The organism is Sphingomonas quercus (assembly GCF_018863195.1).
Classification (GTDB): domain Bacteria; phylum Pseudomonadota; class Alphaproteobacteria; order Sphingomonadales; family Sphingomonadaceae; genus Solisphingomonas; species Solisphingomonas quercus.
The window spans coordinates 1-57,671 of sequence record NZ_JAHKRT010000004.1; the positions used below are offsets into that span (position 1 = coordinate 1).

45 protein-coding genes (1 of these 45 running past the window's edge) are annotated in these 57,671 nt (G+C 66.4%); 26 read left to right on the top strand and 19 right to left on the bottom strand.

The features are described from left to right. Nucleotides 1–142 precede the first annotated feature (142 nt). From KOF26_RS08425 to KOF26_RS08450, 6 genes are all read left to right on the top strand, one after another. Nucleotides 143–400 carry a hypothetical protein gene (locus KOF26_RS08425; RefSeq protein WP_216323186.1) on the top strand — a complete coding sequence of 86 codons (258 nt, stop codon included), beginning with the start codon at nt 143–145 and terminating at the stop codon, nt 398–400. A gap of 15 nt (nt 401–415) precedes the next feature. Next, a complete protein-coding gene (locus KOF26_RS08430; protein WP_216323189.1) occupies nt 416–1,501 on the top strand; it encodes a tartrate dehydrogenase in 1,086 nt (361 codons plus the stop codon). A 217-nt stretch (nt 1,502–1,718) separates the two neighbouring features. After that, nucleotides 1,719–2,720, top strand: coding sequence for a helix-turn-helix domain-containing protein (locus KOF26_RS08435; protein ID WP_216323192.1), 1,002 nt, complete (start codon nt 1,719–1,721; stop codon nt 2,718–2,720). 77 nt (nt 2,721–2,797) lie between these two features. Then, on the top strand, nt 2,798–3,475 hold the full coding sequence (locus KOF26_RS08440; protein ID WP_216323195.1) for a hypothetical protein: 678 nt from the start codon (nt 2,798–2,800) through the stop codon (nt 3,473–3,475). 396 nt (nt 3,476–3,871) lie between these two features. Further along, complete coding sequence (locus KOF26_RS08445) at nt 3,872–5,173, top strand: OmpP1/FadL family transporter (protein WP_216323198.1); 1,302 nt, start codon at nt 3,872–3,874, stop codon at nt 5,171–5,173. A gap of 180 nt (nt 5,174–5,353) precedes the next feature. After that, nucleotides 5,354–7,201 (top strand): ATP-binding protein, encoded by a 1,848-nt coding sequence (locus tag KOF26_RS08450; RefSeq protein WP_216323201.1) that lies wholly within the window; start codon nt 5,354–5,356, stop codon nt 7,199–7,201. Nucleotides 7,202–7,933: 732 nt separating this feature from the next. Here the strand turns inward: KOF26_RS08450 and KOF26_RS08455 are convergent. The 8 genes from KOF26_RS08455 to KOF26_RS08490 form a co-directional block, all read right to left on the bottom strand. Then, entirely contained in the window at nt 7,934–8,503 is a 570-nt protein-coding gene (locus KOF26_RS08455) for a methyl-accepting chemotaxis protein (RefSeq protein ID WP_216323204.1), read from the bottom strand. Continuing rightward, the gene (locus KOF26_RS08460; protein ID WP_216323207.1) at nt 8,496–9,293 is read right to left on the bottom strand and encodes a hypothetical protein; all 798 of its coding nucleotides are present in this window, start codon (nt 9,291–9,293) and stop codon (nt 8,496–8,498) included. The genes KOF26_RS08455 and KOF26_RS08460 overlap by 8 nt, the downstream gene beginning before the upstream one ends. Before the next feature lie 687 nt (nt 9,294–9,980). Next, a complete protein-coding gene (locus tag KOF26_RS08465; protein WP_216323210.1) occupies nt 9,981–10,736 on the bottom strand; it encodes a GntR family transcriptional regulator in 756 nt (251 codons plus the stop codon). A 169-nt stretch (nt 10,737–10,905) separates the two neighbouring features. After that, nucleotides 10,906–11,865 carry an AraC family transcriptional regulator gene (locus tag KOF26_RS17410; RefSeq protein ID WP_216323213.1) on the bottom strand — a complete coding sequence of 320 codons (960 nt, stop codon included), beginning with the start codon at nt 11,863–11,865 and terminating at the stop codon, nt 10,906–10,908. Beyond that, the gene (locus tag KOF26_RS17415; RefSeq protein WP_216323216.1) at nt 11,862–12,548 is read right to left on the bottom strand and encodes a helix-turn-helix transcriptional regulator; all 687 of its coding nucleotides are present in this window, start codon (nt 12,546–12,548) and stop codon (nt 11,862–11,864) included. Before KOF26_RS17415 ends, KOF26_RS17410 begins: the two co-directional genes overlap by 4 nt. Nucleotides 12,549–12,740: 192 nt before the next feature. After that, the gene (locus KOF26_RS08480; protein ID WP_216323219.1) at nt 12,741–14,195 is read right to left on the bottom strand and encodes a tannase/feruloyl esterase family alpha/beta hydrolase; all 1,455 of its coding nucleotides are present in this window, start codon (nt 14,193–14,195) and stop codon (nt 12,741–12,743) included. Between the two features lie 62 nt (nt 14,196–14,257). Beyond that, complete coding sequence (locus tag KOF26_RS08485; protein WP_216323223.1) at nt 14,258–14,962, bottom strand: DUF899 family protein; 705 nt, start codon at nt 14,960–14,962, stop codon at nt 14,258–14,260. Between the two features lie 14 nt (nt 14,963–14,976). Continuing rightward, a complete protein-coding gene (locus KOF26_RS08490) occupies nt 14,977–15,336 on the bottom strand; it encodes a DUF1428 domain-containing protein (RefSeq protein ID WP_435876844.1) in 360 nt (119 codons plus the stop codon). Nucleotides 15,337–15,448: 112 nt separating this feature from the next. On the opposite strand from KOF26_RS08490, the gene KOF26_RS08495 reads away from it, so the two are divergent. Next, nucleotides 15,449–17,089 carry an NAD(P)/FAD-dependent oxidoreductase gene (locus KOF26_RS08495; RefSeq protein WP_216323226.1) on the top strand — a complete coding sequence of 547 codons (1,641 nt, stop codon included), beginning with the start codon at nt 15,449–15,451 and terminating at the stop codon, nt 17,087–17,089. Between the two features lie 55 nt (nt 17,090–17,144). Here KOF26_RS08495 and KOF26_RS08500 read toward each other — a convergent pair whose 3' ends face one another. The 5 genes from KOF26_RS08500 to KOF26_RS08520 form a co-directional block, all read right to left on the bottom strand. Further along, nucleotides 17,145–18,152 (bottom strand): cupin domain-containing protein, encoded by a 1,008-nt coding sequence (locus KOF26_RS08500; RefSeq protein ID WP_216323229.1) that lies wholly within the window; start codon nt 18,150–18,152, stop codon nt 17,145–17,147. Nucleotides 18,153–18,163: 11 nt separating this feature from the next. Then, on the bottom strand, nt 18,164–19,225 hold the full coding sequence (locus KOF26_RS08505; protein WP_216323231.1) for an SMP-30/gluconolactonase/LRE family protein: 1,062 nt from the start codon (nt 19,223–19,225) through the stop codon (nt 18,164–18,166). Nucleotides 19,226–19,284: 59 nt separating this feature from the next. Beyond that, on the bottom strand, nt 19,285–20,265 hold the full coding sequence (locus KOF26_RS08510) for a LacI family DNA-binding transcriptional regulator (protein WP_216323233.1): 981 nt from the start codon (nt 20,263–20,265) through the stop codon (nt 19,285–19,287). Nucleotides 20,266–20,433: 168 nt separating this feature from the next. Beyond that, on the bottom strand, nt 20,434–21,453 hold the full coding sequence (locus KOF26_RS08515) for a LacI family DNA-binding transcriptional regulator (protein ID WP_216323235.1): 1,020 nt from the start codon (nt 21,451–21,453) through the stop codon (nt 20,434–20,436). A gap of 19 nt (nt 21,454–21,472) precedes the next feature. Continuing rightward, nucleotides 21,473–21,889, bottom strand: a complete 417-nt coding sequence (locus KOF26_RS08520; protein ID WP_216323237.1) for a CHRD domain-containing protein — start codon at nt 21,887–21,889, stop codon at nt 21,473–21,475. A gap of 123 nt (nt 21,890–22,012) precedes the next feature. Here KOF26_RS08520 and KOF26_RS08525 point away from each other — a divergent pair, with 123 nt between their 5' ends. The 3 genes from KOF26_RS08525 to phnX are packed head-to-tail and all read left to right on the top strand — an operon-like array spanning nt 22,013 to nt 25,180. After that, a complete protein-coding gene (locus tag KOF26_RS08525) occupies nt 22,013–23,299 on the top strand; it encodes a DUF5690 family protein (RefSeq protein ID WP_216323239.1) in 1,287 nt (428 codons plus the stop codon). Beyond that, nucleotides 23,277–24,392 carry a TIGR03364 family FAD-dependent oxidoreductase gene (locus KOF26_RS08530; RefSeq protein WP_216323241.1) on the top strand — a complete coding sequence of 372 codons (1,116 nt, stop codon included), beginning with the start codon at nt 23,277–23,279 and terminating at the stop codon, nt 24,390–24,392. The genes KOF26_RS08525 and KOF26_RS08530 overlap by 23 nt, the downstream gene beginning before the upstream one ends. A 2-nt stretch (nt 24,393–24,394) precedes the next feature. Then, nucleotides 24,395–25,180 carry a phosphonoacetaldehyde hydrolase gene (phnX, locus tag KOF26_RS08535; protein WP_216323242.1) on the top strand — a complete coding sequence of 262 codons (786 nt, stop codon included), beginning with the start codon at nt 24,395–24,397 and terminating at the stop codon, nt 25,178–25,180. 82 nt (nt 25,181–25,262) lie between these two features. On the opposite strand, the gene KOF26_RS08540 is transcribed toward phnX, so the two are convergent. The 3 genes from KOF26_RS08540 to KOF26_RS08550 all read right to left on the bottom strand — a co-directional run bounded on the left by KOF26_RS08540 (nt 25,263) and on the right by KOF26_RS08550 (nt 29,813). Then, nucleotides 25,263–26,006 carry a UTRA domain-containing protein gene (locus tag KOF26_RS08540; RefSeq protein WP_216323244.1) on the bottom strand — a complete coding sequence of 248 codons (744 nt, stop codon included), beginning with the start codon at nt 26,004–26,006 and terminating at the stop codon, nt 25,263–25,265. A gap of 95 nt (nt 26,007–26,101) precedes the next feature. Further along, on the bottom strand, nt 26,102–28,927 hold the full coding sequence (locus tag KOF26_RS08545; RefSeq protein WP_216323247.1) for a TonB-dependent receptor: 2,826 nt from the start codon (nt 28,925–28,927) through the stop codon (nt 26,102–26,104). Nucleotides 28,928–29,162: 235 nt separating this feature from the next. Beyond that, on the bottom strand, nt 29,163–29,813 hold the full coding sequence (locus KOF26_RS08550; protein WP_253201280.1) for an HD domain-containing protein: 651 nt from the start codon (nt 29,811–29,813) through the stop codon (nt 29,163–29,165). Nucleotides 29,814–29,842: 29 nt separating this feature from the next. Between KOF26_RS08550 and KOF26_RS08555 the strand changes: the two genes are divergently transcribed. Then, complete coding sequence (locus tag KOF26_RS08555) at nt 29,843–31,978, top strand: phosphocholine-specific phospholipase C (protein ID WP_216323250.1); 2,136 nt, start codon at nt 29,843–29,845, stop codon at nt 31,976–31,978. 8 nt (nt 31,979–31,986) lie between these two features. Here the strand turns inward: KOF26_RS08555 and KOF26_RS08560 are convergent, their stop codons facing one another. Beyond that, a complete protein-coding gene (locus KOF26_RS08560; RefSeq protein ID WP_216323253.1) occupies nt 31,987–32,721 on the bottom strand; it encodes a GntR family transcriptional regulator in 735 nt (244 codons plus the stop codon). 171 nt (nt 32,722–32,892) lie between these two features. Next, the gene (locus KOF26_RS08565) at nt 32,893–34,794 is read right to left on the bottom strand and encodes an NAD(P)/FAD-dependent oxidoreductase (RefSeq protein ID WP_216323256.1); all 1,902 of its coding nucleotides are present in this window, start codon (nt 34,792–34,794) and stop codon (nt 32,893–32,895) included. A 125-nt stretch (nt 34,795–34,919) separates the two neighbouring features. Between KOF26_RS08565 and KOF26_RS08570 the strand changes: the two genes are divergently transcribed. From KOF26_RS08570 to KOF26_RS08605, 8 genes are read left to right on the top strand one after another with little or no spacing between them, the layout of a single operon-like run. After that, nucleotides 34,920–36,410, top strand: a complete 1,491-nt coding sequence (locus KOF26_RS08570) for an aldehyde dehydrogenase (protein WP_216323259.1) — start codon at nt 34,920–34,922, stop codon at nt 36,408–36,410. A 6-nt stretch (nt 36,411–36,416) separates the two neighbouring features. Continuing rightward, a complete protein-coding gene (locus tag KOF26_RS08575) occupies nt 36,417–37,823 on the top strand; it encodes a glutamine synthetase family protein (protein ID WP_216323262.1) in 1,407 nt (468 codons plus the stop codon). A gap of 14 nt (nt 37,824–37,837) precedes the next feature. Then, nucleotides 37,838–38,734: an ABC transporter permease gene (locus KOF26_RS08580; RefSeq protein WP_435876845.1), complete on the top strand. Its 897-nt coding sequence runs from the start codon at nt 37,838–37,840 to the stop codon at nt 38,732–38,734. Beyond that, nucleotides 38,731–39,576, top strand: a complete 846-nt coding sequence (locus KOF26_RS08585; protein ID WP_216323266.1) for an ABC transporter permease — start codon at nt 38,731–38,733, stop codon at nt 39,574–39,576. Before KOF26_RS08580 ends, KOF26_RS08585 begins: the two co-directional genes overlap by 4 nt. 4 nt (nt 39,577–39,580) lie before the next feature. Further along, nucleotides 39,581–40,702: an ABC transporter ATP-binding protein gene (locus tag KOF26_RS08590; RefSeq protein WP_216323268.1), complete on the top strand. Its 1,122-nt coding sequence runs from the start codon at nt 39,581–39,583 to the stop codon at nt 40,700–40,702. Beyond that, nucleotides 40,699–41,475 carry a gamma-glutamyl-gamma-aminobutyrate hydrolase family protein gene (locus KOF26_RS08595; RefSeq protein WP_216323269.1) on the top strand — a complete coding sequence of 259 codons (777 nt, stop codon included), beginning with the start codon at nt 40,699–40,701 and terminating at the stop codon, nt 41,473–41,475. The genes KOF26_RS08590 and KOF26_RS08595 overlap by 4 nt, the downstream gene beginning before the upstream one ends. After that, the gene (locus KOF26_RS08600) at nt 41,472–42,896 is read left to right on the top strand and encodes an aspartate aminotransferase family protein (RefSeq protein WP_216323271.1); all 1,425 of its coding nucleotides are present in this window, start codon (nt 41,472–41,474) and stop codon (nt 42,894–42,896) included. Before KOF26_RS08595 ends, KOF26_RS08600 begins: the two co-directional genes overlap by 4 nt. 53 nt (nt 42,897–42,949) lie before the next feature. Beyond that, nucleotides 42,950–44,299 carry a glutamine synthetase family protein gene (locus KOF26_RS08605; RefSeq protein ID WP_216323273.1) on the top strand — a complete coding sequence of 450 codons (1,350 nt, stop codon included), beginning with the start codon at nt 42,950–42,952 and terminating at the stop codon, nt 44,297–44,299. On the opposite strand, the gene KOF26_RS08610 is transcribed toward KOF26_RS08605, so the two are convergent. Next, nucleotides 44,300–46,711, bottom strand: a complete 2,412-nt coding sequence (locus KOF26_RS08610; RefSeq protein ID WP_216323275.1) for a TonB-dependent receptor — start codon at nt 46,709–46,711, stop codon at nt 44,300–44,302. It abuts the gene before it with no gap. A 175-nt stretch (nt 46,712–46,886) separates the two neighbouring features. On the opposite strand from KOF26_RS08610, the gene KOF26_RS08615 reads away from it, so the two are divergent. From KOF26_RS08615 to KOF26_RS08645, 7 genes are all read left to right on the top strand, one after another. Continuing rightward, complete coding sequence (locus KOF26_RS08615; protein ID WP_216323277.1) at nt 46,887–47,324, top strand: cupin domain-containing protein; 438 nt, start codon at nt 46,887–46,889, stop codon at nt 47,322–47,324. Nucleotides 47,325–47,395: 71 nt separating this feature from the next. Continuing rightward, nucleotides 47,396–47,995 (top strand): helix-turn-helix domain-containing protein, encoded by a 600-nt coding sequence (locus KOF26_RS08620; RefSeq protein ID WP_216323278.1) that lies wholly within the window; start codon nt 47,396–47,398, stop codon nt 47,993–47,995. 740 nt (nt 47,996–48,735) lie between these two features. Then, a complete protein-coding gene (locus KOF26_RS08625; RefSeq protein ID WP_216323280.1) occupies nt 48,736–51,738 on the top strand; it encodes a TonB-dependent receptor domain-containing protein in 3,003 nt (1,000 codons plus the stop codon). A gap of 108 nt (nt 51,739–51,846) precedes the next feature. Further along, on the top strand, nt 51,847–54,516 hold the full coding sequence (locus KOF26_RS08630; RefSeq protein WP_253201282.1) for a M14 family zinc carboxypeptidase: 2,670 nt from the start codon (nt 51,847–51,849) through the stop codon (nt 54,514–54,516). 130 nt (nt 54,517–54,646) lie between these two features. Further along, on the top strand, nt 54,647–56,248 hold the full coding sequence (locus KOF26_RS08635) for a peptidase dimerization domain-containing protein (RefSeq protein ID WP_216323284.1): 1,602 nt from the start codon (nt 54,647–54,649) through the stop codon (nt 56,246–56,248). Further along, on the top strand, nt 56,245–57,486 hold the full coding sequence (locus KOF26_RS08640) for a threonine ammonia-lyase (protein ID WP_216323286.1): 1,242 nt from the start codon (nt 56,245–56,247) through the stop codon (nt 57,484–57,486). The genes KOF26_RS08635 and KOF26_RS08640 overlap by 4 nt, the downstream gene beginning before the upstream one ends. After that, nucleotides 57,486–57,671, top strand: partial view of a thiamine pyrophosphate-binding protein gene (locus KOF26_RS08645; RefSeq protein ID WP_216323287.1) — the beginning only. Its footprint extends 2,160 nt past the window's final position; only the first 186 of its 2,346 coding nucleotides appear in the window; its start codon is at nt 57,486–57,488; its stop codon lies beyond the right edge, outside the window. Before KOF26_RS08640 ends, KOF26_RS08645 begins: the two co-directional genes overlap by 1 nt.

Consider the following 57,671-nt stretch of genomic DNA (forward strand, 5'->3'; position numbering starts at 1 on the left):
AGGGCACGCTGCTGCCCGATCACAACCCACGCCATCCCGACGACCCCAAGAAGCTCCAGGCCTTCGCCTTCTCCTATGGCTATATCGAAGGCCTCCTCCGCGCCGCCCGCGACGAAGCACGACGCGCACTGAGGACCGCAGCATGACGAAGGCGTTGTTCCCGATCCTTGCCGGCCTGCTGATCGCGACCGACGCCTTCGCACAGCCCGATCAGCCGCCGCCGCCCCCGCCGCCGGCAAGCCGGGCGCCCCGGCCTGTCGCCCCCGCCTGCGCTGCGGACCTCGCCCGTCTCTGTGCGGGCAAGTCGCTGCAGCAGGAATGCCTGGTGCAGCACTGGACCAAAATCTCTAGTGATTGTCAGGAAGCCCTCGCCAGGCCGATGCACGGCGGGGGCGACTGACAGGGAGAATCATTGATGGCTGTCAACGCCTACCGCATCGCCGTCATCCCCGGTGACGGCATCGGCAGGGAAGTCATTCCGGAGGGCGTCCGCGCCCTCGAGGCGGCGGCGGCGAGGTTCGATTTCTCGCTCCAGTTCGAATGGCATGAATTCGCCAGCTGCGACTATTATCTTCGCCACGGCAAGATGATGCCGGACGACTGGAAGGTGCGGATCGGCGATGCCGACGCGATCTTCTTCGGCGCGGTCGGCTGGCCGGAGGCGGTCCCGGATCATGTCTCGCTGTGGGGCTCGCTGATCCAGTTCCGCCGCGCCTATGATCAATATGTGAACCTCCGGCCCGTCCGGCTGATGCCCGGCGTCCCCTGCCCCCTCGCCGGCCGCCAGCCCGGCGACATCGACATGATGATCGTCCGCGAGAATACCGAGGGCGAATATTCGGCGATCGGGGGCATCGCCTTTCCCGACACGGATCGCGAGGTGGTCATCCAGGAGACAGTGATGACCCGCACCGGCACGGATCGCATCCTGCGCTATGCCTTCGATCTGGCCCGTACCCGGCCCGCGAGGCACCTGACTTCCGCCACCAAATCCAACGGCATCGCAATCACCATGCCGTGGTGGGACGGCCGCGTCGAGGCGATGGCGCGCAATTATCCGGACGTCCGCACCGACAAATATCATATCGACATCCTCGCCGCCCAGTTCGTCATGAATCCGCAGCGGTTCGACGTCGTCGTCGCTTCGAACCTGTTCGGCGACATCCTTTCCGATCTCGGGCCCGCCTGCACCGGCACGATCGGCATCGCGCCGTGCGGCAACATCAATCCCGACCGTTCCGTGCCTTCGCTGTTCGAGCCGGTCCATGGCTCGGCGCCGGATATCGCCGGCCGGGGCATCGCCAACCCGGTCGGGCAAATCTGGTGCGGGGCGATGATGCTCGATCACCTCGGCGAGCCCGAGGCCGCCGCGGCGATCATCGCCGCCATCGAGACGGTGCTCGGACGCGAGGAGGTTCGCACCCGTGATCTCGGCGGGCGCGGCACTACCGAGGAATGCGGCAAGGCGATTGCCGCCGCGATCGGGCGCGTCCCGGGCTGACGATCGCCGCGCAGCTCCGGCGGCTCGACCCGCCTGCTTCACCAACGACCCATCGATCTGACCTTGTCGAACGGGAAAATGCCTCCATTATCGGTACAAAATCGCGAGTTATGTCGCGACGGTAGAGCGTTCCTGCTATGATGCAGCAAGGCACGCAGCATTTTGCAGATAGGCCGGCAAAGCGCGCAGCATTTCAGGGGAGGTGCAGCGACTCCAGATGTCCGATCACGAGAAGGACCCCTCGTTCCTACGTCCCGGCACCGCCGAGGCTTTCCTCGCTGGCACCGCGGGCGTCGGGCGCCCCCCGGCGCGACAGGCGGCCAACGACGATGCCGTCGGCGACGTGGCAAGCCGCATCCTGTTCGTCTCCGAGGCGATCGCGCCCGTCGTCGACAGCCGCGGGCTGGGCTGGTCCGACGTGTTCGCGACGCGCGTCCAGGAAGCGCCGCACAACACAATCTACGGCGTGACCTCGGTCTATTGGGTGACGATGCCGCTGACCCCGTCGATCGTCTCGCGGCGACTGAACGGCGAGGATCAGGAAGGCGCGCAAAACGCTTTCGCGATCAATATCGCCGCACCGAACAGCCGGAAGGTCGTCGAGCTCGGCGCCGAGACGGAGCTGCTGCATTTCTTCCTCAACCCCGGTCTGGTCGACGAGATCGCCTCGGAGCTGGCCGACCGGACGCTGCGCGACGTGCCGTTGCGCCCCGTCTTCAACGCGGCGGATACGGAGCTCAGTGAACTGCTCGGCTCGATCAAGCGGACGCTGGCCGCCGGCCACGGCGGTTCGCGGCTGAAGATGGATTATCTGTCGCGCGCGCTGTGCGTCGATCTTCTCACCCGCTATGCGATGGAGCCGATACCCACCAGCGGCTTCCGGCCGATGCTGGAGGGGCTCAGCGCCCGCCAGATCGCGCTGGTCCAGGATTATCTCCATTGCCATCTCGCCACCGACATCCGCATCGACGATCTGGCGTCGCTGTGTGGGGTCAGCCGCACCGCATTCTCGAATCGCTTCCGGGTTTCGAAAGGCGTCTCTCCCTATCAATATGTGATGGAGCTGCGGCTGGAGAAGGCCAAGCGGCTGCTGGGCGAGGGCCGGATGTCGATCGCTGAAATCGCCTTCGCCTGCGGCTTTTCGGACCAAGCCCATTTCACCACCGTGTTCGGGCGGCGCACCGGCTATCGGCCGCTGGAATATCGTAACCGCCGCTGAGGCCCCCCTGTTGCAAATCCCCTGTCCGATCACGGCGGATCGTCCTATTGCTGCCGAAAAATCTGGGGGAGGATCTCATGCGTCGGCCATTGATAGCCCTTGCCGCCCTTGCCATTGTGGCGAGCGCGGCGGCCTTCGGGAGCAATATCGCGATCGAGCAAGTCTGGGACGGGCGGCTGAAGGACCATCAGGCTCAGTTCGCGGAGCTGGACAGGGCGGCGCAGGGCGCCACCAGCGCCTTCATGGCCGCCCATGATGGCGGGGCGACGATCGGCGATGCCGAAACCGGCGGCGTGTACAACGCGACGCAGGTAGCCGCCGGCCTCGACGGGCGGCGCCAGATGCTGGCGGCGTGGGTCGGACATATGAAGGGCCGGCCGTCGGCCAAGGCGTCACTCGCCTGGCTCGCCGATCATGCCGCATCGCTCGACAGCGGCATGAAGAGCCTCGCCCTTTCCGAAACGAACCTCAAGGCGACGATCGCCTCCGACCCGGCGCTGCTGCCGTTCAATGTCGTGATCGGCCTGAACCGGCTGTTCGAGATGGAGGCCTTCAACGAGGGCGCCGCCGTCGAGCTCCACCTGATCGCCCACGAGGCCGCTTCCTATTATGGGCCTGCCGCGGCTGCCGCCGCCACACGCTGGGAAACCGCGTTCGGCAGCATCGCCGAGACGCTGCAGCGCCAGCAGAGCGCGCTGCACAGCTGGGGCCGGACCTGCCGGCAGACCGCCCAATCGACGCGGTGCGACGGCTGATCGACAAATGGGCGGCCGCGCCGGCTGGCGCGACCGCCCAGGTCGATCAGTGAGTCATGGCAAGACCACGCGCCGTTGATAGCGCCAGCGCCCGGCTCCCTCCATCGCCGACAGGTCCGCATCGGTTCTATCAGCGATATTTTTCCACCTCGCATCTCGTACGATACGTCCAGTTCACGATTCGCATCGACTTGACTGTCCCTGCGCGGGATATGATATCCATAATGTGATGCATGCTTGCCTGGTGCTGTTGTCGCGATGTGACGGTCGCTCCGAAAAGCCCCGGCCGAGGGAACAGGGGCCGGCAGACAGGCGATATCATGTTCATGACCGGCGGCGTGCAGCCATCGCAGGGTTGGCGCGCCGCGAACGACGATGATCATGAGGAGAGGGGAAATGTCCTTGTTCCTGCGCAATGCAGCGCTGATCCCGCCGCTGGCCCTGCTCGCCGCGACGCCGGCGCTGGCCGGCGGCTTCTACCTCCAGGAGCAGTCGCCCAAGGAGACGGGGCGCGCGATGTCCGGCGGCGCGGCCGCTGCCGACGACCCATCCGTGCTGTTCTACAATCCGGCGGGGATGACGGCGCTGCCCGGCGTGCAATTGTCGGCCGGCATCAACGCGCTGATGGCGCGGGCGCGGCAGGACAATCGCGGTTCGGTGCGCAGCGTCCCCGGCGTGGCGACCGCGGTGCCGGTGACGGGCGGCGACGGCGGGCAGGCGTTCGAGAGCGTCATTCCCATTCCCAGCGCCTATGTGACCGCACAGCTCAGCGATCGGCTGTGGGCGGGGATCGGCGTCAATGCGCCGTTCGGGCTGAAGCTCAAATATGATGATGATTTCATCGGCCGCTACGACTCACTCTATACCGACCTCAAGACCTATAATATCCAGCCGTCTCTGGCTTATAAGCTCAACGACAATCTCGCTATCGGCGGCGGCATCGACGTGCAGTACGTCAAGGTCACGCTGACCAATGCGTTGCCGAACCTTTCGCCCCTCCAGCCGGACGGCGCCGCGCGGGTGCGCGGCAAGGACTGGACGATCGGCTGGAACGCCGGCATTTTCTACACCAGCGGGGCCACCCATTTCGGGCTGCATTATCGCTCGGCGATCAAGCACCATCTCTCGGGCCGCTATCAGGTGTCGGGGCTGCTCGGCCCGATCGCGGCCGGCAATGCCGATCTTCCGGCCACCGCCCCCCTCGACCTGCCCGATATCGTCACCGGCAGCATCGCGCACAGCTTCACGCCGACGACCCGGGCGATGGTCACCGCGCGCTGGTATAACTGGTCGCGCTTCCAGCGGATCGCGATCACGCCGCAGGGCGCCGCGCCTTCCGTCAAGGAACTGGGCTACCGCGACAGCTTCAGCGTCGCGCTCGGCGCCGAACATGACCTGAGCGAGCAGCTGACGCTTCGTGCCGGCACGATGTACGACAAGACGCCGACCAATTCCGACCTGCTCACCACGCGCGTGCCGGACGGTAACCGTCTCTGGCTGACGACGGGGGCGAGCTGGTCCTTTTCACCGGCGCTGACGCTCAACCTCTCCTATGCCCATACTTTCGTGAAGAAGGCGGACATCGTGCGGCCCGACGTTTATTACGGCGGCACTGCGGCGGCCGTCACCACGACGACGCTGGCCCGTACCAGCGGCCGGGCGAATCAGGTGGCCGCGTCGATCACCGCCCGCTTCTGAGACGACGCTCCTGCCCTCGGCCGGGCGGCGATCACGCCGCCCGTGCCCGCCCGGTCTCGATCTGAGACAGGTCACGCCGTATTTCCCTAAACTGGTATATTATTTCGCATTCATATTTATGCGATACTGCATCGGAAGCGGCGCCGAGTTTGGGGGCGACGCAGGCCGAGGAGGGCCGGCTTGGAAACGCATGCGGCGATCGCTCCCTCCGATCTGGCCCTGATCGAGTCCGCGCGGATCGCGTCCGGCTTCACCCGGCTGAAGGGCATGGCGCTCGCCCATCTCTTTTCGGCCGGGCTGATCAGCTATGTGGTGGCCGGCCACGGGTCGCCGAACGGCATCCTCGTGTGGCTCGTCTGCCTGGTGGTGCTGATGGCGGTGCGGATCGCCTTTCTCCAATGGTATCGCCGCGACCCCGCCAAGCTCGAGCATAATCGCCTGTGGGCCGGCGTTTCGGTTGCCGGCGCGGCGATGGCCGGGATTGTCTGGGGGCTGGGCCCGATCCTGCTCATTTCCAGCCACCCGGCCGATCAATGGCTGTGGAGCCTCGTCATCGGCGGCGCCTGCGCGGGGGCGGCATCGCTCCATGCGGCCTATCTGAAGACAGCGCTCGCCTTCATCTACCCAAGCTCGGTGCTGCTCATCCTCAGCGTCTTCGTGAGCGGGGCGGAGCATGCTGTGGCCATCGGCGCGCTGATCCTGTCGTTCGTCGCCGTAACCAGCAGCGGCGCCCGCCAGTTCAGCCGGCAGTTCGGCACGACGCTGGCGATGCAGCTCACGCTGGAGCGCCAGAGCGAGGAGCTCAATCGTTCCAACCGCCAGCTCTCCGAGGAAATCGAGCAGCATCGCAAGACTGCCGCCGACCTTTATCAATCCCAGAAGATGGACGCGCTCGGCAAGGTGACCAGCGGGATCGCGCATGATTTCAATAATCTGCTGACGGTGGTGCTGATCAATCTTGAGAGGATCCGCAAATCCTGCCCGAATTCGCCGATCGGCGCATCCGCCAGCCTGGCGCTGGAGGCGGCCAATGGCGGCTCGCGGCTGATCGCCGACCTGCTCTCCTTCTCGCGTCGCGAGCCGTTGCAGCCGGTCGTCGCCGACCTCAACAGCCTGATCCGCCAGGCCCAGCCGCTGCTCGCCCAGACCATCGAGCGGCGCGCGACGCTCGAGGTGGAGCTGGCCGATCGGGCATGGGCCGTGGTCGACGTGGCGCAATTCCAGTCGGCGCTGATCAACCTCGTCGTCAACGCCCGCGACGCGATGAGGAAGCCGGGTCTGATCAGGATCCGCACCGCCCTCGTCCTGCTTGACGAACAGGACGCGGCCGAGACCGGCCATGGGCCCGGCCGCTTCATCCGCGTCGAAGTCGCGGACACCGGCCAGGGCATGGCGCCGGAGATCGCCGACAGGGCGTTCGAGCCGTTCTTCACCACCAAGGGGACGGGTGAGGGCACCGGGCTCGGCCTCTCGCAAGTCTACAACTTCGCGCGACAGGCCGGGGGCATGGCGCGCCTCGCCAGCATTCCGGGCCAGGGCACCTGCGTCACACTGCTTATCCCGGCCGCCGAAGCGGAGCTGCCCGCCCCGGAGGCCCCCGCCGAGACCGGCGAGGCACTCGGGCCGGGCAGGCGCCTGTTGCTTGTCGACGACAACAAGGCGGTCCTGACCGTGCTTGGCAACGCACTCGCCGACGAAGGCTGGGATGTCCGCTGCGCCGAGGATGCGCTGAGCGCGCTCCACATCCTCGAGCAGGAGGAGAGCATCGATCTGCTCATCAGCGACGTCAATCTGCCCAAAGGCCCCAGCGGGCTCGAACTTGCGCAGATGGTGACGGCGCGCTGGCCGTATCTTGCCGTGCTGCTCATGTCCGGTGGCCGCCCCGAGGCGGATGAACTGCCCGCCGGCACCCACTTTCTCGCCAAGCCCTTCCGGCCGCACCAGCTGATGACCGCGATCGGCCTCACGCTCGCCGGCCCACGCCATGGCGAGATGCACGCCAGCGAGCATGAGGACAAAAGGGGCTGAGCCTCCCTTTGACGCCGCTCAACGGACGTCCGGCCAACCGACCGTCATCGCCACGAGGAGCCCTGCTCCTGACGGAGCGCGTTACGGCCAGGCCCCGGTGCGGATGTCCCGGCGGCGGCCGCCCCCGCCGATCGCCGGCGTTGGCGGTCGGGTGGATGCCGAATCAAGTCGAGCGTGACCGGAGGCCGAGCGGCCGCACATTATCGATCGTCAGCGCACGAGCGCTTTTCAAGCCGGGGGACGAGCTAGCCGTCTGCCATCAAACCCGATTCAGTCGGGCGCGCGCATATTGGCCACCGGCACGCCGAACCGCGCAGGCGACCAATCGAATCGAACCGAACCGAACCGGGCGGGCGGGCGGGCGGGCGAATGCCGTTGGCCATTCTAGCAGGGATGACTGGAATGTACGCGCGAGCGCGGTCAGCGCAGGCTGGGCTGAGCCAGGCAGGAGGTACAAGTGACCGAAGCCACACCGGTTGCGACATTTAGTCGGGGCCAGGGTCGACTAAAATACCGATGCCACTCCGGTCACTTGATGATGCCGGTTTTGCAAGCCGGGATTAACCGGCACGCTCATCGACTTCATAAGCAATGTTATGATCGATTCTCGCCGTCTCGCGTCCTGTCTTGTTAGACACTTTATTTCGCGCTCGGCTTCACTCATGCTTGGGCGCCAATCTGTCGGTAACGACTTTTTGCCAGCATTGACGATCTGCTGCGCGTCCGCGTTCGTCAGCTCATGTCGCGAAGGACAGTGGCGTGGCGGCCGGCGGACTGAGCCGTGACTTCGAGTTGGCTGATCAGCGCCTGAAATTGCTCGGTTACACCCTGCAAAGCCTCGTTGGCGGCGGTGATCAGCGCCGTGCCGAGCGCGATATCCTGCGACACCGCCTCGACCAGTTCGGGAACGGCCTGGCCCGCCCGCGCCGCCTGCCGCGCCAGCGCGCGCATCTCTTCGCCCAGCGCGGCAAGCACCGGGGCGCCCTCGCCGGCGCGATCGGCCTGCAATTCGGTATTGAGGGCGAGCAGATGCGCGGTGGCCGCAACATTTTCGAGCATCTGCTTCATCGGATCGGCCTGGAGCAATGACCGCTCTGCCATCTCCATCGCCGGCATGATCTTGCGCATCACCGCGATCAGGAACCGCACCTCGTCGCCGGTGGCCGTCGCCATGCGTTGCGCCTTGCTGGCCCGCTCGGCCACCACCGTGGCGTCAGTCGCATTCCGCCTGAGAGCGAAGTCGATCGCCCCGGGTGCCGCCGCCCTGTCAGTGTCGAAAGGCGTCTCGGCGCCATTAATCATCGAGGCGCCGTCCGTCGACGGCGACGAGGCGCAGCGCCGCCCGATCCGGTGCGCGCTCGGCGCGCTGCGATCGGGCGAGCAGCGTGCGCAGATCCGCCTCCGCGGTGCCGTCCAGCCAGAGACGCTGGACAATGCCGTCATAGAGAGCATCGGTCACGCGCACCGCCTCGTCCGTGCGGCGCTCGACGATCAGGTTGAGCAACAGGCTCTGCGTCGAGGCCGACGGCGCCGGCTCGCCATAACGATCATAGCTGGCGCGCAGCAGCATCAGCCGCATCGCCTGCCGGTCGAAGCCCGGAAATCCGTCATGGCGCAGGTCGACGCGGGCGAGCAGGGCGAGGAACTGAACGGAAAGGACATTGGTGCGCGGCCAGTCGCCGCTCGCCTCGGCCATCCTCTGTTGCCCGATGTGCCGCGCCAGCGTCTCGCGGCCGACGTGATCGAGGCCCGCCGTCGCCAGCCGCTCGACGATATAGCGTGTGACGGTGCGCGCCCGCTCGATGATGCCGGGCGCATCCTCAGGCGCGATCGTCTCGACCTGGGCGCCCGTGGTCGGCGAGCAGGACAGCAGGCCCACCCGCTGCATCGCCTGGAAGACATGGCCAACGCGATCCGGCGTGATGCCGTAGATGTCGGCGACGTCATGCTCGCACAGGCCGGCGCCGGGCCGAAGCTCGCCCGCGGCGAGCACGATCAGGAACTCCCGGAAAATCCTCGCTTCAAGCCCGACAAGGGGCGGTTCCGTATCGGAGGGCGCCCACAGCGCCGTCGAAAGGGAGTGGAAAGTCACCTTCTTATGCCCCCGGCTCAGGATCGATAGCCCAGCGTAACGCGGGCCGATGCCTGGGGGATTGCAGAATCGGCCGGCCGATTTTGAATTCGATCACTTATTTACGCTGCTGATCATCGTCGCGGCAGTATCGCCGTCATCGCGTGAAGGTGCGGCCTGACCTGGAGCCGGCAAACGCGCCGGAGATACAGTGACGCCCCAGCTTAATAGACCCCAATCCGGTTTAAAAGTGTCTAACAGGTCAGGCGAAGGCCGCGTCCGACCACGCCTATAAGCAAATCACGGAGTTGGTAACGGGCTTCCGAAGCCAGCTCCTCAAGTGATCGGGCTTGTTGCTGGTTCATAGTTGACCTCACCCCGGCTGACCGCACACCAGCGCAGGCTCGATCACTTGTTCGCATACTCGATGCGCTCGGTCCCCAGCTCAGTGCATCTGAGCGCCCTTGCGAGGCGTGCCCCTTCACGGAGTCCGTGAAGGCCCTTTTTCTGTCCTCGGCGGCTCGAAATAGGGTCAAGACATTTCGCGGCGCCTGCACATCAAGCCGCAGCCGGCAAACCTGAATCGCCCGAACGGGGCATTCCCCGCGGAGCCTGCGTGCCGAAGCGTGGAAATGGAGCCGAGGGAGCGCTCGCTCCCCCGGCCCGCGGCTGTTCGCCTCCCCGGGGCGTGCCCGGGGAGGAAATGGATCAGGCCGCGACCCGGCGCTTGCCGAGTATCGAGCGCAGGTCCGGGGTCGCCGACTCGTTGGGCGCGCGCAGCGAACGGCGGATCGACTGGAGATGATCGAACACCACCCGCGCCGCCTCGTCGCTGTCGCCCGAATAGATGGCGTCGACCACCTTCTGGAAATGCGCAGGCCCGTTCTCGCCGACATAGCCTTCCTGATAGGACGAGATGGCAATGGCGAGGCGGATCGACTGGCGCTCCAGCGTGCCGGCCATCACGCGATTTCCGTAGACGAGCATCAGCAGCAGCAGGAACTCGATATAATAGCGCCGCTCATTGTGCAGATCGCCTTCGTCGGCGGCCTTGCGCGCGGCGTCGATATGCGCCTTCAGCTTGGCCTTCTGCTCCTTGGTGATACGGTCCTTCTGCGCGGCGAGGCTCGCCGCCACCTCGCTGACCACGATCGACACCGCCTCGATCAGCTCATGCGCATCGCGGAAGCTCGGCGAGGCAACGAAGGCGCCGCGATTGAGCGGCAGGGCGACGATCCCCTCCTGCTCCATGATCACCAGCACCTTGCGAATGACGGTGCGGCTGACCTTGTAGATCTCGCAGAGCGAGGCTTCCTCAAGCTTCGTGCCGGGGCGCAGCTCGCGATCGAGCACCGCGTTCCACAGGTCGTTGTAAATGCTCGCCTCGACGCCGACCAGCGGGGCGATCTGAAGGGACACGCCATCCAGATCGCGCATCGCGGGCGAGATATAACGTTCCGGCATTGATGTTCTCCCGGCCAAAGGATGCATGTCCGACGTGGTGTCAGCCATGTATGAGATCGATGTGAATACAGGGTCGCCGCCCTAATCGCATGCGCCGTCCTGCGGCGTCAACGCCGAAGTCCCGGCGATACGATGCATGCCGGATCTCGCGCGGCGCGCGAGATCCGGCTCAGCGCATGCGGTAATCCAGCGGGCGCCGGCCGGTCCGACGCTTGAAGGCGGTCGCGAAATGAGCCTGATCGGCGAAACCGCACAGGATCGCGATATCGGCAAGCGGCATGCGCGCGGTGGTCAGCAGCAGTTTCGCCCGCTCGACGCGCGCCGCCATGACATATTGATAGGGTGTCACCCCCGTCGAGGCGCGGAAGCGTGTCGTGAACGCGGTTCGCCCCGCACCGGCGATGGCGGCAAGATCGTTGACATGGATGTCCTCGGCCAGATGCGCCTCGACATAGTCGCGCACGCGGCTGAGCTGGCGCAGGCTGAGGCCGCCCCGCGCGAGGTGATCCGAGCGCAGCGTGATCGACCCGTCCGCGTATTTTGCGAGCAGATCGGCGCTGAGCGCGCGCGCCAGATAATCAATCTTCAGCCGGGAGGGCTCGGCCGGCTCCGCCATGGTCCGCTCGATCGTCCGTAACAGCGCGCTGAGGCCGGCGTCGCTCTCTCCGAACACGGGGCGCAGCGCCATGCCCGCCGAATCCTTGCCGCTCAGCTCGCTGCCGACCTCGGTCAGCAGAGATGGGCGCAGGAACAGGTGGAAGGCCTCGTGCGGCACGCCGATCTCGGCCTGGAAGCGGGTCTCGACCGGGGCGATATTGATCGCAAACGCATCCTGGTCGGCGATCTCCAGCCGGGCGCCGATGCGCCGGGTGAGATGCGCAGGCGCCAACGGCATGCTGATCCAGATGAGCGGCCCGGTGGCGTGTTCCGAGGCGTGCGGCCGTTCCTGAGTGCGGGCTGCGAACATCTCGCTCCAGCCCTGGAAGTCGCGGCTGGACAACCGGTCGATGGCACCGGAGACGAACAGCGTCGATTCGGCGTCCTCATGCAGGGCGCGGCGGGTGACGGCGGCGGGCGCCTCCGCGTCCGCCTCCCCGTGCCAGTCGACGGCGCGGGGATTGGCGCTCACGCCGCCTTCGCGAGCATGGCCACCGCCTGGGTGCGTGTGCGCACCTGCAGCTTTCGCAGGATCTCGTCGAAATGATATTTCACGGTGCGTTCCTTGACGCCCATGATGCCGGCGATGTCGCTGGTCGACTTGCCCTCCGCCGCCCACAGCAGAATCTCGCGCTGCTTGTCGGTGAGGCGGAGGAGCGGACTGTCCGGCGCCGGGCCTGCGGCGCACAAGCCGAGCGCCTCGGCCTTGAGCTGGGCGGCATTGCCGATGATGGCGAGCGCGCCGATCACCTCGCGCGGGGGATTCGCGTCGGACGCGGGCTCGACGGTCAGCGCGCTCACCGTTCCCGGCCGGTTGCGCAGGACGATGGTGACGGCGGATTTGCCGCCGGGCGGGCACAGCATCTGCAGCCAGGCGGCGCGCCCGTCCGGACCGGGCCAGGAGATGTCGGTGGTCTCGCCGAGATCGGGCTCGGCGCCGTGCCACGGCCGGGCCTCCGGCGCGTCGCCGCCGGAGGAGAGGGTCGGGTGCTGCACCCAGTCGCGCCAGTCCTTCTTGTGGCAGCCGAGCCGGAACGCATCGAAACCCAGCGCCCGGAAGCCATTGGCCAGCACGCCGGCCAGCGTCGCTTCGTCCACCGCCTGGTTGACGGCGATGACCGTTCCCGTGACCTGCTCAAGCCCGCTCCAGAACACCCCGCCAGCTCCTCCTAGCCCTTGAGCTCATGCGTCTCGGAGGATCACTTAATGCATATCTACGAATATCTCAATAATATCCGGCGCGAATATGCATCGATAAAGGCGCAAAGGCGCCGGGACCTCGATAAGGGCATCCGGAAAAGCGCGTCGGCGGGGCGCAGGGCAGCCGGATCGGCGGCCCTGAAGGGCTCAGCGATAGGGCTCGACGGTTCGGGTGGCGAGCAGGCTGCCGTCGGCGCCGCGCCTGCTGGCGGTGATCGACCGGGGCGGCTGTCCATCCTCCCGCCATGCGATGATCGCCGACATCAGGTCGGTGCGGTCCGGTCCGTCGCCGCCGCCGCAATGGGCGACGCCGGGCAGCATGTAGAGCCGGACGAAGCCATCGGCACCGGCACCGGAGCGGGCGCGGATCGCTTTCCACAAGGTCACCCCGCTCATCGAGGCGACGTTGAAATCCGCCCAGCCTTGCCAGAGGATGAGCTTGCCGCCGCGCCGTTGGAAGGCGGCGAGGTCCGGATCGGTGATGTTGAAGCTGTCGGCATGGGCATAAAGCTTGCGCACGGCAGCCGCCGTGAAGCGGAGGGTGGCAAGTTCGGCGTTCGGATCGGGGGGATCGCTGGCCAGATAGCCGGCCGAGCTGCCCGCGCCCCAGCGCGCCACGCTCGCCGCCTGCCGGTTCCAGCCGAGTTCCGTGCCGACCGGATAGCCGAAGTAGAGCGGCCGGCCGCGCTCGTCACGGGCGCCCCCATAAATGGCGCGGGCGACCGCGACCTGTTCGGCGGAGAGGCACGGGGCCGCACCGCACGCCAGCCGGCCAGGATCGAAGGCGCAGCGCGACGGATCGGGAATCACCCCGTCACGCGGATCGCCGCCGTCGGTATCGCAGGCGTCGAGCGCGGCCTGATGCAGCTGGCCGAGGGCGGCATCGTTGAACACGAAGCTGCCATCCGGGCGGCGCAGATGCTGTAGCGCCCAGGCGTGAAAGAGGGTGTGATTGGCGATCAGGTTGACCACCGGCGCACCGGCGATCACCGCGTCGAAATCGGCCGGATAGCGGGCGGCGGCCATCACCCCTTCCCGGCCGCCATCGCTGCAACCGTTGAAATAGGCGTAGGCCGGCGGCTCGCCGTAGAAGCGGCGGACGATCTCCTTGGCGGCGAGGGTGACGACATGGACGCCGCGATGCCCGAAATCCTCCCGCGCTTGGCGGTCCGCGGCCCACACCGCGTCCATGATGCCGCCGGCGACATGGCCGAGATCGCTGGTGACCAGCGCGAACTCGCCGGCATCGAGCGGCCGGCATCCTTCGGCGGCACGCGGCGGCCCGAGCCGCACCACCCCACAGAAGCCGCCGCAGCCAAGAAACATCAGCCGCTGCGTCCAGCTCCGCATCGGCAGATGCAGCTCGAAGCGCACCTGCGGCGCGACATAACCCTTCACCTCACAATAGGGCGCAGCGCCCTTGTCGCCAACGACGGTGGCGGTCTCGACCCGTCCCGGCGCGGCCGGGTCGGCGAGGACCATGCGGGCGAGGTCCGCACATGCCATGCGCGGCGCGACCACCGGCAGGGATCGCGCCTCAGCCGGGGCCAGCCCGAGCAGCGCGGCAACGAGCGCGAGTGCAAGACAGAGATTTCTCAGCACGCCCCGCTCCCCTCCGGCGCCTCGGTGACGGGAACCCTAGGGTCGGGGCGGATGGTGTCAATTCAGTAGCTGAGCTTCGGATACCAATCCCTTCCGCGCCCGGCCGGGGTGAGATCGAGCATCGTCCACAACAGCATCGGATCGGGCGCCCCGCGCGGATCCTGGCCGGGGTCCATCGTCTCGCCGTTCATTTCGCCGCCCCAGAAATGATAGACCACGCCTTCGCGCTTCGCGAACACATTGAGGGCGGGCCATTCGCTGCCATCCGGGGCGAGCGCGTGGAAATCAGCGGCGAAGGCGTCCCCGAGCGCCTCGGCGAAACGCAGGTCGCGCCAGCCGCGCTCGACCTTGAAGGCGATCTGGCGTTCGATCGGCGAGCGGCCGATAACCACCAGCCCGACGCGCTGCATCAGATCGGCCGCTGCAGCCGCGAGGCCGGCGACCAGCCCCGTACACATCGGGCAGGGCCGGCGACGCTGTGGCCCGAACATCCAGTTATAGGCGATGAGCGTGTCATGGCCCCCGAACAGATCGCCGAGGGCGCGCTCGCCGCCGGTCTCGTCGATGAAGCGATAGCTGTCGGGTACCGCGCCGCCGAGCGGCAGCGCGCGGCGCATCTCCGCCACCCGTTCGATATGGCGGCGCAGCTCGATCTCCTCGGCAAGCAGGGCGGTGCGCGCGGCGCGATAGGCGGCGCTCTCATTGGGGAAGCGGACCCCTGCGCGCGCCGCCAGCTCCCCCGCCGGCACCAGCTCTGAATCGGCCATGGTCGCTCTCCTGTTCAGACGTCGAGCACCGGGACGAAGCCGCCATAGATCATGCGGCGGCCGTCGAACGGCATCGATTCACCCATCGCCTTCATGCGCGGATCTTCCATCATCCGCGCGTTGGCGGCGTCGCGTACCTCCTTGGACGGATATTCGAACCAGCTGAACACCACCACTTCGCCTTCCTCGGCCTTAACGGCCATGCGGAAGTCTGTAACCTTGCCCTCCGGCACGTCGTCGCCCCAGCATTCGACGTGGCGCAGCACGCCGAACTCCTTGAACAGCGGCGCCGCCTCGGCAGCGTGGCGACGATATTCCTCCTTCCTGTCGGCAGGCACCGCCAGGACGAATCCATCGACATAGTTCATCGCCATGATCCTCTCCCTCACCCGAATCATCCCAGGAACGTTGATATCAACTGTTCTGCGGCGGAGTCAAAGCCGCCCACCGTGGCGCCGCCACGGCCGGTCCGCTAAAGGTGACGCCATGTTGCGTCTTACCGAATTGAAGTTGCCGCTCGGCCACCCGCCCGAGGCGTTGCCCGCCGCGATCGTCGCCCGGCTCGATATCGCGCCCGACGCGCTGCTGAGCCATCGTGTCGCGCGGCGCGCCAATGACGCGCGGCGCCGGTCGAGCATCCTGATGGTCTATTCGGTGGACGTCGAACTTGCCGACGAGGCCGCGACACTGGCGCGCTTCGCCGGCGATCATCATGTCCAGCCGACGCCGGACACCGGCTATCGCTTCGTCGCCCGCGCGCAGGAAGGCGCGCCCCGGCCGGTGGTGATTGGCGCCGGGCCGTGCGGGCTGTTCGCGGGGCTGATCCTCGCGCAGATGGGCTTCCGTCCGATCATCCTCGAGCGCGGCAAGGTGGTGCGCGAGCGGACCAAGGACACATGGGGCCTGTGGCGCCGGGGCGAGCTCAACCCGGAGTCCAACGTCCAGTTCGGCGAGGGCGGCGCCGGCACCTTCTCCGACGGCAAGCTCTACAGCCAGATCAAGGATCCGCGCCATCTCGGCCGCAAGGTGCTCACCGAGTTCGTCAAGGCCGGCGCGCCGGCGGAAATCCTCACCGAGGCCCATCCCCACATCGGCACCTTTCGCCTGGTGACGATGGTGGAGAGCATGCGCGAGACGATCCAGGAACTGGGCGGCGAGTATCGCTTCGAGCAGCGTGTCGAGGATGTCGAGATCGAGATGGCGCCGGACGGCATCCGCCACCTGCGCGGCCTCACCCTCCACAGCGGCGAGCAGATCGACGCGGACCATGTCGTGCTCGCCGTCGGCCACAGCGCGCGTGACACGTTCCGCATGCTCCATGATCGCGGCGTGCATATCGAGGCCAAGCCCTTCTCGCTCGGCGTGCGCATCGAGCATCCGCAAAGCTGGATCGACCGCGCCCGCTTCGGCCCCTGCGCCGGCCATCCGGACCTCGGCGCGGCCGCCTACAGCCTTTCCCACCATTGCAGCAACGGGCGCACGGTCTACAGCTTCTGCATGTGCCCGGGCGGTCGGGTGGTCGCCGCCGCCTCCGAGCCCGGCCGCGTCGTCACCAACGGCATGAGCCAATATTCGCGCGCGGAGTTCAACGCCAATTCAGGCCTCGTCGTCGGCATCACCCCGGAGCGCGACTATCCCGATCATCCGCTGGCCGGCATCGAGCTGCAACGCCGATGGGAGGAGCGCGCCTTCGTCGCCGGGGGTTCGGATTATTCGGCGCCGGGCCAGCGGCTGGAGGATTTCCTGGCCGGGCGGCCGTCAACCGCACTGGGCGAGGTGACGCCATCCTACAAGCCGGGGGTGACGCTCACCGATCTTGCCCGGTGCCTTCCCGAATTCGTGGTCGCGGCGATGCGCGAGGCGCTGCCGGCGTTCGGGCGGCAAATTCCCAATTACGATCACCCGGACGCGATGCTCACCGGCGTCGAGACGCGCACCTCCTCGCCGCTCCGCATCACCCGCGGGCGCGATTTCCAGAGCCTCAATACGCTCGGCCTCTACCCGGCCGGCGAGGGCGCGGGCTATGCCGGGGGCATCCTGTCGGCGGCGGTGGACGGCATCCGCGTCGCCGAAGCGGTGGCGCTGGCGATGACGGGGCAGCAGGCGACACCCGTTCGCCCCGAGTAGCTGCCGTGCCTGTCGGCGCAACTATTCGGGACGAACGGCCTTGTTGGCGGCCGGCTCAGTGCGCGCGGCGTTCCCAGGCGGTGGCGGGAAGCTGCGAGAGCGGGCGGCCCGCGATGGTGGCGCGCTCCACGCCTTCGACGATCGCCGGATTCTGCGGGCGCGGCGCCGGGCGCGGCGCCCCCGGCACGGGTGGCGGCGCGAGACGGCCATAATAGAGCCACGCCTGCTGCTCGTTGCTCATGTTGATCGCGGCATGCACCGTTTGGCCGTTCGGCGGGGCGACGAACCCGGAATTGGCCACCCAGGGCCGAATCTCGCTGCCGAGCTGCATCAGCGCGGGGGCATCGGTGATCTTGACCCAGATCTCTTCCTGATCGCGGGTATGGGCATGCGCGCCGGCGATCGTCATCGGATTCATGTAGACGATGTAGAAGCGCTCGGTCGGGTAATAGCCGTCCGGCGGCAGGAACACATATTTGGTCATGTTGCTCCAATGGACGTTCCGCTCGGTCAGCGCGAGCAGGTTGACGTCCCGGACGAGGAGGCCGTCATGCGGCTTCACCTCAGGTTCCAGCATGCGCGAGATCATCAGCATCTGGATCGGCTTGTCGCCGGTATTGGTGAAGCGATGCGCCTGGTTCGGCGGGATCATCACGGCAATGCCGGGCTTCAAATCCCAGAACTGCTTGCCATCGTCGATCCGGCCCTCACCGCTCTCGACATAAAGGATGACGAGTTCCGGCTGCTGCGCGATCGGCGTCTGGTTATGCTCCGGCAGCGTCCACAGCGCGACTTCCTTGTTGTAGCGCAGCACCGCGCCGGGATTGCCCGGCTGCAGCGGATCGCCGGCGCTGAGAATGGTGCGCGTGAACATCACGTCATGGGTGACGTGCGGCGCGGCGGTGTTGGCGTCGCCGATGAAGCGACCGACGGCGATGCCGGTCGTCTCGTTGGACGGGGGCTCGCGCGGAGCCGGCGCCGGCGCGGGATTGGCCTGCTGGGCGAGCGCCGGCACGGCGACCATCGCCAGCAGCATCGCCGTCATCATCCTGATCTTCGACATCGTGCCGCTCCTCACTTGGTATAAAGCGGCTTCTCGCCCGGGATGGAGATCTGCAGGCGATAGATGTTGCCGGCGCCCATGATGTAGGCCGTCTTCCAGTCCGGCCCGCCCCAGGCGAGATTGGCCTGGGCGCGGTCCGAGGTCTTGAGCTGGCCGAGCACCTTGCCTTCCGGGCTGATGATGCGGATGCCCCCGGGGCCGGATGTCCAGACATTGCCCTGGCTGTCCACCTTGAGCCCGTCCGGCACGTCGATCGGGTTGGGGCCGGGATAGCTGATGAAGCGCTTGCCGTTCGCCACGGTGCCGTCCGGATTCACGTCATAGACGTTGACGAACATCTCCGGCTCGGAATTGGAGATATAGAGCTTCTTGCCGTCAGGCGAGAAGCCGATGCCGTTGGGACGCGGCAGATCGGTGATCACCGCTGTCAACTTGCCGTCCTTGTAACGATAGACGGCGTTGAACTTCACTTCCTTGGCGGGATCCTTGTCCTGCCCGTCCAGCCCATAGGGCGGATCAGTGATCCACAGCGAACCGTCCGGCGCGAAGACGAGATCGTTCGGGCTGTTCAGCCTTTTGCCTTCGAAGCGCTCGATGAACGGCTTGATGTTCAGCTTGTCGTCGAGGCGGACGATGCGGCGCGCGCCATGCTGGACCATCAGCACCGTGCCGTCCTTGTCGACGACGGCGCCGTTCGAGCCCTGGAACTTGCCCTCGGGGAAGCTGTCGAGCCCCCCCGACTTGTCGAGCAGCAGCCGCGTCTTGCCGTCGGGGCCGATGGCGAACAGCTTGTTGCGGATGAGGTCCGAGAAACGCAGCTCGCCATTCACCCACAGCGGCCCTTCGGCGAAGCCGAAACCCTCGCCGATCTTCTCCAGCCTGGCGTCCTTGGGGATGATCGCGTCGAGCGCGGGGTCGAGCCGGTCGATGTGCGGGCCCTGCTCGGCCTGCGCCTCGGCGGCGTCGGCCTGCGCGTTCTCCTGGCCGTTATCGGCGCCGCCGCCGGTCTGCGAGCAGCCGGCGACAAAGGCGATGCTGCTCACGGCGAGCGCCGCAGCGAGAATACGTCCCATCAAACATCCCTCATCAGCAGATTTTGTGAAAACGATATCATCGGTGAAGGCCGCGATTGTCAAGCGCGATCGGGGGCGGGAGCGGCGGTGTCGCGGATGACCAGCTCGGTCGGCAATACCAGATCATGCTCCATCGCCGCCCCCTCCAGCAGGCGCAGCATCTGTTCCATGGCAGTGCGGCCGATCTCGAATGTCGGAATGCGCACGGTCGAGAGCGGCGGATCGCACAAGGCGGCGATGCGCTCGTCGTCAAAGCCGAAGATCGACATGTCGCGCGGCACCTGGAGGCCGCGCCGGCGCAGACCGCGGATCGCCCCGATCGCCATCTGATCGTTCGCGGCGAAAACCGCTGTCGGCGGCGACGGCAGCGCCAGCAGGGCATTGATCGCCGCCACTCCGGACTCGACGGTGAAATCGCCGCGCACGCAATAGTCCGGATTGACGTTGAGGCCACGGGCGGCGAGCGCACGCTGATAGCCTTCCAGCCGGTGCCGGGTCATCCCGGATCGCTCCGGCCCGAGGATATGCGCCACGCGGGTGTGGCCGAGATTGAGCAGGATATTGGTCGCATCCTCGGCACCGGCGACGTGATCGACGCGCACCATCGGCAGGCCGCCGCCGCCATCGACATCGAGCGCGACGACGGTCGGGGGTAGCCAGCCCATCCCTGTCAGCGTCGGCAGGTCGACACTGGTGACAAGGATGATGCCGTCTGCTCGGCTGGCCCCGACCTGATCGACGAACAGCCGCTCGCGCGCCGAATTGCGATCGGTGTGACCGACCAGCACGCTGAAGCCGGCGCGCTCGGCAGCCGCCTCCACGCCGGCGAAGATATCGAGGAAGAAGGGACTGAGGCTGGGCACGACGACCAGGATCAGGTCGGTGCGGTTGCCGCGCAGTCGCTTGGCGGCGACGCTCGGGCGATAGTCGAGCCGCGCCACCGCCTCGTTGACAATGCGGCGCGTGTCTTCGTTGAGCAGCTCCGGCCGGTTCAGCGCGCGTGACACGGTGGCGATCGATAGCCCGGCGGCTCGCGCCACGTCCCTGATGGTGGCTGGCCTGATGGTGGCTGGCCTGATGGTGGCCGGCCTGATCGCGGGTGGCCTCGTCGCGGCGGGGCGGCCGGGCCGGGTCATGTCGCTCTGGGCGCCCGCATCATCGCTTGCTGTTAACGCCGCCGCCGGGCCGCAACAACTGGGAAAACGATTTCAGGTCCTTGCCGGTCCCGTCGTGTCGCGGATGACGAGGCGGGTCGTGAGGACGATGTCGCGCGCCGCCGGCCGCCCCGCCATCGCCTCGACCAGCTGCATCACCGCCTCATGGCCGAGGTCGGCGGTCGGCACATGCACCGTGGTCAGCGACGGCTCGTAAAGATTGGCAATGCGCTGATCGTCGAAGCCGATGACGGAAATGTCGTCGCCCACCGTCAATCCGGCCTTGCGGATAACCTGCACGGCGCCCACCGCCATCTCGTCATTGGCAACGAACACGGCGGTCGGGCGTGGGTTGCGGGTAAGCAGCCGGGCCATCGCCCGCTCGCCCGAGGCAAGGGTGAAATCACCGGCGATGCGGTGGCAGGCTCCGTCATCGAGGCCGGCGCGGGCGATGGCAAGGCCGAAGCCCTCGGCGCGGTGCTGCGCCATCGGCACGTCGTCGGGCCCGGAGATATGGGCGATCCGGCGGTGGCCAAGCGTGACCAGATAGTCGGTCGCCGCCATTGCTGCGGCGACATTGTCGACCCTGACGGTCGGCAGGCCGAGTCCGTCGACGGGCTCGAGTGCGGCCACGACCGGCGGCAGCGCCGGTCCTCGCGCCGCGAGTGCCGCCGCGTCGACGCTGGTGACGAGGATCGCGCCATCCGCCCGCCGGCTCAGCACCTGATCGAGGAAACGGCCCTCCCGATGCGGGTTGCCGCCTGAATAGGCCATCAGCACGGTATAGCCCTGCTCGTGCGCCGCCGCCTCGGCTCCGCGCAGCACGTCGAGGAAGAACGGGCTTAATCGCGGCACGACGACGAGGATGATGCGCGTCTCCTGACGGCGCAGATCGCGCGCCGTCAGGTTCGGACGATAGCCGAGCCGATCGATCGCCTCGCGGACCCGTGCCGCGGTCGCTGCGCTGACCAGCTCCGGCTGGGACAGCACGCGCGACACGGTGGCGACCGACATGCCGAGGTCGCGGGCGACGTCCTTCATCTTCAGCCGGCCGCGGCCGGCAGCCGCCGTCATCGCCGGGCGGCCGGCCGGATCACTTGGCCAGTTGGCCGCGGATCGCGCCGGCGGGGAAGGCGGCGGTGTGGACGTTCACATAATAATCGGCCGGGCTCGCCAGGATGGCACCGAGCAGGTCGGCGGCGACCGGCTTGCAGCCTTGTGACATGCCGTTCGCCGGCGCGTCGAGCGGCACCACCACCGGCCCCGCCTTGCCGGCGGCGGCCTTGTGGATATGGGCCATGGTCGGCGTGTCGGTGCCGCTGGCGTGGAGCATGTAGCATACCTGGTTCTTGTCGCTGTCGAAGGTCAGGCTTGCCGTGCCCGAGCCCTTGGCGTCGCCAGGATTGGGCGCTTCGGCAGCGCCGCTCAGCGTGGTGTCCATCTTCACCGGGGCGGCCATTGCCGGGGCCATGGCGGCGGTCGCCAGGATAATGGTCAGGATCGGTCGCATCGCATCCTCCTCCAGAGTATCGCAGGCGACCCTATCAGGGCCGGCGGCAGACCGATAGGGCGTCACAATAAAGCAGCAAAACTGGTCCAGACCAAATCGGCCTTGCCGAATGGGGATCAGACCATGGGAGCGCTCCGCTCGCTCGTCCGCCGAATGCCGCCGCCGGTCTTCACCGCATTTGCCGGCACGGCGGCGTTCTGCGCCTATTTCTCGATGTACGCGTTCCGCAAGCCGTTCGCGGCGGCCAATTATCTTCTGCCCGGCTGGCCTTATGAGATCGACTATAAGTCGGCGCTGCTGACCGCGCAGGTGCTGGGCTATGCGCTCTCCAAGCTGATCGGCATCCGCGTCATCGCCGAGATCGGCCGGCACGGGCGGGCGCAGGCGATCGTCGGGCTGATCGCGCTGGCATGGGCGGCGCTGCTGATGCTCGCGCTGGTGCCCGCGCCATGGTCGATCGCCTGCCTGTTCGTGAACGGCCTGCCGCTCGGCATGATCTGGGGACTGGTGTTCAGCTATCTGGAGGGGAGGCGCACTTCCGAGATGCTCGGCGCGATGCTGTGCGCGAGCTTCATCCTGTCCTCCGGCGCGGTCAAGTCGGCGGCGGTGCTGATGATGCAGGCCGGGATGACGGAGACGTGGATGCCGGCGGCAACGGGAGCTTTGTTCTTTCCGCTGCTGATCGCCTCGGTGATCGCGCTGGAGGCGCTGCCGCCTCCCGATGCCGCCGACGAGGCCGAGCGCACGGTGCGCGTGCCGATGCTGAAGGCGGATCGCGTCGCCTTTCTGCGCGACCATGGGCTGGCGATGATGCTCCTGGTGCTGGGCTATGTGCTGCTGACCGCGATCCGCGATTTTCGCGACAATTTCGCCGCCGAGATCTGGGCCGGCCTCGGCTATCGCGATGTCGCCGCCATGTTCTCGGCGAGCGAGCTGCCGGTGGCGGCCATCGCGCTGGTGGCGCTCGGCTCGCTGATGGCGGTGCGCAACAATATGCGCGCGCTGCTGGCGATGCATATGGTGATCATCGGCGGCGCGGCGCTGCTTGGCCTTTCCACTCTCGCCTTCCAGGCCGGGCTCCTGCCTCCGCTCACCTGGATGATCCTGACCGGCGCCGGTCTCTACCTCGCCTATACGCCGTTCAACGCGATGCTGTTCGATCGCATGGTGGCGGCGATCGGCAGGGCGGGCAATGCAGGGTTCCTGATCTACATCGCCGATGCCTCCGGCTATCTCGGCAGCGTCGCGCTGTTGCTTTATCGAAGCCTCGCCGCGCCGGGCAGCGACTGGCTCGGCTTCTACATCCACTGGGCCTATGTAACCGCCGTCATCGTGACGTTGCTCACCTTCGCCTCGGCGGTTTACTTCATCCAGCGCGAGCGCCCGCGTGCAGCCGCGCTCAGCGCCTGAGCTGATCGTCGTCGGCGCCGGCATCGTCGGCCTCGCCCATGCGCTGGCGGCGGCGCGGCGGGGACGGCGGGTGCTGGTCATTGATCGCGACGCGCAGGCGAATGGCGCGTCGGTGCGCAATTTCGGCTTCGTCACCGTCACCGGGCAGGAGCGCGGGCGGGTCTGGGATCTCGCCCGGCGCAGTGCCGCGACATGGCGCGAGGTGGCGGTCGCGGCCGACATCGCCATCGAGCAGGAGGGGCTGCTGATGATCGCCCGCCGCCCCGAAGCGGCGGCGCTGCTCAATGCGTTCCGCGCCACCGACACGGGCGCCGCGTGCGAGTGGCTGGATGCCGACGCGCTGGCCCGCGCCCATCCGATGGTGACGCCCGGCTGTTTCGGCGCGCTGCGCAGCCACGCCGATCTGCGCGTCGAATCGCGCATCGCCATTCCCCGTCTCGCCGCCTGGCTGGAGGCGGCCCATGGCGTCGCCTTCCTGCGCGGCGCCGCCGTCACCCAGGTCGCCAGCGGCCGGGTCGAGACCGGCGCCGGTTCATTCGAAGCCGACGCGATCATCGTCTGTCCCGGCGACGATCTCACCGGCCTGTTCGCCGATCGCCTTGCCGGCATTACCCGGTGCAAGCTGCACATGATGCGCCTTGCCGCCCCGGGGTGGCGTCTGCCGGCGGCAGTGATGTCCGATCTCGGACTGGTGCGCTATCTCGGCTATGCGGCGCTTCCCGAAGCGGCGGCGCTGCGGCAGCGGCTCGCCGGCGAGCGGGCCGCGGCGCTGGCCAATGGCGTCCACCTCATCGTCACGCAGAGCGCGGACGGCACGCTGATCGTCGGGGACAGCCACCACTATGCCGCCACGCCCGATCCGTTCGCGCCGGCCGAGGTCGACGCGCTGATCCTGCGCGAGTTCGCCGACGTGCTCGGCCCGCCGCCGCCGGTGGTGGAACGATGGACCGGCACCTACGCCTCGGCGGACCGGCACAGTCTGGTGGACACGCCGCTGCCGGGCGTGCGGCTGGTGATGATTACGAGCGGCACCGGGGCCTCGACCGCCTTCGCCCTCGCCGAGGATGTGATCGCCGACCTCTGGGGAGAATGACGATGCGCGCCGGACTGAAGGCGGTGGTGTTCGACTGGGCCGGGACGATGATCGACTTCGGCAGCCGCGCGCCGGTCGTGGCGCTGTGCGCGCTGTTCGACGAGGCCGGCGTGACGCTCAGCGAGGTGGAGGCGCGCGCCGACATGGGGCTGGCCAAGGCCGATCATATCCGCGCGATCCTCGCCCGCCCGCGCATCGCCGCCGCCTGGCAGGACATTTACGGCAAGCCCCCGGACGAGGCCGCCGTGACGATGCTGTTCGACCGGATCGGTCCGATGATGCGTCAGGCGGCGCGCGATTGTTCGGCGCTGATCCCCGGCGCCGCCGAGGTGGCCGGCGGGCTGCGTGCCGCAGGCGTGCGCATCGGCTCGTGCACCGGCTATACACGCGACATGATGGAAGACATCCTGCCGCGCGCCGCCGAACAAGGCTATGCGCCGGACCTGCTCGTCTGCGCGGGCGACACCCCGGCCGGCCGGCCCTCGCCCCTGATGCTGTGGAAGAACATGGCCGAACTGGGGGTCTGGCCGGCAACGGCCTGCGTGAAGGTCGATGACGCCGTGGTCGGCATCAGCGAGGGCCGCGCCGCGGGCACCTGGGCGATCGGCGTGGCGGCGAGCGGCAATGGCGTCGGCCTGTCCGCGGACGCGCTCGCCGCACTCGATCCGGAGGGCCGGGCCGCCCGAATCGCCGACGCCCGCAAGGCGCTGACCGCGGCCGGCGCCCATCTCGTCATCGACACCGTCGCCGACCTGCCGGCAGCGCTGGCGGAACTGCCGATCGGCTGACCGCCTTCCCGTTCGCCCCGGGGCCACTATTCAGCGTCTCGCGCCCCTGCCGGGGCGAGCGGAGAAATGCCGGGCCGCAGCCTCAGGCCCGCACCCCCAGGTCGACATGGATGCGGATGGCATCGTGCCGCCAATATTCGCGGTCATATTCCACGACGCGGCCGCGCGCGTCGAAGCTGGTCCGCGTCACCTTCAGGCCGGGGGTGCCGGGCTTGGCGCCCAGCGTCTCGGCGACGTCCTTGACCAGCGCGCAGGGCTGCATGTCGACACGGTTGCGCGTGACGGTGACGTCGTAGTGAGTGGTGAGGATGCGGGTCAGCGAGCCGTCGAGCGATTGCTCGAGCAGGCCGGGCGCCATTGCCGGATCGACCATGATCCGCTCGACCAGCACCGGCCGCCCGTCGATCGAGCGGCGGCGGTTGATCATGTACAGCGGGGCGCCCTCGGCAATGCCGAACACTTCGGCAGCGGGCACAAAGGCCGGCACTGTTCCGGTCGACAGCGTCTCGGTGGCAGGGGCGCGGCCCTGCTCGGCGACATAGGTCATGAAGCCGGCCCAGCGGGTCGGATCATAGGTGATCGCCGGCGGCGAGACATACCAGCCGCTGCGGTCGCGCCGGTAGATCAGCCCTTCCGCCTCGAGCTGGAACAGCGCCTCGCGAATGGTGCCGCGAGCGATGCCGGCGCTGGTCTGGAGCTGTCGCTCCGACGGCAGCTTCGCTCCGGCCGAGAGCGCGCCCGTCTGGATGCCCAGCGCGATCTGATCGCGGATCACCAGATATTGCGGTCCGCCGGCGTTGTCGGCGGGCTTGATCCACGCGTTCATGTCGATTTCATCGCAGCTTGCCGGCCTGCCGGTCAAGCATCGAAACGTGCCGAACGGGGCGAGCCGGCGCTGTCCGCCCCGTCCGCGCCCGAGGCTCAGAAGATATAGCTCGCCCGCATCACGAAGGTCCGCCCGGGCTCCATATAATCCTTCTGGTAGGAAGGATTGTCGCCCTTGGTGGTGTAATATTTATAGGCGTTCAGGATGTTGGCGACATCGAAGTCCATCGCGAAATGCTTGGTGAAATTATAGCGGGAATGGAAATCAAGGCTGCGATTGGGACGCACCCACTTATCGACGGCGTTGTCGCGAAGGCTTTCGATGTATTTTCCGCGGTAATTATACGATAACTTGGCCTCGATCCCGTATTTTTGATAGGTCAAAGAGGCATTGTACAGCAGATGCGGCGTGTTGATCAGCCGGATCTTCTTGCCGTTGCGATAGGGCTGCCCGGTGTCCGCCTCGCTATGCTGGACGGTGACGTTCCCCTCCACCCCGAAGCCGTCGAAGGGGGACTGGAGGCCCTGCAGGCTCTTGATGAGATTGAGCTCGATGCCATAGACCGTCGCCGTCTTGCCATTCTGGGGCTGGCTGATCTCGATCGTGCCGGTCAACGTATCGGCGCTCACCGAGCTGCCGTTGGTGAAGATGAAGTTCCGGATACGCTTGTAATAGGCGCCGAGCGAGATGATGCTCGTCGCATCGGGATAATATTCCGCCGAGACGTCGGCATTCACCGCACGCGCTGCCTTGAGGTCGGGATTGCCCTGGCTGATGGCGATGATCTCGTTCGAGGCATCGCGGGTGACGGACTGGCCGGCCGAAATATAACCATATTCGGGCGGGGAATAGCCGGTCCAGATCGCGGCATGATAGGCTTGGTTCTGCGCCGGTCGCCAGATCGCGGTGAGGCTCGGCAGGAGGACGGTATAGCCGCGATCGGTGCTGCCGACGCGGCTGTTGTCGCCATCATCGACCCAGAATTCGTTATGGGTTTCGCGGCGCTCGACACGCAGGCCGCCGATCATCTGCACCGCGTCGAGCGTGAGGTGGGCAAGGCCATAGCCGGCATAGATGGTCTCGGTGCTGCGCTTGTCGTCGGCGACGAGGTCGGTGGCCGATGCCGCATCGCCGGGATTGGCCACCTGCGCCGCCTTGATCGCGGCGACCACCGCCTTGCGGCTATAGACGTCGCCATAATAATATTGGCCGCGCAGGATGCTCGCCACTTCCTTGTCGACCAGGCCGGAGTCGGCGAGGTTCAGCCCGTCGAGCGGCGTGCCGCTGAAATCGCCGTCCCAGATCGGCGTGTTGTCGTAATGGCGCTTCGAGCGAAGATATTTGCCGCCGACCTTCACATAGTCGAGCACGCCGTCGAAATCGTAGCGTGCGTCAAGCCGGGCGGCGACACGATCGTCGGTCTGCTTCGAGCGACGGGTGCTTGCGCCGTCGAACGGAAGCAGCGCTGCATCCCGCTCCACATTCTGCGCGAAGGCCGGGAGGGCGGCGTGCGGGAAGCGGGGATCGTTCGACACCCAGTTGATGCCGGTGGCGTTGAGCGGATAGGTGCAGGCGTCGCAATTATAGCCGACGGAGTAGCTTTCCGGCGTCTGGTTGACGCCGCCGCTATAGCTCAGTTCATAATCGAGCTTCAGCCGATTGAGATCGCTATGACCACCGAGCGCGATTGTGGCCAGCGTCTGGTTCTGGTCGAGCGTGCTCATGCTGCGCGCGAACTGCATCGCCTGCGGATCGAACACGCCGGAGCGCCCGTTGAGCGACCACAGGCCCCTGGTGCCGCGATCGGCATCGGTGATCATCCCGTCGCCGTCGGCGTCGACGATCTGGCTGGTGGTGTAATTGTAGATCCGCCCCTTGCTGCCGGTGCCGATGATGGCGTTTTCGGGCTGGACGAGGCTGGTGTCGTCGATATTGACCTGGCTCAGGCGGGCCGTGGGGCGGCTGCGATAATCGGTGATGTCATTGGTGCCCACCATCTTCTGCCGCGCATATTGGCCACGCAGATAAAGTTGCGTGCCCCCGCCGTGATAATCGAAGGAAAAATTGCCACCGTAGCGGGTCTGCTTCAGCCGGCGATAATCGAGATCGATGCCGGGCAGATGCATGTTGGTCTCGTCGATCGGCTCTTCGGCGTCCTTGCGCCACTTATAGGGCTCCCACTCGCCGTCATTCTCGGTCTCCTGGCCGTTGCCGTGAGACACGCCATAATTGCCGGACACGAAGAAGCCGAAGCGATCGTCGGCCAAGCGCGTCGCGAAATCCGCCTGGGCCTGATAATTGGCCGCCGGTTCGTCCGCGTCGAGCGCCTGCTGGTTGAAGCCGCCCGAGCCATAGAGGCGCACCGTCGTCCGGTCGCGGAAGTCGAAGGCGGTCGGGGTACGGAAATCGATGGTGCCGCCGATCGCATCGCCGTCCTGATCTGGGGTCAGCGTCTTGGTGACGCGGATCGCGGCGAGGCCGTTCGGCGGCAGCACGTTCAGGGAGACGTCGCGGCTGCTGGTGTCGGTCTGGGCGACGCGGATGCCGTTGATCATCACCGCATTGTAGGTGCCCGACAGACCGCGCACCGTAACATATTGGCCTTCGCCGGTATCCTGGTTGACGATCACGCTCACGCCCGGAATGCGCGCCAGCGCGTCGGCGACATTGGCGTCGGGGAGCTTGCCGAGATCGTCGGCGGCGATGATGTCGACGACGTTCTGCGAGTTACGCTTGGCCTCCAGCGCGCTTTCGGTGCTGAGCCGCTGGCCGGTGACGACGATATCGCCGGGGGCGTCCTCGGCGATGGCGGCACCGTCGGCCGCACGAGCCGGGCTCGCTATTGCGAAGGCAAGCGCGAGGCAGGCGGCGGAGGCCGCATATTTGCCACGGCGGCGGACGATATCCTGCGAACTGATCATGATTGTCTCCCCGAATATACTTGGCGTGCGTCCGCAGCCCACGACGAAGGCGCCGCGGATCAATCGGATGAAGCTGAGCAATCCCCTGCCTATGAACAGCGATTCATAAGGTACTGCGATTGTTCTTGTGAACCGTCAGGCTGGTCTTCGCTGCCGCGCTTCCAGCCGACGTCCATTTATCTGGTATGAACCAGTTTGTCGTGACACGGTTGTGACAGATGCGGAAGGACTCGGGCTAGCGAATGAGATTTGCGAGGAGCCGCCGATAGTCCCCGAGCGGCATCACCGCGAGGTCCGGCTGCTTGCCGAGATCATCATAGCGGCGCAGCCGGATCGCCTCCTCGGCATAGGGCTGCGCTCGGAAGGCAGCGGCTTCGTCGGCGGTGAAGGGGCCGCCCTGAAGCTTCAGGCTGAGTTTGGAGGCCGCGCTCAGCGAATCCTCATAACCGGGCTCGGCGATGCACAGATAGCGCTTGGCGTCGACATGGAGCCGTACCGCTTCGGTTATTTCCGGTGGAAACGCCCTTGCCAGATAGGCTGCTCCGAGCACCTCGTGGCGCGCGTCGACACCGTTTCGCCCGGCGGCCTCGCCGGCGTCGTTGATGAACTGTCCCACATCGTGCAGCAGGGCGGCGGCGATCATCGCATCGCCCTCGCCCGCTTCCCGCGCGAAATGGGCGCTCTGCAACATGTGCGACAACTGGCTGACATGCTCGCCATAACCAAGTCCGCCAAATCGCTCAAATAGCGCGAAAATCTCCGAAATCGCATCGACCGTCATCAAATGGTCCCCGGTTTGTCGGCAGGGCAGGCCGCGAACGCGCGATTCTGTCGCCGATTTGTAGCGTTTCTGGACTAGACCAGATTTGTGACCGGTCTGCGTCAACGCGCGGCCTGAGCTGAGAGGATAGACCAGTGGTTTTTGCCGACCGGCGGGATTTTCTGCGGATCATGAGCGCGTCCGGAATTGCGTCATGGCTGCCGGGCCTGATCGGCCGCGCCGCCGCGATCCCTGCCAATAACGCCACCGGCTCGATCGACGATGTCGAGCATATCGTGGTGTTCATGCAGGAAAATCGTGCCTTCGATCATTATTTCGGCAAGTATAACGGCGTGCGCGGTTTCGGCGATCCGCGGCCTCTACGCCTGCCCGGCGGCGCCAGCGTCTGGGCCCAGCCGAGCGCCGAGCATCCGGACGGCCATGTCCTGCCCTATCATGGCGATTCGACGATCAGCCAGTCCTTCACCGTCAATGGATCGGCGCAGGGGCATCAGGCGTCCCTGACACTCTACAATGGCGGCCGTTATGATCGCTGGGGCCAGTCGCGCGAGCTGCACAAGCGCATGCTTCATTATTCAGCCGGCGACCTCCCCTTTTATTATGCGCTGGCCGACGCGTTCACGATCTGCGACGCCTATCATTGCTCGACATTGACGCAGACCTATCCCAACCGCCTGCATCTGTTCACCGGCTGCAACGGCGGCGGCGGTCTCGGCGGCGATCCGGAGATGAACAATTACGGCGAGGATGAAACCCCGAGCGCGGACATGGCGATGGACCACCCGCTCCGCCCCGACGCCTATCGCTGGACGACCTATGCCGAGCGGCTCCAGCAGGCCGGGATCAGCTGGAAGGTCTATCAGGAATATGACAATTTCGGCGACAATCTCCTGTCCGTCTTCCCCGCTTTCCGCCCCTGCGCGAGGGATTCCGAGCTGTACCGTCGCGGCCGCTCCTGGGTCAGCGAGCACAAGACCGGGGCGGACCGCATCCGCTCCGACGGCGAGCAGCTCGTCGCCGCCTTCCGCGAGGATGTCGCGGCGGGGCGGCTGCCGCAGGTGTCGTGGATCGTCACCGCTGCCGACCTCTCCGAACATCCGCGCGCCGTGCCGGCGAAGGGCGAGCATGTCTGCGCGGGGCTGATCGCGGCGCTGGTCGATCATCCCGAGGTGTTCGCACGCACCGTCTTCATCATCAATTACGACGAGGCCGGGGGCTTCTACGATCACGCGCTGCCGCCGACGCCGCCGGTCGACCCTTCACAGGGCCACAGCACCGTGCCGGTGGACGGCGAGGTCAAGGACTATGGCGCCGACGCCAGGGCCGCCAATCCGGGCCGGCACCCGATCGGCATGGGCATCCGCGTGCCGGCGATCGTGGTGTCGCCGTGGAGCCGGGGCGGCTTCGTCTGCTCGGAGCTGTTCGACCACACTTCGGTCATTCGCTTCATGGAACAGCGCTTTGGCGTGAAGGAGCCGAATATCGGCGCGTGGCGCCGGTCGGTGGCAGGCGATCTCACCTCCGCCTTCGATTTCACCGGCGCCAGCGCCAGCGCGCCGGCGCTGCCCGACACCGGCGACTTCATGGCGCGGGTGATCCGCTCCCAGGCCGGTGTCGCCAACGCCATCCCCGCGCGGCAGAGCCCGACCGCGCAAATGTCCGGTCAACGCCCGTTCCGCCCCCTGCCTTATGCGCTGGAGGTGGCCGGGCGGGTAACGGCGGACCACCGCTTCGATCTCGTCATGGCCAACCGCGGACGCACCGGGGCGGTGATCACCGTCCATGACCAGAGCGACGCACAGGCGCCATGGCATTACACGATCGGCGCCGGGCATCGACACGAGAGCAGCCAGTGGCACGATGCTGGCCCGCTCCGCGTCTACGATCTCGCGGTGCGCGGGCCGAACGGCCTTTACCAGCGCTATGCCGGTCCGCTCGGACAGGGTGCGCCGGCGGTGGAGGCGACGATCGTCCATGGCCGCGGCGGCGCGGAACTGCGCCTCAGCAATGGCGGGAGTACACCGGTCGAGGTCGAGGTGGCGCTTGACGCGGCCTATCCGGCAACCGGCGGGCGGACCCGGCGCCATCGCCTCGCCCCGGGCCAGCGGCTCGCCGATCGCTGGCCGCTTGCCGCCAGCGATAATTGGTACGACCTGGTCGTTACCATCGCCGGCCGCACCGACTTCGTCCGCCGCTTCGCCGGCTATGTCGAGACCGGGCGGGCCGGGCGCACCGACCCGGCGATCGGGGCGATGCGCCTGACCGCCTGAGCGGCGGATCAGTCGTCGAGGGCGCCGCCCTGCGCGTCGGCAGCGACGAGGTTGACGCCGTCGGCGATGTCCGCCTGTACTGCCGCGCGCAGCCCATCGGCGTCGCGGCGCGCAATGGCCTCCATCGCCAGCGCATGCTGGTCGACAAGCGCGACGGTGCCGACCCGACCATAGACGACCCGCATCAGCGGCCCGAATTGCAGCCACAATGTCTCGATCAGCCGCGGCAGAATGACGCTGCGACCACCGGCGCGATAAATCAGGAAATGGAAACGGAAGTTGTTTTCCATGTAATCATTGACGTCGCCCGTCTCCAGCGCAGCATTGACCGCTGCATCCGCCGCCTTCAACTGGCGGACGACGGAGGCATCGATATAGGGCAAGGCCTGCACTGCGGCCTCCGGCTCGAGCAGCATGCGGCACCGCATGATTTCGTCCAGCCGCTCGGTCGTCATGCGCGGCACCATGATCTTGCGCTTGGAGCGGATTTCCACCGCGCCCTCCGCCGCCAGCCGGCTCAGCGCGTCACGCACCGGCATCTGGCTGACCCCAAGCTGCTGGGCGAGGCCGCGCGTCGAGATCGTCACCCCCGGCGCGATCTTGCCGGTGATCAGCCGCTGGCGGAGATCCTCATAGACGCTGGCATGGAGCGGGGAAGTCTCCGTCTCGGCGAGCGCCTGCGCGGCGGTGGCGACCGTGGCGGCGATGCGGCGGCGGCTGCCCGCCCGTACTTCAGCGACCATGGCGGACGATCAGCGGCTGTGATGACGAAATGCAGGCGAGGCCCGGAAGCACGCCGCTGGCACCCAGCCATTCCAACACCAGCCTCGCCAAAACCCGCTCCCGTCGTCCCGTCAAAAGCGCAGAATAGTGCGATAGCAGACGCTTGTCGCCTGCTTTGCTGGCGCTGACCGCTAGATGCGCACCTCGCGGGCGGCAAGCAACTCGTGCACGGCGCGGTGCGCCTGGTCGATCGCGGAGTCGGTATAGGCGGCGGCGCCGGAATCCGAATTGGCGATGGCGATCGGGCCGAAGCGCCGCCGGCCCACGACATGCGGACGGCTCGCCTCCGGCACGTCCCACGGATCGTAAAGCGGATTATATTCATAGGCATAGCCGTGCGGCCAGCGATTGACGGCGATGCCGGCAATGTCACGCGCCGCATCGAACCCACCTCGCCCGAGCACCTTCGCCAGCTGGTCGCGGATATGCCCCCCGAACGTCGCGAGCGAGGTGGCGAGCAACTCCTGCCGGCCCGCGCGATGCTGGTCGCGCTCCGTCGGCGCGCCGGGCTTGCAGGGAGTGCGCAGCATGAACAGCATCGCCGGATCGTCCGGCCCGGCCGGCTGGAAGGCGCCGCCCATGTCGGGCGCGGGGGTCAGGCGGAAGGAGGAGAAATAGCTGCCCGGGCATTCCGCCCCGCTGATGCCGAGCCGCGCGAAGGCGCGCCAGTTGGTCAGCGCCACGCTGGTATAGACGAGCGGCACCTTCACCAACTGGTGCAGCGCCGCCTTCTGCGCATCCGGCAGGTCGGGCACCAGATAGGGGATGATCATATTGTAGCAGGCGAGCACGCACGCCCTGGCGCTGACGGCGCGCAGGCCGTCGCCCGCCCGGTAGACGATCTCCGCGCCGGCGCCTTTGCGCGCGACGTTCACCACCGTACTGTTCAGGCGGATGCGCACCGGCTGGCCGGCGCGATCGAGCTCGGCATAGTCGAAGCGCGCGCCGACCAGCGCCGCGATATCGCCGGGTGGCGCCACCGCCGGCACCAGCTTGCGCACCAGTGCGCGGGCGATGGTGGCGTTGCCGTCGGGAAAGTGGAAGCTGGCCGAGCCGCCGGTGGCGCCATAGCCGGCGGCGGTATTGCCCATGCGCCGTGTGTCGCGGGGGTCGAGGCCGAGCCCGGCAAAGCCCGGCAGCCCCTGCCCCCAGCAATCCAGAGCCGGTTCGCCGTCGATGCCGATGCCCCATTCGCCGTGGGTCCGGCATTGGTAATAGGCGATCACCAGCGGATCGACTTTCACCACCTCAGCCAGATAATCGCGGTAGCTCATCCGCGACAGCCGGTCGCGTTTCTCGTCCTGCGACAGGCCGGCGAGATAATCCTCCTTGCCGGTCTCGACGCGGACGATATCGCGGATCGCCTTTTCGGGCAGTGGCGAGGCGGCGAGCGCCTTGGCCAGTGCCTCCGGCGTCCTGTCGGCGCCGCGCATCATCGGGACGAGCGCATCGCGACCGAATGTCGGCGCGTCGAAGAATATCGCGGGGCGCAGCGCGCGGAAAGCGCCACCGGGCTTGTAGCGCGCCGCGAGCGCCTCCGCATTGATGCCGAGCGTGGCGAGCAGGCCAGCTGCCACCGCGCTGTAGGGCCGCGGGCTGCTGATCAGCATCGTGCCGCCATTGATCAGCAGCGTGCGGCCGGCGACGTGGAATTCGTTGCGCTTGGCATGGCCGCCGAAATCGTCGTGATTGTCGAGGATGAGGATGCGGGCGTCCGGCCGCTCGACGCGCAGGAAATGCGCCGCGGCAAGCCCGCTGATGCCGCCGCCGACGATCACAAGATCATAGGCTTCGCCGATGCGCTCGGCGTCGCCGATCCTGAGGGTGCCGTCACGGAGCGCGTGAGCGGTCTCGAACGAGCCCGGATGGCTGCCGCGCATGCCGAGACGCTCGGGCGGATAATAGCCCGGCGCCTCCTGTGGCGCAGGCGCGGCCGCCGCCGCCGGGCCGGCCAGACCGCCTGCGACGAGGCCACACCCGACCCCTTTCAACAGGCCCCGCCGGTCGATTTCCGGACGCTCGCGCTCGGCCATGAATCGCCTCCCCGGGAGTAACTGCTATCACATATCTCGAAAGCCCGACGGCGCAAAGTTTGCGCTTCCAAAGGCCATGAGCCCCTCCTATGATGTGATCACAGAAGTTCCGAGGAAGGGCCGGCGTGCAGAGCTTTTCGGAGATTCAGGCCCGGGCCGCGGCACTGACTTTGCCCGGACAGGCGGTGATCGACGGCCATCTGGTTGCGGCCAGGTCGGGCGCCACCTTCGCCAATATCGGCCCGCGCGACGGACGCATCCTCAATCATGTCGCAGCCGGGGAGGCGGCGGACGTCGATGCCGCCGTCGTCGCCGCCCGTACCGCCTTCGAGGACGGGCGCTGGCGGGACCTCCCGCCCAAGGCGCGCAAGGCCGTGCTGCATCGCCTGGCCGCGTTGATGGAAGAGCATGCCGACGAGCTGGCGCTGCTGGAATCATTGGATACCGGCAAGCCGATCTCCGACGCGGCCAATGTCGACGTGCCGCTCGCGATCAACACCACCCGCTATTACGCCGAGGCGCTGGACAAGCTGTACGGCGAGGTGGCGCCGTCGGCCCCGACCCGGCTTTCCTATGCGGTGCATGAGCCGCTGGGCGTCGTCGGCGCGATCGTGCCGTGGAATTTCCCGTTGCATATGGCGATGTGGAAGGTGGCCCCCGCGCTCGCCATGGGCAATTCGGTGGTGCTGAAGCCGGCCGAGCAATCGCCGATGTCGGCGCTCCGCCTCGGCGCGCTGGCGCTGGAGGCCGGCCTGCCCGACGGCGTGCTGAACGTCGTGCCCGGCCTTGGCGAGACGGCGGGGCAGGCGCTCGCCCGCCACATGGACGTCGACATGATCGCCTTCACCGGCTCCGGCACGGTCGGGCGGCTGCTGATGCGCTACGCCGGCGAGAGCAATCTCAAGCGGGTCAGCCTGGAACTGGGCGGCAAATCGCCGCAGATCATATTCCCCGACTGCCCCGACCTCGACGCCGCGGCGGAGGCCGCCGCCTGGGGCGTGTTCTACAATCAGGGCGAGGTATGCACCGCCGCCTCCCGCCTGCTCGTCCATCGCGACATCAAGGCGGATTTCATCGCGCGCGTGCTCGCCGTGGCGGAAAGGATCGTCCCCGGCGACCCACTCGATCCCGCCACGCGCTTCGGGGCGATGATCAGCGAGGCGCAGATGCACAGCGCCTTGCGCCACATCGATGCCGCCGAGCGCGAGGGGGCGACGCGGCTGATCGGCGGCGTGCGGGCGCGCGAGGAGACCGGGGGCTTCTATGTCGCGCCGACCATCTACGACCAGGTCCGCCGCGACGCGTCGCTGGCGCGCGAGGAGGTGTTCGGCCCGGTGCTCGGCGTGCTCGACTTCGCCGACGACGAAGAGGCCTTCGCCATCGCCAACGACACCATCTACGGTCTTGCCGCCGGGGTATGGACGGCAGACCTCAATCGCGCCCACAGCGCCGCCCGGCGGCTGCGCGCGGGCCTGATATGGGTGAATGGCTGGGATGCCTGCGATATCACCATGCCGTTCGGCGGCTTTCGCCAGTCCGGCTTCGGGCGGGACAGGAGCATGCACGCGCTCGCCAAATATGCCGACCTCAAGGCCGTGACCTTCACCCTGCGATAGGACAGCATGACCGAAGCCTCATCCCCCCCGCATCCGGGTTTCGTCGCCTCAGCGGAGGAGGCGCGCGCCTTCCTCGCCGCGCATCCGCACATCCAGTTCTTCGAGGTTTTCTTCACCAACATGTCCGGCGTGCCGCGCGGGAAACGCCTGCGCCGGCATGAGCTGATGGCAGTCTATGACTATGGCCGCTTCCTGCCCGGCTCGATCCTCGTCGTCGACATCACCGGGCGCGACGTGGAGGAAACCGGACTTGTCTGGGAGGATGGCGACGCCGATCGCCGGGCGCGCCCGGTGCCGGGCGGCATCGTGCCGGCGCCGTGGCTGGGCGAGGATGTTGCGCAGGTCGCGACGTCGCTGCACGAGCTGGACGGCACGGCGTGCGAACTCGATCCGCGCGTCATCCTGTCGCGGGTGCTCGATCGCTTCGCGGCGGATGGATTGACCCCGGTCGTCGCGTGCGAGCTGGAATTCTACCTCGTCGATGCCGAGCGCGGGCCGGACGGCGCGGTGCGCCTGCCGCTGTCCGAGCTCACCGGCCGGCGGGCCGAGGGCACGCATGTCTATGGCCTGCCCGAGATCGAGGATGCCGCGCCATTCCTCCGCGACCTGTGGCAGACCTGCGATGCGCAGAACATCCCTCTGGAGGGCGTCATCTCCGAATGCGCGCCGGGCCAGCTTGAGCTGACCTTGCGTCACAAGGCCGACGCCCTGCGCGCCGCCGACGAGGCGGTGTTCTACAAGCGCGCCGCCAAGGGCGTCGCCCGTCGCCATGGCTGCGAGGCGACGTTCATGGCCAAACCGTGGAGCGACGCCGCCGGCAGCGGCCTTCATCTCCATGTCAGCATCGAGGATGGCTCCGGGGCGAACGCCTTTGCCAGCGAGGATCCGGCCGGGACGGAGATGCTCCGCCACGCCATCGGCGGGATGAAGGCGCTGCTCGCCGAAAGCATGGCGATCTTCGCCCCGCACATGAACAGCTTCCGCCGCTTCCGGCCGAACAGCTATGCGCCGGTGGCGCCGACCTGGGGCGTCAACAATCGCACCGTGGCGCTGCGCGTGCCGGCCGGCCTGCCCCACACGCGCCATGTCGAGCATCGCGTCGCGGGCGCGGACGCCAATCCTTATCTGGCCCTCGCCGCGCTCCTCGCCGCCGTCCATCACGGCATCACCAATCGCATCGACCCGGGCCCGCCGGTGACCGGCGACGGCTATGCCGCCGCGCGCGAGATGGGAGCGTCGCTGCCGACCAACTGGTTCGACGCGGTCGAGCGCTTCGCCGGCTCGGCAATCTTGCGAGATTATCTCGGCGAGCGCTTCGTCGACATGTTCACCACCGTCAAGCGGACCGAACAGGCGCGCTTCTTCGAAGTGGTCAGCCCGCTCGACCATGACTGGTATCTCCAGAGCGCCTGACGGAGATGGCCGGCATGGAACAGGAATGGCGGCAGGCGAAACGGCCGTTCGCGGCGATCATCGGCCCGCCGGGCTTCTGGCTCGCGCTGTTCTTCCTGGTGCCGCTGGCGATCGTCTGGGCGTATAGCTTCGGCCGTACATTGGGCCTCACCGACATCGCGATCACCGGCACGCTCGACAATTATGCGCGCGTGATGGACCCGGTCTATCTCGACATCTTCGTCAAATCGCTGGGCGTGGCGGCGCTGACCACGCTGCTCTGCCTGATCATCGGCTTTCCGGTGGCGCTGGCGATCACCTTCGCGCCGCCGCGCGCCAAGGCGTGGCTGCTGATGCTGGTGATGCTGCCTTTCTGGACCAATTTGCTGGTCCGCACCTATGCGCTGATGGCGGTGCTGCGCAACGAAGGCTATGTGAACACCGTCCTCGGCTGGGGCTGGGACGGGCTCCGCGCGATGGGCCTGTCGCTGTCGGCGTTCCAGCCGCTGCCGCTGCTCCACAATAATTTCGCGGTGGTGCTGGGGCTGGTCTACGTCAACCTGCCCTTCCTGATCCTGCCGCTCTATGCCGCGCTCGACCGGCTCGATCGCTCGATGATCGAAGCGAGCCTCGATCTCGGTGCCGGGCACCTGCGCACGATGAGGGAGATCGTCGTGCCGCTGGCGCTGCCGGGCATCCTCTCCGGGCTGCTCATCACCTTCGTGCCGGCGCTCGGCGCCTATCTGACGCCCGATCTGCTCGGCGGGCCGGACAGCCAGATGATCGCCAATGTCATCGAGCGCCAGTTCAAGCGGGCGAATGACTGGCCGTTCGGCGCCGCGCTATCGTTCATGCTGATGTACCTGACGTTCATCGCCATTGCCGGCCAGGCGATCGTCGCCCGCCGCCGTCGCGCGAGGGCCGGGGCATGAGGCGCCGCGAGCCGGTCGCCCCGCTGGATTATTTCCGGCGCTGGCCGATCCGCCTGTGGCTGGCGGCGACGATGGTCTTCCTCTACGCGCCGCTGCTCTGCCTGATCGCGTTCAGCTTCAACGAGAGCCGGCGCAACATCGTGTGGACGGGCTTCACGCTCGACTGGTACGGCCGCGTCTTCCAGAATGGCTCGCTGCTCGAGGCGTTCGGCAATTCGCTGACCATCGCCGCCGTTTCGACGCTGGTCAGCGTCGTGCTCGGCGCGCTGGTCGCGGTCGGGCTGTGGCGATTCCGTTTTCCATTCAAGCCGGCGTTCGAAGGGGTGATGGCGCTGCCCATCGTCATCCCGGAAATCTGCATGGGCGTGGCGATGCTCGTGTTCTTCTCGCGCGTCATCCCCTGGCCCGGCGGGATGCCGTGGCCGGCCAATCTCGGCGCGATCATCATCGCCCATATCTCGTTCAGCTTCCCGTTCGTGGCAGTGATCGTCCGCGCACGCCTCGCCTCGTTCAACCGCGAGCTGGAGGAAGCAGCGCGCGATCTCGGCGCCGGCGAGTTCCGTATCTTCATGGATATCCTCGTGCCGCACATGCGACCGGCGCTGATCGCCGGGGCGCTGCTCGCCTTCACGCTCAGCCTCGACGATTTCGTCATCACCTTCTTCACGGCGGGACCGGATACGGTGACCTTCCCGGTCAAGGTCTATTCCATGGTCCGTTTCTCGGTGACGCCGGAGGTGAATGCCGCCTCGACCTTGCTCGTCCTGCTCACCATCCTGCTCACCACCATTGGCCTGCGCCTGCAGGGCGGGCCGGTGGCGAGCACGCAGGGAAATCATTGACCACATGGCCGCTACCCCGCTCATCCGCATCGAACACCTCACCAAGCGGTTCGGCGGCTTCACCGCCGTCGAGCAGGTGTCGCTGGACATCATGGAGGGCGAGTTCTTCGCCCTGCTCGGGCCTTCCGGCTGCGGCAAGACCACGCTGCTGCGCATGCTCGCCGGGCTGGAGCTGCCGAGCGAGGGCCGGATCCTCATCGACGGGCAGGACATGAGCAGCGTGCCGCCCAATCGCCGGCCGGTGAACATGGTGTTCCAATCCTATGCGGTGTTCCCGCACATGAGCGTCAAGGCCAACGTCGCATACGGCCTGAAAATCGCCGGCGTGCCGGAACCGGAGCGCACCGATCGCGTGATGGAAGCGCTGGCCCTCGTCCGGCTGGAGGGCATGGCCGATCGCAAGCCCGACCAGCTTTCCGGCGGGCAGCGCCAGCGCGTCGCGCTCGCCCGCGCGCTGATCAAGCGGCCGCGCGTGCTGCTGCTCGACGAGCCGCTCTCCGCGTTGGACGCCAAGCTGCGCGAGACGATGCGCTTCGAGCTGACCCGCATCCAGGAGACGGTCGGCGTCACATTCGTGATGGTCACCCACGATCAGGACGAAGCCCTGGCGATGGCGTCGCGCTGCGCGCTGATGAACCGGGGCGCGCTGCAACAGGTGGCGACGCCGAGCGACCTCTACGAATATCCGAACAACCGCTTCGTCGCCGACTTCATCGGCAGCGTGAACCTGTTCGAGGGGCGGCTGGTGGTGGACGAGCCGGACCATGCGGTGATCGCCTCGGACCAGCTCGGCGCGCGGATCTTCGTCGACCACGGCGTCACCGGGGCAACGGACGCCACCGTATGGGCCGGCCTGAGGCCGGAGAAGGTCGAGATGGCGCACCTCAACGGCGCCGCGCCGCCCGCCCGCGTGGGCGTGCCGGAGGGGCATAATCTGGTGCGCGGCACGATTCGCCGCGGCGCCTATCTCGGCAGCGAGACGGTCTATGACGTGGCGCTGGAAAGCGGCGCGGAGATGCGCGTGCTGCGCAGCAATGTCACCCGCTATGTCGACCGCGAATTTGCCGAAGGCGACGCGGTGTGGCTGAGCTGGGCGCCGCGTTCGCCGGCGGTACTGCTGTCATGAGCGCGCGGCCGATCCTCGGCATCATCGCCTGCTCGCGCCCGTCGGGCGAGGAGATCACCCAGGCGGTGGTCAACCGCTATGTCGAGGCGGCGGCGCGCTATGGCGATGCCGCCCCGCTGATCATCCCCGCCCGCCCCGACCTGTTGACGCCGACGGAGGCGGCGGCGCGGATCGACGGCCTGCTGCTCACCGGAAGCCCATCCAACGTCCAGCCGTCGCGATATGGCGAGCCGGACGCGGAGGGGTCCGGCCCGTTCGATCCCGGCCGCGACATGATGAGCCTCGGCCTGATCGAGGCGATGATCGCGCGCGGCCGGCCGGTGTTCGGCATCTGCCGCGGCTTTCAGGAAATGAACGTCGCCTTTGGCGGCACGCTGGCGCGCGACCTCGGCGAGGAGGCGCGGGCCTTGTCCCACCACGCGCCCGCCGATGTCGATTTCGCGAGCATGTTCGGCCATCTCCACGATGTCGCGCTGACCCGCGGCGGCCTGCTCGCCGCCGGCCTCGGGCGGGACAGGTTGCGCGTCTCGTCGGTCCATTTCCAGGGCATCGGCCGGCTGGGCGACGGCCTGGCGGTGGAGGCGCGGGCGCCGGACGGGGTGGTGGAGGCGGTGTCCGCCACCGTCAACGGCGCTCAGCTCCTCGGCGTACAATGGCATCCCGAGTGGCAGGTGGATGCCGACGCGGCATCACAGGGCTTTTTCGGATTGCTGGGCAAGGCCCTTCGTGGGCTTGCGCTGGCGCCGGCTGAGAAAATGGAGAAGCAGGCGTGAACAGGCGCAACTACAACGTGTCCGAGCTTCGGCGGCTGGACGTCGCCCATCATCTTCCGGCCCAGTCCAGCTACCGGCTGCAGCAGCAGATGGGCGGCAGTCGCATCATCACGCGCGCCGAAGGATCGACGGTGTGGGACGCCGAAGGCAATGCGATACTTGACGGCATGGCCGGGCTTTGGTGCGTCGACATCGGCTATGGCCGCGCCGAACTGGCCGACGTCGCGCGCGAGCAGATGCTCGAGCTGCCCTATTACAACAGCTTCTTCCGCACGGCGACGGCGCCGGCCGTCGAACTCGCCGCCAAGCTCGCCTCGCTGCATGGCGGCGCTCTCCAGCATATCTTCTTCAACACCTCCGGGTCGGAATCGAACGACACGGTGCTGCGGCTGGTGCGCTATTACTGGGCGCTCAAGGGCCAGCCCGAGCGCAGCATCATCATCAGCCGCCACAACGCCTATCATGGCTCCACCGTCGCCGGCGCCAGCCTGGGAGGCATGAGCTTCATGCATGTGCAGGGCGGCCTGCCGATTCCCGGCATCGAGCATATCATGCAGCCCTATCATTTCGGCGACGGCTTCGGCGAAGACCCGGAGGAGTTCGCGCTGCGCGCCGCCGACGCGCTGGAGGAGCGCATCCTCGCGATCGGCGCCGACAAGGTGGCGGCGTTCATCGGCGAACCGGTACAGGGGGCGGGCGGGGTCATCATCCCGCACCGCGCCTATTGGCAACGCATCGAGGCGATCTGCCGCAAATATGGCGTGCTGATCGTGTCGGACGAGGTGATTTGCGGCTTCGGCCGGCTCGGCCGCTGGTTCGGCTATCAGCATTTCGGCTTCACGCCGGACATCGTGTCGATGGCCAAGGGATTGTCGTCCGGCTATCTCCCCATCTCGGCGACGGCGGTGAGCCACGAGATCGTCGAGACGCTGCGCGCCACCGACGATGATTTCGTCCACGGCTACACCTATTCGGGCCATCCCGTCGCCGCCGCCGTCGCCTTGCGCAACATCGAGATCATGGAGCGCGAGGCCCTGGTCGATCGCGTCGCCGATGACGCCGGCCCACATTTCGCCGAGGCGATCGGCGCGCTCGCCGATCATCCGCTGGTCGGCGAGGTGCGCACATTGGGGCTGATCGGCGCGATCGAGCTGGTGGCCGAAAAGGGCACCAATCGCCGCCACGGCAAGGGCGGCGCCGCCGGGCCGGTGGTGCGCGACGCCTGCATCGCGCGCGGCCTGATGGTGCGCGCCATCCGCGACACGATCGTGATGTGCCCGCCCTTCGTCATCACCCATGAGGAGATTGACCGGATGGCCGCAATCATCCGCGCCGCGCTGGATGAGGCGGTGGGCACGCTCGCCCATCTCGCCGGCCTGCCGCCGCCGCAATTGCTGGAGGGCGCGCAGCCGGGGTTGTAGACTGTGCGTCGACACCGACCCGGAAACGGACCAGGCAGGAAAGGCGGTGGCTTATGGCGGACAAGTTCGCGCATTGGATCAGGGATCACGGCATCAGCGAGGTGGAATGCCTCGTGCCCGACATGAACGGCGTCATCCGCGGCAAGGTGTGGCCGGCGCAGAAATTCCTGCAATCCACCGGCAATGGCACGCTGCGCATGCCGAGCAGCATCTTCTCGGTGACCGTCACCGGCGAATATGCCGACGACGAGACCGCCGGCGAATCCTTCAGCGATCCGGACATCACGCTGGGTCCCGATCCCGCCTCGATGTGCGTGGCACCGGGCTTCAAGACGCCGACCGCGTTCGTCTTCGCGGATGCACTGCATCGCGACGGAGCCCCGTTCGAGATTGCACCGCGCCATGTGCTGCGCCGCGTGCTCGATCGTTACGAGGAGATGGGCTGGCGCTTCGTCATCGCGCCGGAGCTCGAATTCTACCTGACCCAGGTCAACGCCGATCCCGACCTGCCGCTGCTGCCGCCGACCGGTCGCTCAGGCCGCTCGGAAACCTCGCCCCAGCCCTATGGGCTTGAGGCGATCACCGAATATGAGGACATCATCGAGGATATCTACGAGCAGGCCGAGACCGCCTCGCTCCACCTCGACACGATGATCCACGAATCCGGTACCGCCCAGCTGGAAATCAATTTCAACCATGGCGATCCCATCCACCTGTGCGACCAGGTGGTGGTGTTCAAGCGCATCGTCCGTCAGGTGGCGCTGAAGCATGGCGTCTACGCGACCTTCATGGCCAAGCCCATGGAGAACCAGCCGGGCAGCGCCATGCATCTCCACATGTCGGCGGTGGATGCGCAATCCGGCGCCAACCTCTTCTCCACCGTCGGCGGCCACATGAGCGACGCGTTCCGCCATTTCGTCGGCGGGCTGCAGCATCTGCTGCCCGAGGTGGCGCCGCTGTTCGCGCCCAACGTCAACTCCTTCCGCCGCATGCGGCCCGGGCACAGCGCTCCGATCAACCTGCAATGGGGCCTCGACAATCGCTCCTGCGGCCTGCGCGTGCCGACCGCCGACCGCGCCAATATGCGCATCGAGAACCGCCTGCCGGGCGCGGATTCGAACCCCTATCTGGCGGTCGCCGCATCGCTGATCTGCGGCTATGTCGGCGTGCGCGACAGGATGGAGCCGCTGCCGCTGGTCGAAGGCAACGCCTATATCCACGCGCGCACCCTGCCCCGCAATCTCGACGAGGCGCTGGATCGCTTCGCCCGCTGCGACACCGTCATCGACCTGTTGGGCGCGGCCTTCGTCAAGGCGTTCCTGCTCATCAAGGCCGACGAGCTGTCCGCCTTCGAAGGGGTGATCAGCTCGTGGGAGCGGGATCACCTGCTGCTCAAGGTCTGATCAGCGCCGATAGGTCAGCGTCAGCCCCATCGTGCGCGGGCGCACCGTGGTCCTGGTGTAGAGATAGGTGCCCCACAGCGCCGGCCCGTCCGCCAGCGGATCCTGATCGCCCGCGGCGGTGCGCCCGACCCGCGGATGGGAGTCCATGAGATTGTCGACGAACAACGCAGCGTTGACGTCGCCAAGCTGGACGCCGGCGCGCAGGCCGACGAAGGTCCGCGAGGCGGTGTAGAGGTTGGTCGGATCATAGGTGGCGACGCCTGGATCGCGGTTCGGCGTCAGCCGATGCAGCGGTCCGGTATACTGGAAATCGCCGCGCAGGAAAAAGTCATGCGCAGCGGCGGTGAAATTATACTGGGCGCCGACGCTCGCCGACCAGGGCGGCACGCCGAGGGCGTTGCCCTTGTTGACGACGGTGCGGGTGCGGGTGCCCACGAATTGCACGGTCTCGGTATAATGGGCGTCGGTATAGCCGAAGGCGCTGTCGATGGTCAGGCCGCGAAATGGCGTCACCGTCGCCTGCAGGTCGAAACCGCGGCTGCGCGCCGTGCCGAAATTGCCGGTGAAGGCGATCGCGCAGACGGGCACGGTGAGACGCGACTGGATGCCCGACCAGCGTATGTCATAGACGCTTGCGGCGATCGACAGCTTGCCACCGATGCGGTTCTTTGAGCCGAGCTCGATGCTGCGCACCTTGTCGGACGCATAGGAGGCCGGCGCGCTCGACAGGCCGAGGCGCTCCAGCCCGGCTTCGCACACCGACACGGGCACCGGCGGGTTGGCGCCGGCAGGACGGAAGCCCTTCGCCCAGCTCGCATAGAAGAGATTGTTCGGATCGGCCTGGAAATTGACGCCAAGCTTGGGCGTGAACGGCTTCTCCGACGATTTGCCCCGCGCCTCGGCGCGTTCGGCGTTCTGCGAGCCGTCGGCGAAATTGTTGAACGAAAATTTCGTCTTCGAATAGCGCGCGCCCGCCGTCACCTTCAGGCGATCGGTGATCGCGTAGGTGAGATCGGCGAAGCCGGCGAGCTGCGTATCGGTTGCGGCGGTATAGCTGATATAGCTGTCGCGCCCGTAATAGGGCCACTCGAAATAGTCTTCGACGGTCATGCCGAAGGTCGCGTTGAACAGGGTGTCGCCAAGCGGATCGATCAGCTCCTCGATGCTGGTCTGCCTTGAGCGCTGGTAGAACAGGCCGACCACCCATTGCAGCCGCGACGAGGAGTCGTTCGACTGCAGGCGGACCTCCTGGGTGAAGGAACGCTGGCGATTGGTGACCAGTGACGGGCTCAGATAATAGGGCAGATCCTTGTTCGGCCCGGTCGGCGTCAGGAAAGGATAGAAGACCGGGTCAAGGCCCTGATCCTCCATATAGGACTTATACTCCTCCTGATAATAGCCGAGATCGTAGATCGTGCCGTCATAGCCGGTGTAATTGTCGCGGTGATACCAGGAGGTATTGGACACCAGCCGCGCGGTGGTCCCGAAATCCCACTGGACGTTGATCGCCGGCAGATAGAAGCGATCCTTGTTGCCGCGATATTCCGGCGAACTGGTGCGGAACTGGCCCTTGCCCGGATCCGACAGCCCTTCGAACCAGGTATCCGAGGCGTTGCCGGTGCGCCGCTGGTAGAAAATCGACGGCGTGATGAGGATATCGTCGGTCGGCTTGAACGCGAGTGCGCCGCGCATCACGTCGACATCGCCGTAATTGATGTTCTTGTCGTCGACTTCGCCCGACTGATTGTCGACATGATCGACATAGCCGCCGTCACGGCGATGATAGGCGCTGATCCGGAAGCCGATCCGGTCCTCGATGATCGGGCCGCCGACCGCGGCGCCTGCCTCGTAATTCATGCCGCCATGGGCGATGGTCGAGATTTCGGCGCGGGAATAGACGCTGTAGTCCTTGAGGCCGGGCTGGGGCGTGATGTAGCGCACCGTGCCGCCGACCGAGCCGGCGCCGAACAATGTGCCCTGCGGGCCGCGCAGGATCTCGACGCGCTCCAGATCGAAGACGGCGGGGCGGGAATCATCGGCGTTGAAGCCGAGCGCACGCATCTGCACCGGCGTATCGTCGATATAGATGCCGGTGGTGCCCGAGCCGCCATTGGGCGCGATGCCGCGGATGGTGATGCCGTTAGAGCCGCGATTGAACGACACGCCCGGCGTGAAGCGGGCGATATCCTCCATCGAGCGGACATTCTTGATGTCCATCGTCTCCTGCGAAAAGGCGCTGACGCTGATCGGCACCCGGGACAAGACTTCGGCAGACCGCGTGGCGGTGACGACGATTTCGCCGCTGGTATCGCTCGCCACCGAATTGGTCTGGGTCTGCGGCGCCTGGGCTTGGGCCAGGCCCGGCAGGGATATGCCGATCAGCAATGCGATCCGGCGCGCGTGCAGCGTCATCTGCTCACCCCCTTTGATTGCGACGCCTCTTCGGAGGGCAGTCTCGCAGTCGTTATGCGATCACAGTTTGGAGGTGAGGTCAATTCTTATCGCACTGGCGAGGTTTCGCCGGTCCGGTTGACAAGGCTTCGTGTTGTTGTGATCACACTGCATCCCATGATTGAGGAGTCTCCAGATGCGCAGCATCCTCGCCACCGGCCTGCTCTTGTCGGCAAGCTCGCTCATCGCCCAGCAGCCGGTCGTCCATCCGATCAAGATCGCCAGGGCGGAGGCCGGCGGCGCCGTCTTCGCCCGGCCGCAGACGATCACCAAGGACAATAAGGGCAAGCGCACGCGCGATCTCGTCGCGATGATGTCCACCGACAAGAAATTCGAAAGCGGCATGTACGAGGCCGGCCCAAGCCATTTCGAGGTGAAGGACCGCAATTACGGCGTCGACGAGTTCATGCTGTTCGTGAAAGGATCGGTGACACTGACCTCGCTGGACGGCACCAAGACGGTGCTCGGGCCCGGCGACGCGGTGACGCTCCCCGCCGAGTGGCGCGGCACATGGGACACGCCTGGTTACACCAAATATTATGTGATCTATTCGCGCGAGGGCAAGCTGGAGTAGCAGCGCGTCAATCCTCGCGGGATTATCCACACTGGCCCATTGTCCGCTTTTCCGCGGGGGGAGCCCGGCATATGCTGGATGCATCGCTGAAGGGTCACGATGCCATGAACGACCGGCAGAGCCCGCCGATGATCGGCCCGCGCCTGCATCATCTGCGCAAGGAAAGACGATTGACGCTCGATGGGCTCGCGCTGGCCTCGGGCGTGTCGCGTTCAATGCTGTCGCAAATCGAGCGCGGGCAGGCCAACCCGACATTGGCGATCATGTGGTCGCTGTCGCAGGCGCTCGGCATTGATCTGCCGGACTTCGTCGGCGGCCAGCGCGTCGAGTGGCGCAGCCGCATCGAGCTGACCGCCGCTTCCTTCGTGCCCGAAATCCGCACGGAGGACCGGCAATGCGTGATGCGCATCCTCAGCCCGGCCGACAAGGTGGGCGAGACGGAGATGTATCACCTCACCATCGCGCCCGGCGGCGAACTCAATTCGGAGGCGCATACCCAGGGCAGCCAGGAGCATCTCTCGGTGCTGGCCGGCGAGCTGACGGTGATGAGCGGGGACACCACCGCCACGGTCGGCACCGGCGCGATCGCGCGCTATCGGGCCGATGTGCCGCACGCCATCCGCAACCATACCGCCTCGCCCGCCGAAGCTCTGCTGGTCGTCCTGTCCTGATCTTTTCGGCGCCGTAGGGCGGCCGGATTTGTGCGCTAAAGCCCGGCTTTCTTGCGGATATCCATTATATCGGAATCCACAGTGGAATTCCGCTTGACTTATAACAAGAGCCGCGCAGATTACAGCATCAGATGCGACTCAAACGGAACATCTCCGTGGAGACGTCGGCTTTACTTGTAAAAGACAGCTAGTATCGGGCTTACTGACGCTCTGGAATCACCACGATTCCGAAGACGACGGCGTGCTGTCTTCAAGCATGGGGAGAAAAGCCAGCAGGGGTGGCAATTAAGTTCTTCGTGTCTGGGGGCATCGCCGATGGACGCCACGAGCCGCATAGGCCGGGCGACCAGCGTCGACCAGGGTTCGAAGCGAACCAACACAGGTGGAGTCCGGGTCGTTACTCGCCTTCCGGCACGAATGCCGGCGGAGCAGCGGGTCGCGGCAAGATTGAGACGTCAGGCAGTGTCGCAATGCGCGACGCCCGGATCGCTTTCATACAGCGTGTTCGGGACAGGCGGAGCTTTGTGACCACGGTCACGTCACATCTCGAAGCAACGATAGCCAGTTCTCGCAGATACGGATGCGTTACAGAACAGACTGGAAAAAAGAGAGGGGATTCCTGCGCATTGGCTAGACTTTAAAAGGGGGACAGGGCAATGCAGAAAAATGCAATAATGTGCCGCGATTCTTCATCCGGAGTTCGTCGCAGGCTTAGGCTTCTTGCCACCACCAGCGGTTCGGTGTTGCTGATCGGATCGCAGGCGTTCGCGCAATCCGCGCCGGCGCCGGCCGCCGCCGAGGCCCCACGTCAGGAAGAGATCGTCGTCACGGGCTCGCTGATCTCGCGGCCCGATTATCAGGCGAACAGCCCGATCGTCTCGGTGGGCGAGGCGGCGCTCGCCAATACCGGGCAGATCACGGTGGAGCGCGCGCTCGCCCAGATGCCGCAATTCTCGGGAAGCGGCATCGGCCAGTCGAACACCAGCAGCACCGGCACCGGTCTTACCGGCGGCCAATCCTATGCGTCGCTGCGCGGCCTCGGATCGAAGCGAGCGCTGATCCTGCTCGACGGCAAGCGGTTGCAGCCTTCCAATCCTGACGGTTCGGTCGATCTCAACACCATTCCCGAAGCGCTGGTCGGCAATGTCGAGGTCATCACCGGCGGCGCTTCCACCACTTATGGCTCGGACGCGACGGCGGGCGTGATCAATTTCCGGCTGAAGCGCGATTTTACCGGCTTGTCGCTGAAGGCGCAGACCGGAATCACCAATTACGGCGACGGCGACAATTACCGGATCACGGCGACGGCCGGCGGCAAGTTTGCCGACGATCGCGGCCGCGCTTTCGTTTCGCTGGATTATTCCAAGCGCGAGCGCGCCAAGAGCCGCGAGCGGCCGTGGAACCTCGCCCGCATCTATGTCGGCGACGTCAACCAGGCAACGCCGTACGGCCTCGCCATCTTCACGCCGAACAATCAGCCCACCCTGGCCGCCGTCAATGGCGTGCTTTCCCAATATGGCAAGGGCACGCTCACCGCGTCCAACGGCAACCGTAACTACATCGGCCAATTGTCCTTCAACAATGACGGGACGCTCTGGACCGTCAACGGTGCGCCGGTGATCAACTTCCGGGGTACGGATACGGACGATTCCTACCTCGTTCCCAACGGCAACTCGATCTACGGCCCGGCATTTCAGACCAAGTTCGCGTTCCGTGGCGGCGATACCCAGTCCAACATGAACCGCTATATGGCGATGGGCCGGGTCGATTATGAGCTGACCGATGCGATCAACGCCTATGGCCAGTTCAGCTATACGACCTACAATCAGGATTCGATCGTCAACACGACGCTGTCGAACAATTTCTATACCCAGCATATTCCATATAACAGCTATTTCGTGCCCGCCGATCTGCGCGCGGTGCTGGCGTCCCGCCCCAATCCTACCGCCCCGTTCGACTATACGAAGCAGTGGCTGGCGGTCGGCAATCGCGGTCAGACCTACAAATATAACGTCTGGCAGGCGATGGTCGGCATGAATGGCGAGCTCGGCATCGGCGATCTAACCTGGGACGCCTATGGCAGCACCAGCGTCTCGGATTTCTACAATGGCCAGACCGGCGGCCTCAGCGCCGCCCGGCTCGTCGACCTGCTATCGGTGACCGACGGGAATTTCAGCCGTTTCAACGGCTGCACGAATTTCAACATCTTCGGGGACCTGCCGATCTCGCAGGCGTGCAAGGATTACATCCTGCGCGACACGCTCAACACCACGCACATGAAACAGAACATCGTCCAGGGCACGGTGCAGGGCAGCCTGTTCAAGCTGCCGGCCGGCGACGTGCGCTTCGCGGTCGGCGCCGATTACCGGTCCAATTCCTTCTTCTACAAGGCGGACGGCGCGCTCAATCAGCCGCCGGGCACGAGCTATTTCGCCGATGGCGGCAGTGACGTTATCGGCTTCGCCTCGCTGCGCGACTCCTCCGGCGAGGTGAAGGTCAAGGAATTGTTCGGCGAGCTGTTCGTGCCGGTTCTCCAGGATCTGCCGTTCATCAAGGAGCTCAACCTTGATTTCGGCTATCGCTATTCGGACTATAACTCGATCGGCAGTGCCCACACCTACAAGGTCGATTTCGACTGGCGGGCGATCGACGAGATCCGCTTCCGCGGCGGCTATAACCGCGCCATCCGCGCGCCGAGCGTGGGCGAATTGTTCGCGCCGGTTTCCAACGGCAGCACCAGCATCGGCACTGCCACCGCCACCGGCATCGCCGGCGATCCCTGCGACGTCAATTCGTCGTTCCGCAGGGGCTCGAACGAGGGCCGGGTCCGCGCATTGTGCCTGGCGCAGGGCATGGATGCGGGCACCTATACGAGCTACACCGGCACCGCCCAGGTCTTCCCGCTCACCGGCGGCAATCCCGATCTGAAGGAGGAGACGGCCGACACGCTGTCGTTCGGCGCGGTGCTGACCTCGCCGTTCGAAAGCCCGCTGCTGCGCCAGATCCGCATGTCAGTCGACTGGTACGACATCAAGATCAAGGGCGCGATCGGGACGCTGTCCGTCGCCAACTCGCTGCAGGCCTGCTTCAACGCAGACGGCGTCTCCAACCCCAATTATGACGCCAATAATTATTACTGCACGCTGCTCGGCACGCGCCAGACCACCGGCCGGCTCGGTGCAACCTCGATCCAGCCGCTGCTCAACCTCGGCCAGTTCGAGGTGTCGGGCATCGACGTCCAGTTCGACTGGCGCGCCGGGCTCGAGGATTTCGGCCTCGGCGAACATAGCGGCGTGCTCGCGCTGCGCACCATCGTCAGCTATCTCGACAAGTTCGATATTCAGGATCGCCCAGGTCAGCCCACTTATAATTATGCGGGCTCGATCGGCCGGTCGATCGACAGCAGCGCCGGCATCACCCATCCGCGCTGGAAGGCAAACACCAACCTCAACTACTCACTCGACAAGCTCGATCTCAGCCTGACGTGGCGCTTCCTCGCCAAGATGAAGCACAGCAACCTCGTCACCAATCCGTCGAGCACCACCAAGGGTATCGCTTCCTACAACGTGTTCGATCTCAACATCGGTTACACGTTGCCGGGCGACATCGACATCAGCGTCGGCTCGACAAATATCTTCAACAAGGCGCCGCCATCCTACACGGATACGCCGGCGACCTATGACTCCTCCACCTACGACGTCCTCGGGCGTACTTTCTTCATGACGCTTGCCAAGAAATTCTGAGCTATCACGGATTGGCCGGGGGAGGCCCGGCTGATCCGCATTTCCTGAGACGATCTGACGGAGACGATGATGAACCGGATGATGAAAAAGGGTGGACGGGCGTTGGGCATGTCGGTGTCCGCCCTCTCGCTGGGCGCCGCCGCGCTCGGGCTGGCGACGACTTCGCTGGTCGCGCCGACCACGGCGGCGATCGCACAGCAGGCCCTGCCGACACCGGAAGCGTGGTTCGGCCACCGCATGGGCACGGACGGCTTCCTCGAGCCCTACGACAAGATGGTGTCCTATTACCGCCAGCTCGAGAAGTCGTCGAACCGCATCAAGGTGGTGGAGATCGGCAAATCGACGGAAGGGCGGCCTTATCTGGCGATGTACATCTCCTCGCCGGAGAATCTCGCCCGTCTCGAAGAATATCGGCAAATGAACCTCAAGCTCGCCGATCCGCGCGGCGTGCCGCAGGCCGAGCTGGATCGCATCGTGCGCGAAGGCAAGCCGGTCATCGCCCAATCCTATGATCTCCATTCGACCGAGATCGGCTCGTCGCTGACCGCGGTGGAATTCACCTACAATATGGTCAGCAAGACCGACGCGGCGACGATGAACGTGCTCAACAATGTCATCCTCGTCATGCTGCCGTCGATCAATCCGGACGGCCATGAATATGTCCAGCAATATTACATGAAGTATAAGGGCACCTCTTTCGAAGGCGGACCCGTTCCCTATCTCTATCAGAAGTATGTCGGGCACGATAACAATCGCGACGCGTTCATGATGAACCTGTCGGAATCCAAGGCGCTCGGCAAGCTGCTGTTCGTCGACTGGAAGCCGGAAGCGTATATAGACCATCACCAGATGGGGTCCTACGGCCCGCGCATCGTCATCCCCCCCTATGCCGATCCGATCCGCCCGGACGCCGATCCGCTGGTGTGGCGCGAGGAACAATGGTTCGGGGCCGAGATGGCCGCCAACATGGACGCGGCCAAGCTGCCGGGGGCGATCGGCAACGCCATCTATTCCGGCTGGGGCCATTTCGGCTTCCACTGGATCACGCCATTCCACAACACCGCCGGCATGCTGGATGAGTCGGCGAGCGCCAACATCGCCTCCCCGCTGTACATCCACCCGGATCAGATCGCCGATACCGGCAACCAGCGCAACGTGCCGGATAACCGGCCGCAGATGAACATGCCCGATCCCTGGAAGGGCGGCTGGTGGCGCCCGCGCGACATCGTCGAGCGCCAGCTCGTTACCTCCTGGTCGGTGGTCGACATGGCGGCCCGTAACCGCGAGATGCTGCTGCGCAACGCCATACTCAAGGCCCAGCGCCAGACCGATCGCGGCGCGGCGGGCGAGGTCAAGGCGTTCATCCTGGACATCAACCAGCATGATCCGCTGACCGTGACGAAGCTCGCCAACTCGCTCATCGAACAGGGGGTCGACGTGTATCGTGCGCCGGCCCAGTTCGTGCAGGAAAATCGGGTCTATCCGGCCGGTACCTATGTCGTGCCGATGAACCAGCCGAACATGGGCCTGATCCGCTATCTGCTCGGCCGCACCTTCTTCCCCGACGATCTCTATGCGCGGACGCGGGATGGCACGCCGATCAGGCCCTATGACATGTCCACCGACACCCAGAACGAGTTCATGGGCGTCGAGGCCACGCCGACCGGCATCGCCGTCACCGCCAATATGGAGAAGCTCACCGGGCCGGTCACGCCGCGCGGCACGGTCGCGGCCGGGGGCACCTACCTGCTCGACGGCGCGCTCAACGACAGCTTCCACGCCACCAATCTCGCGCTGAAGCAGGGGGCGACGGTGCGGCGCGTCGAACGGGCGAGCGGCAACGCCAAGGCCGGCGATTTCATCGTCACCGGCCTGTCGCAGCAGGCGGCCCAGTCGATTGCCACCACCACCGGCGTCAATTTCGCCGCTGGTGACAGCACCGCGGGGGCGGGGGCGATCGCAATGAAGATGCCGCGCATCGGCATGTTGAAGCGGTGGCGCGGCGGCAATATCGACGAAGGCTGGACGCGCCTGCTCTTCGAAACCTACGAATTCCCGTATAATTCGGTCATGGATGCCGAGATCAAGGCAGGCAATCTCATCAAGAAATATGATGTGATCGTGCTGCCGTCGGATTCCGTCGGAATGATGACCGGCGAGGGCGGCGGTCGCGCCGGCGGCGGCGGCCTTGGCGGCGGCGGCAATGACGCCTTCCCGCCGGAATTCCGCAGCGGTTTCGGCGAGGAGGGCATCAAGGCGCTCGACGATTTCGTCAAGGCGGGCGGCCGCATCGTCACCTTCGGCGAGGCGGGCAACCTCGCCATCGAGAAGTTCCGCCTGCCGGTCCGCAATGTCGTCGCCGGCCTGCCGACCAAGCAGTTCTGGTCGCCCGGCTCCACGTTGAACATCAACGTCGCCAACGACACCCCGCTCGGCTATGGCATGCCGAACAAGGCGCTGGCGATCTACACGCAGGAATGCCAAGTCTACGAAGCGATCCCGAGCATGCACAATGAACGGGTCGATGTCATCGCCTCCTATGCCCAGAAGGACATACTGCGCAGCGGCTGGCTGCTCGGCGAGGATATCATCGTCGGCAAGGCGGCGGCGGTCGCCGTCCAGCATGGTCGCGGCGACGTCGTGATGCTCGGCTTCCGGGCGCAGCATCGCTCCCAGGCGCATGGCACCTACAAGCTGGTGTTCGACGCGATCTACGACATGCCGATGCGGAACAAGGGCAGTTTCGGCGCCGCTCCCGGCGCTGCCAGCGGCTCCTGATCCGCCGGCCCGTGGCCTTCGCGCCCCCAGACGCGAAGCGCCACGGGCCGTCACCTCATCGTTGCAGGGCGCGCCCCCCGGCCCGGCAGGCCGGGGACAGCCCCGGCTTGCTCCAAGCGGACACGCGATCATGACTTCATTCACCACCGGCGCCTGCGCCATCGCCCTCCTGTTCGGCGCGCTCGATGCGGGCGCGGGCGCCGCGCAGATCGCCCCCGACCGGCTCGATGCGCTGAAGGCCGAGGCCGCGCGCGGCGTCGACGGCCGGGCCAAGCTGGTCCAGGAGATGATCGACTCGATCTTCAGCTTCGGCGAACTCGCCATGCAGGAGGTCGAGACATCACGGTACATCACCGCCATCCTCGAGAAGAACGGCTTCACCGTGAAGCGAGGCGTCGCTGGCATTCCGACCGCCTGGACGGCAAGCTGGACCAACGGCACCGGCGGTCCGGTGATCGCCGTCGGCTCCGACCTGGACGGCATTCCCAAGGCCAACCAGAAGCCGGGGGTCGCATGGAAGGAGCCGATGATCGTCGGCGCGCCCGGCCATGGCGAGGGCCATAATAGCGGCCAGGCCGTGAACATCGCCGCCGCACTCGCCGTCAAGGACATCATGATCCGCGAGAAGATCCCCGGCACGCTGATGCTATGGCCCGGCGTTGCCGAGGAGCCGGTAGCCGCCAAGGCGTTCTTCGTGCGCGACGGCATGTTCAGCGCCGTCGATGCGGTGCTGTTCACCCATGTCGGCTCGAACCTTGGCACCAGCTGGGGCCAGCCGGGCGGCACCGGCGGCATTTCCGTGCTGTACACCTTCACCGGCGAATCAGCCCATTCCGCCGGCGCCCCGTGGCGCGGGCGCAGCGCGCTCGACGCGGTGGAGCTGATGGATGTCGGGTGGAATTTCCGCCGCGAGCATCTTCGTCCCGAACAGCGCTCGCATTATGTCATCAAGGACGGGGGCGACTTCCCCAATGTCGTGCCTTCGACGGCGACCGTCTGGTATTATTTCCGCGAGCAGACCTTCGATAATATCCGCAAGAATTTCGAGATCGGCACTCGCATCGCCAATGCGGCCGGGATGATGACCGACACCAGCGTCGCCAGCCGCATCATCGGCACCGCCGCGCCCCAGCATATGAACCGGCCAATGGCCGAGGCCGCCGACGCCAACATCCGCAAGATCGGCCTGCCCAGCTGGACCGCGGAAGAGCAGCAATTCGCGCGCGCCGTGCAGAAGCTGGTCGGCGGCAAGGAGATCGGCCTTGACACCGCGCTGAAGCCGATGGCCCCGCCCGATCCCGAGCCGAAGAGCGGCGGCTCCGACGATATCGGCGACGTGTCATGGACGCGGCCGACGATCACCATCCGCTACCCCTCCAACATTCCCGAGCTGCCGGGCCATAACTGGTCGAACGCGATCGCGATGGCGACGCCGATCGCGCACAAGGGTGCCGTCGCCGGCGCGAAGGCGATGGCGATGACCATGCTCGATCTGTTCACCCGGCCCGAACTGCTCAGCGCCGCCAAGAATTACTTCACCAACATTCAGACCAAGGATCAGAAATATCAGCCGGTTCTCACCAACGAGAAGCCATATATAGAAATGAATGCCGATATCATGGCGGAATTCCGGCCTCGCATGCGGCCGCTTTATTATGATCCGTCCAAATATAAGAACTATCTGGAGCAGATCGGGGTGAAGTGGCCGTCGATCGAGAGGCCCAACCCATGAGCGTGAGCCTTGGCGACATCATGCAGGCGGCGAAGCGGATCAACGGCGCGGTCACGCGCACGCCGTTCCTTCAATCCCACACCCTTTCCGAGCTGGCCGGCGCGGAAATCTGGCTGAAGTTCGAAAACCTCCAGTTCACCGCCTCGTTCAAGGAACGCGGCGCGCTCAACAAGCTGCTCACGCTGTCCAGGGAGGAGCGGGCGCGCGGCGTCGTGGCGGTGTCGGCGGGCAATCATGCCCAGGGCGTGGCGCTGCACGCGCGCAACCTTGGCATCCCCGCGACGATCATCATGCCCAGCGGCACGCCGGGCGTGAAGGTCGCGCGCACTGCCAGCTTCGGCGCTCGCGTCGAGTTGATCGGCCAGGATTTCGCCGAGGCCAGCGCGGCGGTGCGCAGCTACATCGATGCCGGCCTCACCTTCATCCATCCGTTTGACGATCCTGAGGTGCTGGCCGGACAGGGCACAGTCGCGCTCGAGATGATCGAGCAAGGGCCGGCGCCGGACGCGGTGCTGGTGGCGCTCGGCGGCGGCGGGCTGATCGGCGGCGTCGCCACCGTGTTCAAGACCCTGTCCTCCAACACCGAGGTGATCGGTGTGCAGAGCGAACTCTATCCGTCGATGGCGGTGGCGCTCGGCCGGCATAATGGCCGGGTGATCGGCGGCACCTCCGTCGCCGAGGGCATCGCCGTCGCCAAGCCGGGGTTGCTGACGCTGGAGGTCGCGCGCCGGCTGGTCGACGATGTCATCGTCGTGCCGGAGCCGCGCATCGAGGACGGCGTGGCCCTGCTCCTCCAGATCGAGAAGACATTGTGCGAGGGCGCGGGTGCCGCCGGGCTCGCCGCTGTGCTCGACAATGCCAAGCGATTCCGCGGCAAGCGCGTCGGCCTGATCCTGTCGGGCGGCAATATCGATACGCGCGTGCTGACGGCGATGTTGCAGCGGCATCTCGCGCGGATCGGCCAGTTCATCCGCATCCGCATCGTCATGGCCGACAATGCCGGGCTGCTCGGCACGGTGTCGACGATCATCGGCCAGCGTGGCGGCAACATCCTCGACGTCGATCATGATCGCATGTTCGGCGATGCCTCGGCCCGCTCGGTGACGGCGACCTTCGTCATCGAGCTGCCCGAGCGCGAGCGCAGCAAGGAGATCCTCGCCGCGCTGCGCGATGCCGGCTTCGCCGCCGACATGATCGAGCAGCCGCCGATGCCGACACTTCAGCGACAGGTAGCCTGATGTCCCGCCCCGCTCTGCATCCGGTCGACGACGCCACCATCGCCGCGCTGGAGGCGCTCGACGCGCGGCTGCGCTGGCTGTCGGCGTGGACGATCCACAACGCCAATCACCTGCGCGACAGCCGCGACAGGCTGAAGGTCGGCGGGCATCAGGCATCCTGCGCGTCGATGACGGCGGTGATGGCG

Excerpts from the sequence above, each read along its gene's own strand:
- KOF26_RS08640 (WP_216323286.1), top strand. The coding sequence starts at position 56,245 with ATGAGCGTGAGCCTTGGCGACATCATGCAGGCGGCGAAGCGGATCAAC.
- KOF26_RS08635 (WP_216323284.1), top strand. The coding sequence starts at position 54,647 with ATGACTTCATTCACCACCGGCGCCTGCGCCATCGCCCTCCTGTTCGGC.
- KOF26_RS08495 (WP_216323226.1), top strand. The coding sequence starts at position 15,449 with ATGTTGCGTCTTACCGAATTGAAGTTGCCGCTCGGCCACCCGCCCGAG.
- KOF26_RS08540 (WP_216323244.1), bottom strand. The coding sequence starts at position 26,006 with ATGAACGCGTGGATCAAGCCCGCCGACAACGCCGGCGGACCGCAATAT.
- KOF26_RS08525 (WP_216323239.1), top strand. The coding sequence starts at position 22,013 with ATGGGAGCGCTCCGCTCGCTCGTCCGCCGAATGCCGCCGCCGGTCTTC.
- KOF26_RS08585 (WP_216323266.1), top strand. The coding sequence starts at position 38,731 with ATGAGGCGCCGCGAGCCGGTCGCCCCGCTGGATTATTTCCGGCGCTGG.
- KOF26_RS08620 (WP_216323278.1), top strand. The coding sequence starts at position 47,396 with ATGCTGGATGCATCGCTGAAGGGTCACGATGCCATGAACGACCGGCAG.
- KOF26_RS08630 (WP_253201282.1), top strand. The coding sequence starts at position 51,847 with ATGTCGGTGTCCGCCCTCTCGCTGGGCGCCGCCGCGCTCGGGCTGGCG.
- KOF26_RS08465 (WP_216323210.1), bottom strand. The coding sequence starts at position 10,736 with ATGCCGGAACGTTATATCTCGCCCGCGATGCGCGATCTGGATGGCGTG.
- KOF26_RS08500 (WP_216323229.1), bottom strand. The coding sequence starts at position 18,152 with ATGTCGAAGATCAGGATGATGACGGCGATGCTGCTGGCGATGGTCGCC.
- phnX (WP_216323242.1), top strand. The coding sequence starts at position 24,395 with ATGCGCGCCGGACTGAAGGCGGTGGTGTTCGACTGGGCCGGGACGATG.
- KOF26_RS08580 (WP_435876845.1), top strand. The coding sequence starts at position 37,838 with ATGGAACAGGAATGGCGGCAGGCGAAACGGCCGTTCGCGGCGATCATC.
- KOF26_RS08430 (WP_216323189.1), top strand. The coding sequence starts at position 416 with ATGGCTGTCAACGCCTACCGCATCGCCGTCATCCCCGGTGACGGCATC.
- KOF26_RS08515 (WP_216323235.1), bottom strand. The coding sequence starts at position 21,453 with ATGACGGCGGCTGCCGGCCGCGGCCGGCTGAAGATGAAGGACGTCGCC.
- KOF26_RS08425 (WP_216323186.1), top strand. The coding sequence starts at position 143 with ATGACGAAGGCGTTGTTCCCGATCCTTGCCGGCCTGCTGATCGCGACC.
- KOF26_RS08560 (WP_216323253.1), bottom strand. The coding sequence starts at position 32,721 with ATGGTCGCTGAAGTACGGGCGGGCAGCCGCCGCCGCATCGCCGCCACG.
- KOF26_RS08610 (WP_216323275.1), bottom strand. The coding sequence starts at position 46,711 with ATGACGCTGCACGCGCGCCGGATCGCATTGCTGATCGGCATATCCCTG.
- KOF26_RS08595 (WP_216323269.1), top strand. The coding sequence starts at position 40,699 with ATGAGCGCGCGGCCGATCCTCGGCATCATCGCCTGCTCGCGCCCGTCG.
- KOF26_RS08455 (WP_216323204.1), bottom strand. The coding sequence starts at position 8,503 with ATGATTAATGGCGCCGAGACGCCTTTCGACACTGACAGGGCGGCGGCA.
- KOF26_RS08490 (WP_435876844.1), bottom strand. The coding sequence starts at position 15,336 with ATGGCGATGAACTATGTCGATGGATTCGTCCTGGCGGTGCCTGCCGAC.
- KOF26_RS08520 (WP_216323237.1), bottom strand. The coding sequence starts at position 21,889 with ATGCGACCGATCCTGACCATTATCCTGGCGACCGCCGCCATGGCCCCG.
- KOF26_RS08505 (WP_216323231.1), bottom strand. The coding sequence starts at position 19,225 with ATGGGACGTATTCTCGCTGCGGCGCTCGCCGTGAGCAGCATCGCCTTT.
- KOF26_RS08485 (WP_216323223.1), bottom strand. The coding sequence starts at position 14,962 with ATGGCCGATTCAGAGCTGGTGCCGGCGGGGGAGCTGGCGGCGCGCGCA.
- KOF26_RS08605 (WP_216323273.1), top strand. The coding sequence starts at position 42,950 with ATGGCGGACAAGTTCGCGCATTGGATCAGGGATCACGGCATCAGCGAG.
- KOF26_RS08440 (WP_216323195.1), top strand. The coding sequence starts at position 2,798 with ATGCGTCGGCCATTGATAGCCCTTGCCGCCCTTGCCATTGTGGCGAGC.
- KOF26_RS08445 (WP_216323198.1), top strand. The coding sequence starts at position 3,872 with ATGTCCTTGTTCCTGCGCAATGCAGCGCTGATCCCGCCGCTGGCCCTG.
- KOF26_RS08565 (WP_216323256.1), bottom strand. The coding sequence starts at position 34,794 with ATGGCCGAGCGCGAGCGTCCGGAAATCGACCGGCGGGGCCTGTTGAAA.
- KOF26_RS08615 (WP_216323277.1), top strand. The coding sequence starts at position 46,887 with ATGCGCAGCATCCTCGCCACCGGCCTGCTCTTGTCGGCAAGCTCGCTC.
- KOF26_RS08545 (WP_216323247.1), bottom strand. The coding sequence starts at position 28,927 with ATGATCAGTTCGCAGGATATCGTCCGCCGCCGTGGCAAATATGCGGCC.
- KOF26_RS08590 (WP_216323268.1), top strand. The coding sequence starts at position 39,581 with ATGGCCGCTACCCCGCTCATCCGCATCGAACACCTCACCAAGCGGTTC.
- KOF26_RS08575 (WP_216323262.1), top strand. The coding sequence starts at position 36,417 with ATGACCGAAGCCTCATCCCCCCCGCATCCGGGTTTCGTCGCCTCAGCG.
- KOF26_RS08435 (WP_216323192.1), top strand. The coding sequence starts at position 1,719 with ATGTCCGATCACGAGAAGGACCCCTCGTTCCTACGTCCCGGCACCGCC.